Here is a 56,707-nt window from a genome sequence, read left to right as displayed (position 1 = left end):
GTCGCGGCGCACAGCGTGATCCTGGCCACCGGTGTGCAGTACCGGCAGCTCGACGCCGCCGGCTGTCTCGACCTGACCGGCTGCGGGGTGTTCTACGGCTCCGCGCTCACCGAGGCGACCTCCTGCCAGGGCCAGGACGTGTACATCGTCGGCGGCGCCAACTCGGCGGGCCAGGCGGCGATGTACCTGTCCCGGTTCGCCAAGTCGGTGACCCTGCTGGTACGCGGCGCCGACCTGGCGGCATCGATGTCGTACTACCTGATCCAGCAGATCAGCGAGGCCCCGAACATCGCCGTGCGCAGTCACACGGTGGTGGAGGCGGCGCACGGCGCCGAGCGGCTGGAGCAGCTGACCCTGCGCCATGTGAAAAGCGGGGACCGGGAACAGGTCGACGCCCAGTGGATGTTCGTGTTCATCGGGGCGGCACCGCTGACCGACTGGCTCGGCGAGACGGTGCTGCGCGACGACCGCGGGTTCATCCTGGCCGGGCCCGACCTGACCGTCGACGGACGGCCGCCGGCCGGCTGGGAGCTGGACCGGCCGCCCTACCACCTGGAGACCAGCGTTCCCGGCGTGTTCGTGGCGGGCGACGCCCGCGCCGAGTCCGCCAAGCGTGTCGCGTCCGCCGTCGGAGAGGGAGCCATGGCAGTGATGCTCGTCCACCGGTACCTGGAGCAGTCATGAGCGGACAGCTGATGCCGTGCAGCCCGAAGGAGGTCGGCGCGCTGTTCCTGTTCGAGAAGCTGGAGCCGGAGCAGCTCGGGCGGTTGTGCGCGGCGGGCGGGGTGGAGCTGTTCCAGCCGGGTCCCGTCTACACCGAGGGTGACCCGGCCACCTGCTTCTACGTGATGATCGAGGGCACGGTGGTGGTCTCCCGGCGGGTCGCCGGGGACGACGTCGAGGTCATCCGGACCTCGCAGGCGGGGGTGTACGGGGGCGCGATGCAGGCCTACCTCGGGGACCGGGTGCGGCAGGCGTACAACAACTCGATGCGGGTGACCGAGCCGACGCGGTTCTTCGTGCTGCCGGCGGACACGTTCGCGGACATCATGCGCGAGTGGTTCCCGATGGCCGTGCACCTGCTCGAGGGCCTGTTCTTCGGTTCGAAGAACACCCAGGCGGCGATCGGGCAGCGCGAGCGGCTGCTGGCGCTGGGCTCGTTGTCCGCCGGGCTCACCCACGAGCTCAACAACCCGGCCGCGGCGGCCGTGCGGGCCACGTCCACGCTGCGCGAGCGGGTGGCGAAGATGCGGCACAAGCTCGGGGTGATCGCCTCGGGGCCGTTCTCCCGCGAGCAGTTGGCGGGTCTGATCGAGATCCAGGAACGCACGGCGGAACGGGTCGCCAAGGCGTCGTCGCTCAGCCCGCTGGAGACCTCCGACCGCGAGGACGCGCTCACCGACTGGCTGGAGGACCACGGCATCGAGCACGGCTGGGAGCTCGCGCCGACCTTCGTGCAGGCCGGACTCGACATCGACTGGCTGGAGCAGGTCGCCGCCGCCGTCGACGAGGAGATCCTGCCGAACGCGGTCGGCTGGCTCAACTACACCATCGAGACCGAGCTGTTGATGAACGAGATCGACGACTCGACCACCCGCATCTCGCACCTCGTCGACGCGGCCAAGCAGTACAGCCAGCTGGACCGGGCGCCGTACCGGGTGGTGGACGTGCACGAACTCCTCGACAGCACGCTGCTGATGCTGTCCGGGAAGATGGGGCAGGGCATCCAGGTGGTCAAGGAGTACGACCGTACGGTCCCGCCCGTCCCCGCCTACCCCGCCGAGCTCAACCAGGTGTGGACCAACCTCATCGACAACGCGGTCTGCGCCATGAAGGACGGCGACGGCGACGGACAGGGCACGCTGACCGTGCGGACCGCGCTCGACCACGAGCAGCTGCTGGTCGAGTTCGGGGACACCGGGACCGGGATCGCGCCGGAGATCAAGGACCGGATCTTCGACCCCTTCTTCACGACGAAGCCCGTGGGGCAGGGCACAGGCCTGGGCCTGGACATCTCGTGGCGGATCATCGTGAACAAGCACCACGGCAGCATGCGGGTGGAGTCGGAGCCCGGCGACACCCGGTTCCAGGTACTGCTTCCGCTGACCGCCGAGGCACCTGAGGAATCCGAGACAGTAGTGGAGGCAGTATGAGCGGCGACACCGCGATCGACCCGGAGGTTCCGCCGAGCGGTGCCGGGTGTGTGGAGTGCGACGCGGCGGGGGGCTGGTGGTTCCATCTGCGGCGGTGTGCGCAGTGCGGGCACATCGGGTGCTGCGACGACTCGCCTTCGAAGCACGCGACGGCGCACTTCCGTTCCACCGGGCATCCGGTGATCCGCAGTTACGAGCCGGGCGAGAGGTGGTTCTGGAACTTCGAGACGGAGGAATTGTTCGAGGCCGGGCCGGAGTTGGCGCCGCCGGTCAGTCATCCTGCGGATCAGTCGGTGCCGGGTCCCGCGGAGCGGGTGCCGCAGGACTGGGCTCGGGTGCTGCGAGGCTGAGCTGAGTGCCTACGGGGGTGGGGGGTTCTGTGGCGACAGCAGCTGCGGGTTCACCGTGGCTTGTCGCGCCCACGCGGCGGAGCCGCACGTCGAAACAGCCCCACGCCCCTGGTTTCCCGAGTCGTCCCTTGTCAGGATGTGGGCGTGCCACAGAGATCGTTTACCACTCCCCTGATCGGTCGGGACGACGAGCTGGCCCGCCTCGCGGGGCTCCTTGAGCGCGCCCGGAACGGCAGCGGGCAGGCCGTGCTGGTCGCCGGGGACGCGGGGGTCGGCAAGACCCGGCTGCTCGACGAGGTCGCGGCCCGGGCGGCCGAGGGCGGGGCCACCGTCGTCGTCGGCCACTGCGTCGACCTCGGGGATGTGGGGCTGCCGTATCTGCCGTTCACCGAGATTCTCGGGGTGCTGGCGGGTGAGGAGCGGTTTGCGGGGATTCTCGGCGCCCATCCGGCCGTGGAACGTCTTCTCGGCGCCGCCTCGGACTCCTCCCGCGACGCGGACGCGCGGCTGCGGCTCTTCGAAGGAGTCGCCGCGCTGTTCGCCGAGCTGGCGGCTGCCGCGCCCCTGGTGCTGATCCTGGAGGACCTGCACTGGGCCGACCAGTCGTCCCGGGACCTGCTGCGGTTTCTGCTGAGCCGGGGGGTGCTGCCGCGGCGGCTCGCCGTGCTGGCCTCCTATCGTGCCGACGATCTGCATCGGCGGCATCCGCTGCGGGCGCTGCTCGCCGAGTTGGTGCGGCTGCCCGGTGCGGAGCGGCTGGAGGTGCGGCCGCTGGCGGACGCCGAGGTGGCGCGGCTGGTGCGGGTGCTGGAGGAGCGGCCGCTGTCCGAGGCGACCGTGCGGGACATCGTCGAGCGGGCCGAGGGCAACGCCTTCTACACGGAGGAGCTGGTGGCCGCCGCCGATTCGGACGGGATGCCGACCGGGCTCGCCGATCTGCTGCTCATCCGGGTCGAGCAGTTGTCGCAGACGGCCCAGCAGGTGCTGCGGACGGCGGCGGTGGCCGGGCGCCGGGTCGGGCACGATCTGCTGCGGGACGCCGTCGCACTGCCGGAGGAGGAGCTGGAGGCCGCCCTGCGGGAGGCCGTCGGGCGGCAGTTGCTCGTCGCCGGGGACGGGGACACGTACGCCTTCCGGCACGCCCTCGCCCGCGAGGCCGTCTACGGCGATCTGCTGCCCGGGCAGCGGGCGCGGCTGCACGGCACGTACGCCAGGCTGCTCGCCGCCCGCGGAGGCGGGGCCGAGACGGCTGCCGAGCGGGCGCACCACTACCGCGAGAGCCACGACCTGCCCGAGGCGCTGGCCGCGTCGGTGGAGGCCGCCGGTCACGCCCGGCGGGTGGGTGCCCCGGCGGAGGAGCTGCGGCATCTGGAGGCGGCCCTGGACCTGTGGCCGGCCGTGCCGTGCGAGGCGCGGCCCTCGGGCGAGGGGCTGGACCCGGTGACCTTGACGCTGCGGGCGTCGGCGGCGGCCGCGTACTCCGGCGACGCGCACCGGGCGGTGTCCCTGACCCGGGCCGCGCTGGCCGGCGCGGGCCAGGACGCGGATCCCGAACTCGCCGCCCGGGTGCGCTACACGCTCGCCGGGAACCTCATGACCGTCGACAACCTCGCCGCCGCGTTCGCCTACAGCAGCGAGGCGCTCGCGATGATCCCCGCCGAACCGCCGTCCCGGACCTGGGTGTGGGCGGCGGCCACCCATGTCATGGCGGCCCGTCAGGTCGGGGACGACGCCACCGCGCTGCGGGTCGCGCGGCAGGCCCTGGAGGCCGCCGAGCGGATCGGCGCCACCGCCGCCCGGGCCGACCTGCTGATCTCCCTGGCCCGGCTGGAAGGCGGTGGCCGCCGTACCCAGGAGGGGCGGGAACGGCTCCGGGAGGCGCGGGAGCTGGCCCGGTCGGCCGGGGACACGCCGGTGGAGATGCGGGCGCTGTTCAGCCTGGCCGTCGGCTGCTTCGAGTCGGGCGAGCTGCGGGAGTGCCTGCCGTGGCTCACCGAGGGGCTCGACCGGGCCCGGCGGTCGGGGCTGCTGTCCTCGCCGTACGCCCTGGAGATGCGGTATCTGCGGCTGCTGGTGCTCTACACGCTGGGGCAGTGGGACGAGTGCCTGCGGGTGGCCGGCGCGGAGGAGCCTGCGCCCGGATACACCGTGGGGCCCGTCCTGTACGTCGCGCTGGCCCGGGGCGAGCCGGACGTGGTGACGCGGGCCCGGGCGCTGCTCGGGGAGCCGTTCGACTGGATGGGCCGGCTCGTCGGGGGGATCGTGCTGACCGACGCGGCCGCGGTGCGGGGTGACCCGGAGGAGGCCGTGGCACGGGCACGGGACGCGGTCGCGGCGCTCACCGACGAGTCGGGGCGGGCGCCGGACGTGTCGGTCCGGCTGGCCGCGCTGGCGCTGGCGGCGGTCGCGGACCGGGCGGCGGCCGAAGGGCGCGGCGACCGGGGTGCGGACCGCTGGAGCGCCGTCGCCGGTGAACTGGTGCGGCTGGCCCGGACGACGGCCGCGCGGCAGGGACCGGAGGGGCAGGCCTGGCTGGCGCGTGCCGAGGCCGAGTGGACGCGCGCCGTGTCCGGGCCGGACCCGGCGGCCTGGGAGCGGGCGGTGGCCGCGTTCGCGTACGGCGATGTGTACGAGGCGGCCCGGGTACGGCTGCGGTACGCGCAGGCGCTGGCGGCCCACGGGCGGCGTACGGAGGCCGAGGAGCAGGCGCGGGCGGCCCGGGAGACGGCGGTGGCGCTGGGGGCCGCGCCGCTGCTGGAGCGCTCGGAGGCGCTGCTGCGCCGGCCGGCGCAGCGGTCGGTCTCGCCGCTGACCGCGCGCGAGCAGGACGTGCTGCGGCTGCTGGCGCTGGGCCGCAGCAACCGGCAGATCGGCGAGGAGCTGTTCATCACCGGCAAGACGGCGAGCGTGCACGTCTCCAACATCCTCGCCAAGCTGGGCGCGGCGAGCCGCACGGAGGCGGTGGCGATCGCCTACCGGGAAGGCCTGATCACCCCCGAGCCGACGGCGCGGGGGTGACCGGACGGGGTTGGTTCAGCGGTCGCAGTCGAGGCTCGCCAGGTCGACGGAGTCGGCCATGGCCTGCATTCCCTTGTCGTTGGGGTGGATGTGGTCGCCGCCGTCGAGGAACGGCAGCATCCGCGCCTGGTCGTAGGGGCTGCGCAGGATCCGGTCGAAGTCGGCGATCTGGTCGAACTCCCCGCTGGTGCGGATGTACTGATTGACCTGCCGGCGTACCGCCTCACCCGCCGGATCCCACTCCGGCCAGCCCTCGAACGGCCCGACGGTCGAGGCGACCACGCACTTCCCGGCCGCGTGCGCCCGCCGGACGATCTCCTGGTAGCCGGCGATCAGGTCGGCCGCGGTCACCCCGGAGTGGGCCTTGATGTCGTTGACCCCCTCGAAGAGGAAGACGGTTCGCAGGCCCGGCTGGCTGAGGACGTCGCGGTCCAGCCGGTTGAGGGCCGCCTGCCCGGCGCCGTCGGCGAGGACCTTGTTGCCGGAGATCCCCTCGTCGGCCACGCCCTTGACCTCGGTGTCCGCCTTCTGCAGCCGGCGGGCGAGGTAGTCGGGCCAGCGGCGGTTCTGGTCGCTGGTGGACGCCCAGCCGTCGGTGATGGAGTCGCCGAGCGCCACCACCGCCCCGGTGTCCGGGTTCTTCGGCCGCACGGAGACCGAGTCGAGGTACCACCAGGAGCCGGTGGTGCCGGTCCAGTTGGCGGCGCTCTCCTCGGCGGTGTGGTCGCCCTCGGTGATGTAGGAGGTCTGCATGGCCATCCCGTGGCCGGTGGCGGGGCCGGCCGCGTCGGGGCTGTGCAGGCTGACGACCAGGTTGCTGCCGCCCGGCAGGTTGCCGGGCAGCGGGTCGCTCCACGCGGTGGCGCCGGCCGGCACGGTGACCGAGCGGGCGCCGTCGAAGGTGAGCCGCCTGTTGCTGCCCGGCTCCAGGGCGGCGCCCTGGCTCTGCAGGCCGGCGTAGACGCTGTCCAGGGTAAGCGGCCGGTCGCCGAAGGCGTTGGAGACGCGTACCCGCAGACCGCTGCCGGCGGTGCTGGTGTGCACGACCAGCCGGTAACCGCGGTCGGCGGCGCCCTGTCCCAGCTGGTCGGCGCTGGCCCCCCAGGTGACGACGTCGTGCCGGGCGGCGGCGCCGGGCCGGGCGGAGGGCTCCCAGGTGGGTGCCGCCTTGGCCGGCCCGGTCTGGCAGGCGACCGCGGTCAGCAACACCGCGGCGAGACTCAGGACCCGCGCGAACCGGCCGGTCACCGTGCGAAGTCCTTCAGTGTGACGGACTGGCCGGGTCTCAGCGTGACCGTCCGTGACGTGCCGCCGTACGCGACCGTCGTGGTGCGGCCGCCGACGCTGCGGATCCGGGCCTCGGTGGGCTTGCCGTCGTGCCAGCGCAGGTCGACGACGAAGCCGCCGCGCGCGCCGGCCCCGGTGACCGAGCCGGAGCGGGCCCAGGCGTCGGGCAGGGCGGGCAGGAGTTCCAGGTGGCCGGGGCGGGAGTACAGCAGCATCTCCAGGACGGCGGTCGGAGTGCCGAAGTTCGCGTCGATCTGGAAGATGCCGCGGCCCCCTCCCATGTCCATGATGTCGAAGAGGTTCGACGCGCTGCCGTTGCTGCCGTTCGCCGACGGCTTCAGGTTGTTGACGACGAGCTGGTAGGCCTTCTCCGCGTTCTTCAGCCGGGCCCAGCACAGGCTGCGCCAGGCGTTGGACCAGCCGTAGCTGTCCATGCCGCGGGCGGTCAGGAGGGCCGTCGCGCCGGCGAGGACGTCCTTCGGCGTGGAGTCGTCCGGGCGGATCCGGTCGCCGGGGAAGAGGTTGATCAGCGGCGAGAGGTGGCGGTGGGTGGTCTCGCCGAGGTTGTCCGGGGACATCCACTCCTCCAGCCAGCCGGTCCTGGGGCTCACCACCGGCAGGTAGAGGCGGTCACGGAGTGTGCCGACGGTGTCCGCGTATCCAGCATCCCTCTTCAGCTCGGCGGCCGCAGTGCGGAAGTTCCCGAACAGGAGCCAGACCAGTTCCTGGGAGTAGGTGTTGCCCCTGGCGTCCTGCGGCCCGTGCTCCGGCGACCAGTCGTGGTCCGCGATCAGCACCTCCTTCCCGTTGTCGAGGGTGGTGGTGAGCAGCCGCGCCTCCCAGAACTCGACGGCGCCCTTGAGGAGGGGGTAGATCTTCTCCAGGTGGGCGCGGGAGCGCGTGAACTCGTAGTGCTCCCAGAGGCTCTGGCACAGCCAGGCGTTGCCCGTCGGGTGCCACCACCAGCCGAGTCCGCCGTTGGGGTTGGTGGAGTAGGCGACGGTCCAGCCGGCGACCTTCCCGGCGGAGTTGCGGTAGCGGTTGCGGGAGTCCTGGAAGAGCCGCTGGGTGAGGTCCGTCCAGGCCGGGAGCTGGGCGACGCAGTAGTCGGTGAAGGCGTCGAAGCACTGGGACAGGCCCAGCCGGTCGGACATCCAGTAGTTCATCTGGATGTTGATGTCGGTGTGGTAGTCGCCCATCCAGTCGGGGTCGTTGCCGTCCAGCCAGAGGCCCTGGAGGCCCATCGGCAGCCCGTCCCGCGATCCGGCGATCATCAGATAGCGGCCGAACTGGGCGTAGGCGGCCTCAAGTTCGGGGTCGGGGTCGCCGGTGTCGGCGCGGGCCCGGACACGCGCCCAGGTGTCCAGTTCGCGCTGGTCGGCCGTCGAGGTGCCGAGGGAGAGGTCGAACTGGCCGAACAGCGCCCGGTGGTCGGCCGCGTGGGTGCGCAGCAGCGAGTCCGCGGAGTGCCGGGCGGCGGCCTTGACCTTGGTGCGGGCCAGCGCCACCGGGTCCACGGAGGGGTCGCGGTAGTGGGCGGCGGCGTCCGGCGCGTAGTCGGTGCCGCCGCTGAGTACGACGGTCAGTTCGCGGCAGTCGGTGAAGCTGATGTGCGAGCCGTCCACCCGTACGCTGCCGCCGCTGCCGTACGCCCGGACGGCGGCGCCGTACTTCAGCCCGTTGGCGAAGGACCCGGCGAACGACTCGGCGGTGCCGGCCTCCCCGTGGGTGCCCTCCAGGGTGACGGTGCCGGTGTAGCGCCCGCCGCCGTCCTGGCTGAAGTGCAGCACGATCACGTCGTCGGGGCGGCTCGCGAACACCTCGCGCCGGTAGGTCACTTCGGAGCGGACGTACGACGCGGTCACCACGCCGTTGCCGAGGTCGAGGGTGCGGCGGTAGTCGGAGACGGCGCCCAGGTCGTGGTCGGGTATCTCGACGGTGAGCCGGGCGAGGAGGGTCAGGGAGCCGAAGTCGGCCCGGCCGTAGGGGAACTGGCCGTCCGAGTCGAGGGTGTCGTTGAGTCCGCCGGTCCACAACGTCGCGTCGGTGACCAGGAGAAGCTCACGGCCGGAGTCGTTGCCCGCGAGGGCGCCGAGGCGGCCGTTGCCGACGGGCAGGCCCTGCGTGATCATCGACCCCTCGTCGGCGGGCGCCTGCCACCACAACTGGTGCCGGGAGGCGACGAGCGGCTCGGAGGACCGCACCGGCGCGGCGGAGGCGGTGAAGGAGGGCAGCGAGGCGAGGGCCCCGGTGGCGGCGGCGAGGGCGAGGAAGCCGCGTCTGCTGGGGTGGTTGTCCATGGGGTTCCAATCCAACGTCCGTAAGGAAGGCGCCCCGTCAGGGGCGCGGGGCTGTGTCGATCAGCGGCTTCCGCCACGTGGGCGCGACCAGCCCCACCGGCCGGCGCAGTTCCCGCCGACCCGACTACCTGGGCGACTTGGGAACGTCGATCCGGTCGACATCCGGCGCGTACCCCGACCCGCTGTCGAAGCTGATCGTGTTGGCGCCGGCCTTCAGGGTGACCGGCACGCTCACCGTCGCCACAGTCCCCCAGTCCCCGGTGGACGGGAACTTGTGGCCGGTCCCGCCCCCGGAGTTGGCCGCGACGGTGGCCGGCCGCGAGTCACCGCTGACGTACGCGACCTTCACCAGGTACGTACCCGCCGTGTCGACGACGACGTTGTTGAAGGTCAGCTTGCCGCCCTGGTACAGGTTTCCGACCTTCTTCTGCCCGGAGCACGCGTCGCACCCGGCGACGGAGGCGTTCCCGCTCAGTGTGTTGCCGCTCGCCTCGGCCTCGTACCCGGTGAATGCCAGCGCGCTGCCCTTCGGCGTCACGGTGAACAGCCGCGAGCCGTGGGCCGGCAGCGCCTCGGTGATCTTGTTCTGGTGGCTGCCGAGGTTCTCGTGGTTCCACAGGTCCCGCACCGTCGCCTTGCCGGTGAATCCCAGCGCCGTCCAGTCGGCCGTGACCGCCGCGGGCGAGTCGGCGAGGTTGAACAGCGCGACCGTGTAGGTCCCGTCGGCGTTCTTCGCGGCCCAGACCTGCTGCGGGTCGGACGGGGTGACCGGCCGGGCCGGCGGGTTGTCGCTCTGGTCGACGGCGATGACCTCGCGGTTGGTCAGCAGGGAGACGCCGTAGTCGTCGAGCTTGGTGATGTCGTCGCCGGTGAACAGGGGCGACTTGGCGACGGCCCAGAGCGTGGCGTAGCTCTGCCGTTCGGCCTTGGTGAGACCGTCCATCGCGCCGTTGCCGACGTCGAGGGAGTCGAGGTCGTTCCAGCCGCCGGGGCCCGCCTTGCCGGTCCAGGCCGGGGTGTCGTCCCAGCGGTCGTCGACGGAGTTCTCCCAGCTGACGAGGGTGTTGCAGTAGCACTCGACGTCGGTGTCGATGCGCCAGCCGTTGGTGTACTTCTGCCAGTCCGCGGCGTGCCCGAAGTCCAGGGACCAGGAGGCCTCCAGGTGGATCGGGCGGCCGGTGGCGCCGATCGCCTGGTGCCAGGCGGCGACGTCGGCGACGTTGTCGTACTGGTCGCCGCTCTTGCCGGAGCCGGGGCCGACGCCGTCGAGCTTCAGGAAGTCGTATCCCCATCCGGCGATCAACTGGGCCTGGGAGTCTATGTACTTCTGCGCGCACGGCCTGTCGAAGTCGAGCTTGTACGAGCTGTCCCAGCCGTTGGTGGTGCGCAGGTCGGGATAGACGATGTCGGCGGTGGTGCAGCCCTCGGCGTTCCAGACCGGCGTCGTGCCGTCGCCGTAGGCGCCCTTCTCCAGGCCGGCCGGGAGGTAGATGCCGGCCTTGAGGCCCTTGGCGTGGATGTGGTCGGCGACGGCCTTCATTCCGCTGGGGAAACGGGCGGGGTCGGCCTTCTGGCGGCCGTACTGGTCGTACCCCTGCTTCCAGTTCCAGTCCATCCACCAGCCGGCGTCGATGTTGACGTAGTCGTAGCCGTACTTCTTCAGCTTGCTCGCCATGGCGTCGGTCTGCTTGAGGACGTTCGCCTCGGTGAGGTAGCTGTAGTCGCCCTTGTCGTTGAGACCCGGGTACTTGGACGACTGCATGCTCCAGCTCGACCACCCCATGTACGGCTTGGCGGCGATCTGCTCGGGCGTCTGGGCCTGCGCGGCGGGCACGGCGGCCGCGAAGGCGGCCGTCATCGCCAGCACGAGGACGGTTCTCAGCCCGCGTACGGGCAGGGCGGATGTCGAAGGTGACCGCATGGGCCCTCCAGGGTTCGGGGTCTTGGGCGGCTCAGCCCTTGCCCGTCGGTGTGGGAGAAGAGGTGATGAAGGACTGGATCGCGGCGGCCGCGGCCCCGCGCGCCCACTCCTCGAAGGCGAGTGGGCGGGTCTGTACGTCGCACCGCGCGGCGGAGCCGAAGGCGGCCGCGGCGAACGAGTCGAGGATGTGCTCGGCGAAGAGGTCGTAGGCGGCGAGCCCCTCGCCGGAGATGATCACGCGTTCGGGGCCGAAGAGGTTGGCCACGGTCGCGATGCCCCGGCCGATAGCCTCGCCGGCGCGGGCGAACACCTCGCGCGCGCCGGGCACGCCCTGGTGGGCGAGGGCCACCGCCGCGGCGGAGTCGGTGACCTGGCGGCCCGTCACCTCGCGCATGCGGGTGAGGATCGCGGCGTCCCCGGCGATCGCCTCCACGCAGCCGTGGTTGCCGCAGTGGCAGAGGGGCCCGGCCGGGTCGATGGCCACGTGCCCGATCTCCCCCGCCACCCCGTGCGCGCCCGACACCACCTGACCGTGGATCACCAGTCCGCAGCCGATGCCGGCGCCGACGGTGACGACGGCGAAGTCGCACAGCCCGACCCCGGCGCCGAACCACTGCTCGGCGACGGTCAGCGCGCGTACGTCGTTGTCGACGACGACCGGCAGTCCGGTGGTCATCGCGGCGAGTTCGGCGAGGGGCACGTCCCGCCAGTCGAGGAAGGGCGAGTAGCGCACGACCCCTTCGGCGCGGTCCACGTCGCCGGAGACGGCGATGCCGAGGCCGAGGACCGGGGCGCCGAAGTCCCCGGCGGCGGTGCGCAGTTCGTGGGTCAGGTCGGCGACGGTGGTGAGCACGGCCCGGGCGGCTCGGTCCGTGACGGGCGTCCGGCGGGCCAGCAGGATCCGGCAGCACAGGTCGGTGAGGACCGCGATGACCTCGTCGCCGGTGACCTTGACTCCGATGAACAGTGCGCGTCCGCCGTCGACCCGTACCAGGTTGGCGGGGCGTCCGAGGGCGGGCCGGGCCTCGCCGTCGGCGTCCTCCGCCAGGTACCCGGCGGCCAGCAGCGGCCGGACGGCCTTGGTCACGGCCGCCGGCGACAGTCCGGCCCGGCGGGCCACCTCCAGCCGGGTGAGGGGGCCGTGGGACAGGACCGTGGTGAAGATCTGCGAGACGGCCGGCGTGTGGGCCGGGAACGTCTCGGCACGGGAGGTGGAGCGCATGGCCCGGAACTTAGGTGGCTTATTTTCCGCTGTCAATAAAAGAAACAGGAATCACCTGAAGGTTGACTGTGAGGCCACCGTGGCCTTCAAATGGCGGGTGAGACGGGGACGTTGACTCGTCTTCCACAAGCGCGGCTGATCCGGGTGCCCCGTCGGGGGCGCCCGGATCAGCGGTGGGGCGCGCCCGTCAGGGGCGGGCGGCCGGCGTGTTGGCCTCGGTGACGTCGACCGCGGCCCAGGCCTGGTCGACCGTGCGGTACTCGACGCCGCTCGCGCCGTAGAGGTCCTTGGCCGCCTTCAGCGTCGCGATCCGCGCGTCGTGGAAGTCGGTCGAGGAGACCATGTACCGGGTCAGGGCGCGGTAGAAGATCGCCGTGGCCCTGGCGCGGCCGATGCCGGTGACGGTGGATCCGTCGTAGGTCGGCGAGTCGTAGGCGGTGGCGCCGATCGTCTTGCGGCCGCTGCCCTCGGCGAGCAGGTAGAAGGCGTGTGAGGAGACGCCGGAGCCGGCGTGCACCTCGGCGTCCGCCACCTCGGGGGACCAGTAGTCGACCGTGCCTTCGAGGCGGTCCAGCGAGGGGTGGTCGAGGCGGCGCAGGAACTTCTGGCGCAGGCCCAGCTTCTCGCCCAGCAGATAGTTCGGCGGGGTCTTCCGGTTGTCGGCGAAGAACTCCACGCCGGAGCCGAAGATGTCGGCCAGCGACTCGTTCAGCGCGCCCGGTTCGCCGAACTGGTTGCCGTCGTTGTCGACGCGCGTCGGTTCGAGCCCGGCGGTGGCGTCCACCACGCCGTGGGTCAGCTCGTGGCCGGTGACGTCGAGGACGACCAGCGGCTTCTTGATCTCGGCGCCGTCCCCGTCGCCGTAGAGCATGCACCCGCAGTCCGGGTCCCAGAAGGCGTTGCCGACCTTGTGGCCCCAGTGGACCATGGCGCGCGCGGGCCTGGAGTTGTTCGCGATGCCCTTGCGGTTGAAGGTCTTCCGGTAGAAGTCCAGGGTCTCGGTGATGCCGTACTGGGCGTCGGCGGCGGCGCTGCCCCGGCTGGTGGTGGTGCCGTCGCCCCAGCTGTCGGTGGTGCTGGTGAACTTGGTGCCCTGGTTGAAGCTCTCGGTCTCCTTGCCCTTGGCGTCCCGGGTCTCGGTGCCGTAGCGGGTAGGGTCCTTGAGCAGGAAGCTCTTGCGGGCGGTCTGCGTGGTGGTGAGCGGGACCTTGCCGACGAAGAGGGACCTGCCGGAGCCGTGGGCGGTCACCGGGTAGCGGGCGGCGGCGGAGACGGACGCCCCGGCGAGTGCCTGGGCCCGCGCGCCGATGCCGGCGGCCGGGTCGAGGATCTCGCCGCGGCTGCGCAGGGTGTCCAGCAGCTTGGGCGAGAGGAACTCGTCGCTGTCCGGCGTGTTGCTGCGCACCTTTCCGGTGAGGGCGTCGACGACGACCGTGCTGGAGCCGTTCGCGCCGTCGACCGTCACCCGGTAGGCGAGGGCGGCTGCGCCGTCCCGGGCGTCCACCACCAGCCGGGCGGCGCCGGCGTCGCCGCCGGCCGCCGTGGCGGCCTTCTCCTCGGCCTGCTCGGCGGTCAGCTTCGCCCCGGTGGCCGCGGGCCTGACGGCGTGGTCGGCCGCGCGGGTGACGCCGGTGTAGGCCAACCGGCGGGAAAGATGGACGACGAGGTCGCCGCCGAGGACCGGCATCCCCTGGTGGGTGCGGACGAATCGGACGTGGCGCGCCCCCTCGGGGTCGATCATCACGTCCTGCGGCCGGAGTTCGTCGCCCGCGCCGACACCGGTCGCCGCGGCATGGGCGAAGGCGGCGGCCCGGGCCGCCGCCACCACCTGCGCGGTCGTCGTGGCGGAGGCCGCGGCCGGCTGTCGTACCCCCGTCGCGGGACCCGCGAAGGCCGTTCCGGCCAGGCCCGTGGCGGCCGTCGTCACGGCGACGGCGACCGCCAGGCTGCGTATGTGCGCGCTACGCACTGATCAGGGTTCCTTCGTTCGAAGACGGCTGTGGTCACCAACCGCCTTGCGGCAGAGCGCCGCCTGGCGCCAAGGGGGCTGGTCGGGCCCCGGCCGCAACCCTTCCGGACGAGTCATGTCCATGTAAAGCACAGTTCATCGCTTTTATTGCATTTCGTGGCAATATTTGGCGAATCCCCGCCGCGCGGTGATCAGAGAGTGACCAACTGTGCGTCGGCTGTGGAGATGTGACGGGATGCGAGAGGGTTCCCCGAACCGTATGTGACTCATCTCGCATCGAAGGCAGCACAGAGAGGAACCGGTCCGAATGGTCTCGGCAATGGTGTGCAGGAGCGCGGTGCTCGGGGCGGTGACGCTGTCGCTGCTCGCGGTCCCGGCCCACGCGGCGCCCCTGAAGACGGCGGGGAAGGCGCGGGCGGCCGCCGCCCTGCCCGCGCCCGACACGGCCGGGCTGGCCGCGGTCCTGCGCTCGGTCGTGGCGAAGGGCGCGCCCGGCGCGATGGCCCGCATCGACGACGGCACGCGGGTCTACCGGTCCGCGCAGGGCATCGCCGACCGCACGAGCCGGCGGGCCCTCACCACCACCGACCGCTTCCGGGTGGGCAGTGTCACCAAGACGTTCTCGGCGGTGGTCCTGCTGCAACTGGTGGACGAGCACAGACTCGCCCTGGACGCGCCGGTCAACCGCTATCTGCCGGGCCTGCTGCCCGACGACCGCATCACCGTGCGGCACCTGCTGAGTCACCGCAGCGGCCTGTACGACTACACCAACGACATGTTCGCCGACAGCGTGGCCGGCTTCGAGGCCGTGCGCGACAAGGTCTTCACCTACCGCCAGCTGGTGGACATGTCCCTGAGGAAGCCGCGCACCAACGCGCCGGGCGCCGCCTACTCGTACTCCAACACCAACTTCGTGGTCGCCGGCATGCTGATCGAGAAGCTCACGGGGCACAGCGTGCGCACCGAGTACGAGAACCGCATCTTCAAGCCGCTGAAGCTCAGCGACACCTTCTACGTGCACCCCGACACGAGGATCCCGGGGCAGCACGCCAACGGCTACCTCACCGCGGACCAGGCCGGTGCCCAGCCCGTCGACGCCACGAGCCAGACGGTCTCCTGGGCGCAGAGCGCGGGCGCGATCATCTCCAGCGCCCGCGACCTCGACACCTTCTACTCGGCGCTGGTGCGCGGCAAGCTGACATCGGCCGCCCGCCTCGCGGAGATGGAACGCTTCACCCGCGTCAACTCCACCACCTCCTACGGCCTCGGACTGCGCCGCCGCGAGCTGTCCTGCGGGATCTCGGTGTACGGCCACACCGGCGCCGTCCAGGGGTACTACACGTACGCCTTCACCACCAAGGACGGCAGGCGCAGCCTCACCGCGCTCGCCAACACCTCCAACAGCTCCGACGTGCTCAACACACTGGCGGCCACCCTGGAGCCGGCGTTCTGCGGCGAGCAGAAGTCCACGCACGCCGCGGCCGCGCCGGTCGAACAGGAGGACGTGGCCCCGGCCGCGCCTCAGGAGCAGTAGGGCCCTGCCTCTTCGGGGAACCTCGCGCCCGGGCCGGACGTTCAACCGGCGACTCCCCACCGGGCGCGGCGTTCGGCCCCTGACCTCGTAGAGGCGGCGCGATGAGCGAGCTGGTCCCCGGGGGCAATCTGCCCCTTCCGGGCGGCGCGCTGACGCTGCGGGTGCCCGGTCCCTTCGACGTGTCGGCGCTGATCACCGGCGAGAGCGGCAAGGTAGGCGGGGACGCCGACTTCGTCTTCTACAACCAGCCGGACGCGCCCGGCGTCCGGCTGCGCGGTGACACCCTGACCGTCGAGCCGGCGCTGCTGCGGGCGGGCGCCCAGCGTGTCACCCTCTCGGTCACCGCCGCCGAGCCCGGCACCCCGCTCGGCCGGCTGCCCGCGGCCACCCTGCACGTGACCGACCGCCTCGGCCGTACCGTGGCCCGCTTCGCACCGCCACGCCCGCAGACGGAGACCCTGCTGCTGCTCTCCGAGATATACCGCCGGGGCACCGGCTGGAAGCTGCGCGCGATCGGCCAGGGATACGCGGACGGACTGGCCGGCCTCGCCCGGGACTTCGGCGTCGACGTGGTCGAGGACCGGCAGCCGTCCCCCGGTTTCCGCGCCGCGATCCCGGCCCAGCGCACGGCCGCCTCGCCTTCCCGCCCCTCGCTGGCCTCGTTCCCCGATCCGGACGGTCTGCTGGGGCTGGTCAACTCCGCCCGTGCCCGGGCCGGCCGCCCGCCGGTGGCCCCGGACGCCCGGCTCGCCTCCGCCGCCCTCGCCCACGCCACCGCGATGGCCGACGCCGGCCGGCTGTCCGGCGAGAGCCGCGACGGCGTCTTCGTCCACCAGCGGATCACCGGTACCGGATTCGCCTATGTGACGGTGGGCGAGCACCTCGTCTCGGGCCCCCGCACCCCGGCCGAGTTCATCGACTACTGCCTGCGCACCGAGGACGCCCGGCGCACCCTGCTCGACGCGGCGTTCACGCACGCCGGCCTGGCTCACGCCCGCAGCCCGCGGGACGGGGACACCTACTGGACCGCCCTGTGGGCCAGGCCCCTCACCCAGGCCGAACTGGCCCGCACCCAGGCCGAGGTCGTCGACCTCACCAACACGGAGCGCACCCGGGCCGGGCTGCGGCCGCTCGCGGTGGATCCGCAGCTGGCGGCCGCCGCGCAGGCGTACAGCACCGACATGGCGGCCCGCGACTTCTACTCGCACACCTCCCCCGAGGGCACCCAGCCCTGGGACCGGGCCGCCGCCGCGGGCTCGCGGCGGCGCACCATCGGCGAGAACATCGCCTGCGGCCAGCGCTCCGCGGCCGAGGTGGTGGACGGCTGGATGAACAGCCCGGGGCACCGGGCCAACATCCTCGGACCGGACTTCACCCACATAGGCATCGGCTTCGCCGGGGGCGGCCGGGCCGGCACCTACTGGACCCAGCTGTTCGGTGCCTGAACCGGTACGGTGCGTGATCTTGGCGGAACGGGTCCGTCCGGGACACCATGCCCGGCATGAAGGGTGATCTCTTTTCAAGTCAGCACATGGTGGCGCCGGCGGTCGAGCCGGGCATGACGGTCGAGAACGCGAAGTGCGTCAGGTACGCGGTCAACGGCGAGATGTACGCCCGGCAGGGCGCGATGATCGCGCACCGCGGCGCTCTGAAGTTCGAACGCAAGGGCCAGGGTGTGGGCGGGATGCTCAAGCGCGCGGTCACCGGCGAGGGGCTGCCGCTGATGTCCGTGCAGGGCCAGGGCGAGGCCTGGTTCGCGCACGAGGCGCAGAACTGTTTCATAGTGGAGCTGGAGCCGGGCGACCTGTTCACCGTGAACGGCCGCAACGTCCTGTGCTTCGACGCCACTCTGGCGTACGAGATCAAGACGGTGAGGGGGTCCGGCATCGCCGGCGGCGGTCTGTTCAACAGCGTGTTCTCCGGGCACGGCAGGCTCGGGCTGATCTGCGACGGCAACCCGCTGGTGATCCCGGTCTCGCCGCAGGCCCCGGTGTACGTCGACACGGACGCCGTGGTGGGCTGGACCGCACACCTGCAGACCTCGCTGCACCGTTCGCAGTCCATCGGGTCGATGCTGCGCGGCGGTTCGGGCGAGGCGGTCCAGCTGATGCTCCAGGGCGAGGGGTACGTCGTGGTCCGGCCGAGCGAGCTGACCCCGCAGAAGGCACAGCAGCACTGAGCCGCGGCAGCCCTGGTCCACCTGGCCCGGCCGCCGCGGCCGGGGCGGGTTGACCAGGGCGGTCCGGCCGGGTCAGGGTGCGAACGGCGCGGACTTCCGCCCCCGCGCCGGAAAGGTGAACCGCCTTGAACGGCATCATCGGCATCTCGGACATCGAGGCCGCGGCCCGGACCGTCGCCGGGCACGTCGTACGTACCCCCACCGTGCCCAGCCCCGGCCTGTCGGAGCTGCTCGGCGCGCCGGTCACGGTCAAGCTCGAACTCCTCCAGCGCACCGGCTCCTTCAAGGCGCGCGGTGCCACGGCGAAACTGCTGTCGCTGAGCGAGGCCGAGCGCGCGGCCGGCGTGGTGGCGGTCAGCGGCGGCAACCACGGCATCGCCCTCGCGGTGATGGCCGCGGCCCTCGACGTGAAGGCGACGGTGGTGATGCCACGGACGGCGCCCGCGCGGTCGATCGGGCTGGTCGAGGCGGCCGGCGCGTCGGTGCGGCTCACCGACGGCATGGACTCCGCGTTCGAGCTGGTGGTGCGGCTGCGGGACGAGGGGCTCACGCTGGTCCATCCCTTCGACGACCCGGTGGTGATCGCCGGACAGGGCACGGTGGGCCTGGAGCTCGCCGAGGACGCGCACGACCTCACCGACGTGATCGTCAGCATCGGCGGCGGGGGGCTGATCGCGGGCGTCGCGGCCGCCCTGCGCGCCCGCCGCCCCGGGGTACGGGTGTGGGGTGTGGAGACGGCGGGTGCCCAGGCCATGTCCGAGGCGCTCGCGGCGGGCGGTCCGCTGCCGGTCGCGGTGTCGTCGATCGTGACGACGCTCAGCGCGCCGTCCGTGTCCCGGCTGACGTACGACCACGCGGCGGCGCTGGTGGAAGAGGTGCTGGTGGTGCCGGACCGGGAGGCCGTGCGGGGCAGTCTGGAGTTCGCCGAGCACGCCAAGGTGTGGACCGAACCGGCCGCCGGCTGTCTGCTGCCCGCGGCCCGGCAGGTGCGCGAGCGGGTCGGCGACGAGGCCCGGATCGGGCTCGTGGTGTGCGGGGGCAATGTGACCCGCCAGGAGATCGCGGAGTGGACCGAGCGCTTCGGACTGGACTGACCGGCGGACCGCAGCCGGGCCTTTACCGTCGGTTACCCACAGGTCGAGGCCCGGCCATTCACTGTTTTCCCCAAGTTACCGGCCGGTGCGGCCAGTTGAATAAAAGGCAAGAACGGCCGCGGAGTTGCAGATTCTTTGAACACTCCCGGGCACGTCCCGCGTACCTCTGGTTAATGACGAGGCAGGGGTTTCAGCGAGGGATGACGATGGTCAAGGCGCATGTCTCCGCACAAGAGTTGGTCGCCGGAAGGTACCGGCTCCTCGAAGCCGCCGACCGCGAGCCGAACCGGATCAGCTGGTACGCGGAGGACGTGCAGGCCGAGCGACCGCGCCTGGTGACCCAGATCGCGTTTCCCGAGCCGCCAACCGAGGACACCGTGCGCCGGACCACGGCCCGTATTCTGCGCTCCTCCGAGGTGATGAGCGCGCTGCGGCCCGGGCGGGTCGCCATGGTGATCGACGCCTTCGAGGAGGCGGGCTCGCTGTGGACGGTCACGGAGCTGATCGACGGCACGCCGCTCAGTGAGCTGCTCGCGCGGCAGTCCACGTTCACCTACGTACGGGCCGCGCGCATCGGTCTCGAAGTGCTCGACGTGCTGGAGGCCGCTCACGCCGACGGGTACACGCACGGCGAGCTCAGCCCCGGCCAGATCTACGTCCGGGACCGGGGCCCGGTGGTCGTCACCGGGTTCGGCCTGGCCGGTGCGACGCTGGCGCCCCGGGTGACCGCGCCGTCGTACGCCTCGCCGGAGCAGGCGCGGGACGAGCGCATCGGGCCCGCCGCCGACCTGTGGGCGCTCGGCGCGATCCTCTACACGATGGTCGAGGGACGGCCGCCGTTCCGGGACCGGGGCCGGACGGAGGCCACCCTGAAGGGCGTGGACCGGCTGCCGTTGCGCACCCCGCTGCGGGCCGGCCCGCTGACCCCGGCGGTGCAGGGACTGCTGCGGAAGAACTCCCGGGAGCGGCTGAGCCGGCCGGTGGCGCGGCAGGTACTGGCTCGGGTCCTGGACGAGGATCCCGACACGGTCGCCGAGCCCGTCCCCGTCTCCCGGCTGCGCGGTGCCTATGTGGCCGCCCGGGCCTCCGGGTGGAGCAGAACCACCATGATCGGCGGGACCGCGCTGGCCGTGGTGACCGTGTCGGTCGCGGTGCTGGCCGCGACGCAGGGCCTGCCGGGCGCCTCCTCGGCGGGCTCGGCCCCGACCGCCTCCGCCACCGCCGGCGACCCGGCCAACCGGACGGACGGCAACGGCCCCGGCCCCTCCCCCTCACGGACGGTGCCCTCCTCCCCCGTCCGGTCGTCCCCCGCCCCCGCCTCCGCCTCCGCCTCCCCTTCGGCCATCGCCTCGGGGAGCGCCCTGCCGGCCGGATTCCACCGCTACACCGCCCCGGAGGGGTTCTCGGTGGCCCTCCCGAAGGGCTGGAAGCGCCTCGGCACCCAGCGGGACGACGTCGCCTATCGCGTCACCTTCGGCCCGGGCGGCGACGACCTGCGCACCCTGGCCGTCACATACAGCACCAAGGCGGGCCCGGACCCGGTCGTGATCTGGCGGGACGACGTGGAGCCCAGTCTGGAGAGGCTGGACGGCTACCGGCGGATCGGCGAGATCAGGGCGACCACCTACCAGGGCCACCGGGCGGCGGACATCGAGTGGCTCTCCGGAACCGGTGCCGACCGGGTGCGCACCTTCGGCCGGGGCTTCCTGCTCGGCGGTGGCCGCAGCTTCTCGCTGCGCATCACGGCACCCGCGGCAGACTGGGACGACGCCGCCGACCAACTCGCCATGAAGACCTTCCTGGCGACGTTCCGCGGTTCCGCCGGCTGATCCGTTTTCCGCCCGGCCGCCGGGGGACCCGGCGTCCATGGTGCAAATCGGATACACGATGATGACCGAGCAGGCCGGTCCATGTGATCTCGTGGACCATCTGGTGGCAGCCGAGGAGGCGGGCTTCGACTTCTCGGTGGCCTCGGACCACTACTTTCCGTGGTTGCGCGCGCAGGGCCACTCGCCGTACGTGTGGAGTGTGCTCGGTGCGGCCGCCCAGGCCACCACCCGGATCCCGCTGATGACCTATGTGACCTGCCCGACGTTCCGCTACCACCCGGCGATCGTGGCCCAGAAGGCCGCGACCGTGCAGCTGCTGTCCGGAGGCCGGTTCCGGCTCGGCCTCGGCTCGGGAGAGAACCTCAACGAGCACGTGGTGGGCGGCGGCTGGCCCTCGGTGGACATACGCCACGAGATGCTGGAAGAGGCGGTGGAGATCATCAGGGCGCTGTTCGCGGGCGGCCATGTCAACCACCGCGGCACCCACTTCGACGTGAAGTCCGCCCGGCTGTGGGACCTCCCCGCCGAGCCGCCGCCGATCGGTGTCGCGGTCTCCGGCGAACGGTCCTGCAAGCTCGCCGGGCACCTCGCCGACCTCGTCATCGCCACCGAGCCGAAGACGTCCCTCCTCGACGCGTTCGACCGGCACGGCGGTGCGGGCAAGCCCCGAATCGGCCAGCTGCCGGTGTGCTGGGACCCCGACCGGGACACGGCGGTGAAGCGGGCGCACGCGCAGTTCCGCTGGTTCGGCGGCGGCTGGAAGGTGAACTCCGAACTGCCGCACCCCGACTCCTTCGAGTCCGCGACCCAGTTCGTCACCCAGGACGACGTGGCCGCCTCCATCCCCTGCGGGGACGACCCGGACGACTTCGTCGAGGCCGTACGGCCGTACGCCGAGGCCGGGTTCGACGAGATCGCCCTGGTCCAGATCGGCGGCGAGTCGCAGCCCGAGTACCTGGACTGGTCCCGCAAGACCCTGCTGCCGGCGCTGCGCGACGCGCTCGGCTGATCTTCGACGGTGCGGCAAACCCCGGCCAATGGGTCGATATAGGCTGCCGGTCGTTACGTATGCAGTTCCGCAGCCTTCAGGAGTGTCCTCCGTGACCCTAGCGATCGACCCGTCCGAGACGTCCAGCGCGTCCCCGGCCCCCCTCTCCGACCTGGTGGCCCGGGACGCGCGCGAGTTCGGCGCCTACGTGCGGACCGGAGGCTGGACGTTCGGGCTGATGGTGGCCCGCAGCGTCCGGCCGGGCGGACAGGGCGCGGACGAGACGCCGAAGGTCCCGGCGAAGGAGTTCGCCGAGCTGGCCGGCTGCTCCGCGGAGCGCGTCATGCGCTACTACAAGGCCTGGGACAAGGCCGCCGACGACGGCCTGGTCCCGCACTTCGAGGCCCTGGCGCCGGGACAGGAGGTGGAACTCCCTGACTCCGACGTCTGGTTGAGCTACTACGTCGCGCGCAGCAGCGCCCACTCCGAGCGCGGCACCGCCATCGCGGAGGCCGCCGAGGCCGAGGGCATCCGGCCCACCAAGGCTCTCGAAGTCGCCGAGAACCCCACCGCGCTGCGCGCCGCGATCCTCGCCGACCCCTCCACCGCCCGCGCCGCCCGCTCGGCCCTCCTCGACCGCATCAAGGAGGACCCGGACCTGCAGACCGTGCTGGCCCGGGACGTGGTCCGCACCGCGGACCTGAAGAAGGCCGTCGCCACCGAGAGCCGTTCGGCCGACCGCATCGGCTACGTCCGGCAGATCGCCGAGTCCGGCCAGATCAAGACCCCGGCCGGGCAGACCGTGGACGCGCCGGCCGGACTGCGCCAGGAGGCCGAGCGCCATCTCTCGCTCCTCGACGAACTGGAGGAGGACGAGGACACCGGCGAGTGGGCGAGCGAGGCCTACGACACCATGAAGAACCTGGTCGTGGAGGCGGTGGAGGCCGACCCCGAACTGCGGGTCCAGGAGAAGCGCACCAGGTTCTACAGCAGCCTCCAGAAGGCGACCAGGGCGTTCGAGGAGCTGACCTTCGACGACGCCCAGGACTTCTACGAGGACGACATGGTCCAGCGCCTGGAGGACCTCCAGCAGGCCATCGGCTCCTGCCTGGCCGCGCTGCGCGGCGCGAAGGGCACCGAGGAGGCACAGGTCTCGCAGGGCAATTCCGCTCGGGATTGAGCGTTTTTCCCGTGAGAGGGGTACTAGAGGGCACCAAGCCGGTCGTTCCCGGAGGCCACTCACGTGAACCCCATCGTGCACAGGACCCTGGTCGTACAGCTCCGCGCGGAAGGCACGGGCCGCTGCCCCGTCCTCGCCCATCTGTCGTACGACGCCAGTGACCCGTTCGCCGTCACCGCGGTGTTCACCCTGGACGGCAGGGTGCTCGCCCGGTGGCGGCTGGACCGCGAGATGCTGAACGACGGGCTGAGAGAGCCGGTCGGGGTCGGGGACGTCCGGCTGCGCCCCGTACGGCAGGGGCGCTGGAGGGAAGTGCGCATGGATTTCCTCGGCGACCTGCTGCCCGGCGGCAGCCGCCACCACGCGGTGGTGTTCGCCTGGGCGCCCGCACTGGCCTCCTTCCTGAGCGACACGTATCTGGCCGTGCCGCCCGGCCGGGAAGAGGTCCCGGTGGACGACGTACTCGCGGAGATCCTCGCCACCGGGTGAGTAGCCGTACTCATGCCGGTGTCCGGACGCCGCGGCCACGATGGGGCTCCCACCACAAGGAGTCCGCGATGACCGCAGTACACCCCGCCCCGCGCCCCGTTCCGCACCGAGTGCCCCGCCGTGTTCCGCCGGCCCTGCTCGCCGGGGTGGTGGTGGCCGGCATGGCGCTCTCGGCGTGGGGCGCGCGGGACCGTACCACCTGGTTCCTGGAGACCGTGTGGGTGCTGGCCGGGCTGCCGCTGGTGGTGCTGACCTGGCGGCGCTTCCCGCTGACGGGCCTGCTGGCCGGCCTCCTCGCGGCGCACGCGCTGGTGCTCGCCGCCGGCGGCCACTACACCTACGCCGAGGTGCCGGTGGGCGACTGGGTGCGCGACGCCTTCCACCTGTCCCGCAACCCGTACGACCGGTTCGGCCACCTCATGCAGGGCTTCGTGCCGGCGATCCTGGTCCGCGAGCTGCTCGTGCGCACGTCCCCGCTGCGCGGCAGCCGCTGGCTGGCCCCGCTGACGGTGTGCGCCTGCCTCGCCTTCAGCGCCTTCTTCGAGCTGCTGGAGTGGCTGGCGGCCGAGATCGGCGGGCACGGCGCGGACGCTTTCCTGGCCACGCAGGGCGATGTGTGGGACACCCAGTGGGACATGTTCTGCGCGCTGATCGGGGCGACGGTGTCCCTGCTGGTGCTGAGCAGGGTGCACGACCGGCAGCTGCGGACGCTGGAGGCGGCGCGGCGGGCCGTGTGAGGCGGCTCAGCGGGTGGTCCGGCGGTGCCGGGACCACAGCGGCAGGCCGTACCAGCACACCAGGTACCAGACGACGACGCCCGCCACCACCCAGGTCACGGCGCTCCCCTGGGTGGCCACCCGGAGGATCAGCACCAGCGAGGCGGTCATGGTGGCCAGCAGCAGGAACAGGCCGACCAAGGTCAGCCGGGACGCCAGCCGCACCGCCTCCGGCTTCACCTTCCGGCCGGAGACCAGCCGGTGCAGGGAGACGGGGCCGATGAGGGCCCCCGTGGCGGACGCGCCCAGGATGACGGTGACGATGTAGATCGTCTTGTCCACGTGGGACAGCTCGGCGTACTTCTGCTGGAAGGCCACGGTGAGCAGGAAGCCGAACAGGATCTGCACGCCGGTCTGGGCGACACGCACTTCCTGGATGAGTTCCGTCCACATGCGGTCGGCGCGCTCTTCCGGCGTCTCGTCCCGGCCGGTCCGCCGCTCCTGGTCGGTCATGGAGTGCGTGTAACCCCCGGACCGGTCCTTCAAACGGCGCGGGCCGGGAGCGGCAGGGCTCGCTCCCGGCCCGTACCGGTGCTACCAGCGGCTCTCCACCTGGTCCTTGATCCGGCGGTCGTACAGCTCGCGGATCGCGGCGACCGTCTCCCCCGGCAGCTCCGGGAGCCTCGCCGTGGCCGCGTTGGCGCGGGCCTGCTCCGGGTTGCGGGCGCCCGGGATCACCGTGGTCACGCCGGGCTGGTCGATGATCCAGCGCAGGGCGAGCTGGGCCGGGGTGTATCCCTCGGGGGCGAGGGCGGCGAACTCGGCGGCGGCCTCGACGCCCGTGGCGTAGTCCACGCCGGAGAAGGTCTCGCCCTGGTCGAAGGCCTCGCCGTGCCGGTTGTAGGTGCGGTGGTCGTCGGCCGCGAAGACGGTGTCCTTGGTGTACTTGCCGGACAGCAGCCCGGAGGCGAGCGGCACGCGCGCGATGATGCCGACGCCGGCCTCCTGGGCGGCGGGAAGCACCTCGTACAGCGGCTTCATGCGGAACGGGTTGAGGATGATCTGCACGCTGGCCACGCCCGGGCGGGCGATCGCGGTGAGCGCCTCGGCGCTGGTCTCGACGCTGACGCCATAGGCCGCGATGCGCTCCTCCTCGACCAGGGTGTCCAGGGCGTCGTACACCGCGTCGGACGAATAGACCGGGGTGGGCGGGCAGTGCAGCTGCACCAGGTCCAGGCGGTCCACGCCGAGGTTGCGGCGCGACCGGTCGTTCCACGCGCGGAAGTTGTCCAGAACGTAGTTCTCCGGGATCTGGTCGACGCGGCGGCCCATCTTGGTGGCCACCAGCACATGCAGGTCCGGCCTGCCGCGCAGGAACGTGGCGATGGTCTGCTCGCTGCGCCCGTCGCCGTACACGTCGGCGGTGTCGAAGAAGGTCACCCCCGACTCCGCGGCCGTCTCCAGGACGGCGAGCGCCTCCTTGTCGTCCACCTCGCCCCAGTCGGCGCCGAGCTGCCATGTGCCCAGGCCGACGACCGATGCCCGCTGTCCCGACCTGCCGATTACGCGTTCGTCCATGGCGCCAGTCTGTCATCCGCCACCGACATCGGTGTCAGGGGCCGGTTCGTCGGCGTGCGCCCGTGCAGCCTTCGCTCCGTCCACCGGGCAAGGCAGGAAGCGGCGCGCCGGCCAGGTCGAGCCGAGCCACGTGGTCCCGGCGGCCCCGCGCCGCGGGGCCGCCACCGGCCCCCGGCGCCTTCCGCGGGTCGGCCGGGCGCCGCTGACGGACCCGGAGCCGGGTCAGGGCGTCAACTGGGCCTGGACGGCGGGTCCGTAGCGGTCGACGATGTCGGCGGCCGCGGAGTCGCGCAGCCGGGGGCCGCGGGCGATGCCGTACATCACGCCCAGGCCGATGAGCTGGGCGACGGCGAGCTCGGCGCGCAGGCCGGGGTCGGGGCCGGTGAGCCGGGCGGCGAGGGCGTCGACCACGTGGGCGCGGAAGTTGGCGCGCAGGATGTCTCCGTGGTCGCCGTGCAGGGGGGCGAAGGCGATCCGCAGCAGTGGGTCGGCGCCGCGGTCGCGCTGGCTCTCCACGACGTGCCGGACCATGTGCCGGCCGAGGTCGTCCAGGGGGGCGTCGAGCAGGGCGGCCGCGTCGGTGTCGAAGGACATGACGCGGGCGAACAGGCTGTCCTTGTTGCCGAAGTACTTGAGGATCAACGGCGCGCTGACCCCGGCGCGTTCGGCGACGTCCTTGAGGGTGATGTCGGCGTGCGCGTGCCGGGCGAGGAGGTAGCGGGCCGCCCTGAGGATGGCCGCTTTGGTGGCCTCGGCGTCCCGGCGGGCGGGGGCGGACGCCGGGGCGGACGGGGTGTCGGGTGGGGTGCTCACGGCACTCATGCTCCCTCCAGCGCGTCGTCCCTCGCACTCTCGGCACGGCCCCCGGCGCGCAGGCCGCCGCCGGGTGCCTTGTCGCCGGGGATGGAGAGGGCCGCGGCACTGGCGGCGAGGGCGACGGCGCCGGCCATCGCGAAGGCCAGCAGGTAGCCGTGGAGCGTGGCGATCGGGACGCCGCCGACCAGGCTGGTGTGGTGGGTGAGGACGGCGGCCACGGCGGCGCTGGAGGTGGCCTGGCCGATGGTGCGCATGAGGACGTTGACGCCGTTGGCGGAGGCGGTCTGGCCCGCCGGGACGGCCCGCAGGATCAGCGTGGGCAGCGCGGAGTAGGCGAGGGTGGTGCCGGTGGCGACGACGGTGGCACCCAGGATGATCATCCAGAGGTCGCGGCTGTCGGCGATGCGGACCACGTATCCGCAGGCGATCACCGCGGCGCCGAGGGCCAGGGTGACGCGGGGGCCGCGGGAGGCGGAGATCCGGGCCGAGACCGGCGAGAACAGCAGCATGGTCACGCCGCCGGGGAGCAGGCACAGGCCGGTGGCCACGATCGACAGGCCGAGGCCGTATCCGGTGGCCTTCGGGGCCTGCACCAGCTGGGCGGTGACGAGGGAGTTGGCGTAGAAGGCGAAGCCGGTCAGCAGGGCGGCGACATGGGAGAGGCCGACCCGTGGCCGGGTCACGAGGCGCAGGTCGACCAGGGGCTGCGCGGTCCGCACCTGCTGCCACCACCACAGGGCCAGCACGAAAACGGCGGCGCCGAACAGTCCGAGGACGCGCGGGCTGCCCCACCCCCACTGCCCGCCCTGGGAGACGCCGAGCAGCAGCGAGGTCAGCCCTGTGGCCAGCCCGAGGGTGCCGAGGACGTCGAACCGGCCGGGCTCGCGCACCGGTGACTCCCGGACCGCCCACCAGACGGCCGCGACGCCCAGCGCACCGAGGAAGCCGGTCAGCCAGAACATGGTGTGCCAGTCGTAGTACTGCACGACCAGCGCGGCCAGCGGCAGGCCCAGGGCGGCTCCGATGCCGACGGTGGAGCTCATCAGCGCCACCGCCGATCCCCGGCGCTCGGGCGGGAGTTCATCGCGCAGGATGCTGATCGAGAGCGGTACGACGGAGGCGGCGGCGCCCTGCAGCGCGCGGGCGGCGATGAGCACGGCGATGTCCGACGACAGGGCGCACATCACGGAGCCCGCGGTCATCAGCGCGAGCGCCCCGGTGAGCACCCGGCGCTTGCCGTACATGTCACCGGCCCGGCCGAGCACGGGGGTGAGGACCGCCCCGGCGAGCAGGGTCGCGGTGACCGTCCAGGAGACGGCGCCGGCCGAGGAGTGGGTGAGCCGGGGCAGGTCCGGCAGGAGCGGGACGACCACCGTCTGCATGACGGCCATGAGGATCCCGCCGAAGGCCAGGACCGGGATGGTCAGCCGTTCCCGCAGCGGGGGCGGCGCGGCGGGCGGTCCCGGGCGGCCGGCTGTCGGGGCGGGCTGGTCCATCGGCACTCCTGCGGGCGGCGCGAATACACAGGTGAATACCAATTCACCTTATCGGGTGAATGGCCTTTCACCCAAGCCGTCCGCGGCCGTACCGGCCTACGACCGGACGTGCAGGGCGCGCACCGCCCGGGGCCCCAGCCACCGCTTGAACCTGCGCAGCACCTCCAGCCGCCCGGCGGCCCTGTCGAGGCCGTAGTAGAGCTGCGGCGGGACGTACGGCAGCAGGGGCGAGTGCCGCTGGCCGAGCAGGGCGAACATGCGGTGCGGCGGCAGGCCGATGTAGCGGGGCAGGTTCTCGTACCACTGGGCGCTGAGGCGGGCGGCGCTCTGGGCGGAGACCAGTTCAGCCCTGCGCCGCCGTTCGTAGGCGGCGAGCGCCTGCGGGAGGGCGGCGTGCTCGCGCAGGGCGTCGGCGAGGCACATCGCGTCCTCCAGGGCGAGGGTGGTGCCGGCGCCGATGGAGTAGTGGGTGGTGTGGGCGGCGTCGCCGAGCAGGACGAGGTTGCCGTGGTGCCAGGTGCGGTTGGTGAGGGTGCGGAAGGCGGGCCAGGCCGCCGAGGAGCCGCCGATCAGCGGGTGGCCGTCGAGGATGCCCGCGAACAGCTTCTCCAGCAGGGCGAGTTGGCCGGCCTCGTCCATCGCGTCCAGGCCGAGTCCGGCGAGGGTGTCCGGGGCGCACTCGATGACGCAGGTGCTGTGCCCGGCGTCGTACGGATAGCCGTAGCACCAGACCCAGCCGTGCCCGGTCTCGACGAAGGCGAAGGTGAAGGAGTCGAAGACCTGGGTGGTGCCGAGCCACACATAGCGGTTGCGGCCCTCGGCGGCCTCGGCGCCGAACCGGTCTGCGTGGTGGCCGCGCAGGGCGCTGTGCACGCCGTCGGCGGCGACCACCAGGTCGGCGTCGGGAAGGGTCCCGGGGGTGATCTCGCTTTCGAACTCCAGCCGCACACCGAGGGCGCGGGCGCGTTCGGCGAGGATCGCCAGGAGGCGGTGGCGGCCGATGCCGTGGCCCGCGTCGCCGGGCTGCCGCGTCACCAGGCCGCGGACGTGGGCGACGCCCTGGGTCCAGCGCACCGAGCTGTCCTCGACGGCCCGCGCCGACTCGGGGTCGTACGTGTGGAGCCGGTCGAGCAGGGCGCGCCAGTAGGTGACGCCCCAGCCGTAGGTGGAGCCCTCGGCGTCGCGTTCGTGGACGGTGATGTCGTGGGACGGGTTCTGCCGCTTGAGCAGGATCGCGAGATACAGGCCGGCGGGCCCGCCTCCGACGCAGACGACCTTCACGCACTCACCCCTGGAATTCACCGAAAGTGATCAACTGGCAACGGAGGGTAGCAGCGCCGGGGTGCCCGGCCGGGCTCTCGAATCGCGCCGGTACGGCGCCGTGGGCCACGCCACCCGGACGGCGGACAGCCGCGAAAGGCCGCCGGGAAGCCGCGCACCCGAGCGCGGACTTCCTCGGCGGTACCGGGCGCGGTTCGGACGGGCGGGTGACCGAGCGGCCGTTCGCCGCGATCGGCGAGGGCTGGCCGGTCAACGTCCGCGTGGACGGCCGTACTTGTCTGCGCAGGTCGCCCGGGACGAGTGTGCGCGATCTGCCGACCCGGGCCGAGGCCGACCCGGTGCTGTCCGTCGCGACGTACGGCATAGCGAGACGAGACGATGAAGCCGTGGAACGACGTGCGGTCGGCGGATCTGCTCGACCACACGAGGTTCTCCACGTTCGACACCCCGGAGGCCTGATCGGGCCCCGGCCTCAGATCTCAGACCTCGGCCATACGGCATTCCGGGTGGCCCCAGCCCTGCGCGTTCTTGGCGATCGGCTCGCCGGCCGCGTAGGAACGGCCGCACAGGCAGCGGCCGGGGAACTTCGCCTTGACGGTGCGGGACGAGGAGCCGCCCGCCGCGCTCTTGCGGGGTGCGGACTTACGGCGCGGGGCGGAGGCGGCGGGCGACGGCGACGGCGGCGGTGCCGGGGAGCCGAGGGCGCTGCCCGCGGCCTCCTGGACCGTGGCCGCCTGGCTGGCCGCGCGGTCGGCGAAGTCGTTCAGCGGGTCGCCGTCGACCTGGTGGGCGGGGACGTACCGGAAGTCGACCGTGCGGCCGTCGAGGAGTTCGTCGATGCGGACGACCAGGTCCTGGTTGGCGACCGGCTTGCCCGCGGCGGTCCTCCAGCCGTTGCGCTTCCAGCCGGGCAGCCAGGTGGTGACGGCCTTCATCGCGTACTGCGAGTCCATCCGCACCTCAAGCGGCACGTCCGGGTCGACCGCCGAGAGCAGCCGCTCCAGGGCCGTCAGTTCGGCCACGTTGTTGGTGGCCTTGCCGAGCGGCCCGGCCTCCCAGCGGGCCGGCGTCGCCGCGTCGTCGGACACCACCCAGGCCCAGCCGGCCGGTCCCGGGTTTCCCTTAGAAGCCCCGTCGCACGCGGCCACCACTCGTTCACGCATGGGCCCGATCATGCCACGGCCGGCCGGGGCGCCCGCCGCGGCCCGGGATCCGCCCTGGTCAGAGCTCCGCGCTCGACGCCATCTCGCTTTCGGTGGCGGTGATGCCGATCACCCAGAAGTCAGCGCCGCGCCGGTCGGTCGGTGAGCGCCGCGACGCCGATGCCTCGCCGCCGTCCGCCCGGATCCGCTCGGCGGTGGCGGTGGCGGTGGCGGAGGCGGAGGCGTCCGGCGAGGCGAGGCAGAGGCACCACTGCGGCTGCCCTCCTGACCGGGCACGGTCGGCACGACGGCGGCGACGCCTTGCCGTTCGCGTGGGCCGGGGAGCAACTGCCGTACTCCGATACGCCGGCCACCAGGCCCTCCGCCCGCGCGCCGAACGCCGGACCGAGGCGGACACTGGGAAGAGAGTCGGCGGCCTTCGGCGGACGGGGCGCGGTATGGCGGACGTGATGCGGGCGTGGTCGGTTCAGCGGCCCGGACCGGTCGAGGCGGATCCGCTGCGGCTGGTCGAGCGGCCGGTGCCGGTGCCCGGCGCGGACGAACTGCTGGTCCGGGTGCGGGCCTGCGGGGTGTGCCGCACCGATCTGCATGTCACCGAAGGTGATCTGCCGGTGCGGCGGCCCGGGGTGACACCGGGGCACGAGGTGGTCGGCGTGGTCGCGGGGCTGGGCGCCGGGGTGGCGGACTTCGCGGTCGGCGACCGGATCGGGGTGGCCTGGCTGCGGCATACGGACGGGGAGTGCGCGTACTGCCTGCGGGGCGCCGAGAACCTGTGCCCGCGTTCGGAGTACACCGGCTGGGACGCCGACGGTGGTTACGCGGAGTACACCACAGTGCCGGCCGCTTTCGCCTACCGGCTGCCCGGCGCCCTCGCCGACGTCGCGCTCGCGCCGCTGCTGTGCGCCGGGATCATCGGCTATCGCGCGCTGCGCCGGGCGTCGCTCCCGCCGGGCGGGCGGCTCGGCCTGTACGGCTTCGGGGGCAGCGCCCACCTGTGCGCGCAGGTGGCGCTCGCCCAGGGCGCGCGCGTGCATGTGCTCACCCGGGGTGCCGAGGCGCGGCGGCTGGCCGTGGAGCTGGGCGCGGCCTCGGCGCGGGACGCCTACGAGGCGCCGCCGGAGCCACTGGACAGCGCGATCCTGTTCGCGCCGGTCGGCGACCTGGTGCCGGTCGCGCTGCGCGCCCTGGACCGGGGCGGGGTGCTGGCGGTCGCGGGCATCCACCTCAGCGACGTGCCGCCGCTGAACTACGAGCGCGAGCTGTTCTATGAGCGGGAGTTGCGCAGTGTCACCTCCAACACCCGTGCCGACGGACGGGAGTTCCTGGCCCTCGCCGAGCGGCACGGCGTGCACGCGACCACCCACACCTACCCGCTGTCCCAGGCCCCGCAAGCGCTGCGGGACCTGAAGGCCGGGCGCTTCGACGGGGCCGCGGTACTGGTGAACGACCTTTCCTGAGCCCCCGGCGGCCGGCCGGGGCACGAGAGCGGGCGACCGGCGCGCGACCCGGGAACCGCAACCCTTTCCACCCCGAACGCCGGGTTTGCACAACTAAGGCAGGCAACTGCCCCTTTCGCGCCGTACCCGTAGATCACCAAGGCTGCTTGGCTTGTCGGTGCGCACCACCACCTCGCACACCACCGGCCTGCCGGGTCACCGTTGTTCACCTCTCTGCTGGAGGGAATGTGTCCACACCGGACAGCGTCATCGGTTCCGCCGTCGACGAGCCCGAGCCGGATCCCACCCCCGACGGGCAGCTCACCAGCCTGAGCACCCGGGCGGCACGCCAGCTCGCCACCACCACCAAGTCCGCACCGCAGATGCAGGCCATCACCTCCCGATGGCTGCTGAAGACGCTGCCGTGGGTGGACGTCAAGGGCGGCACCTACCGGGTCAACCGGCGCCTCCAACTGCGCACCGGGCGGGGCCGGGTGAGCTTCGAGCAGAACGGCGGGGACGACATCCGGGTCATCCCGCGGACCCTCACCGAACTGCCGATCCTGCGCGGTTACGACGACCTGGACGCGCTGACCCAGATCGCCGGCCGTTTCCGGCCCCGCGAGATCCGCGCCGGACAGGTGCTGTTCGAGGCGGGGCAGCCGGTCACCGAGACCTACCTGGTGGTACACGGCCGGCTCACCCGGTACGCGGCCGGCAGGTACGGCGAGGAGGAGGTCGTCGGGGTCGTCACCGATGGCGACCAGATGGGCGACGAGGCGCTCGGCCAGACCGATCCGCTCTGGCTCACCTCGGTCCGGGCCGAGACGGCGGGTGTGGTCCTCGCGCTGCCCTGGGCGGTCGTCGAGGAGGTCATGGACCGGGTGCCGTCGCTCGGCGCCCACCTCCAGGCCTACGTCGACCGGCAGCGGCTGCCGATGAACCGCAAGGGCGAGGCCGAGGTGCCGGTGCAGGCCGGCCACACCGGCGAGCCGACCCTCCAGGGCGGCTTCGTGGACTACGAACTCGCGCCGCGCGAGTACGAGTTGTCGCTCACCCAGACCGTGCTGCGGGTGCACTCCCGGGTCGCCGACCTCTACAACCACCCGATGGACCAGACCCAGCAGCAGTTGCGCCTCACGGTCGAGGAGATCCGCGAGCGCCAGGAATGGGAAATGGTGAACAACCGGGAGTTCGGGCTCCTGCACAACATCGACTACGGGCAGCGGATCAGCTCCTTCACCGGTCCGCCGACCCCGGACGACCTGGACGAGCTGATCTCCATGCGCCGCAAGACGAAGGTGATCCTGGCGCACCCCAAGGCGATCGCGGCCTTCTTCCGGCAGTGCAACCGGCGCGGGCTCGTGCCCCCTTCCACCCATGTCGACGGGCACGAGATCCCGGCCTGGCGCGGCGTCCCGATCTACCCGTGCAGCAAGATCCCGATCAGCGACGACCACACCAGCAGCATCATCGCGCTGCGCACCGGCGAGGCCGACCAGGGGGTCATCGGCCTCCACCAGACCGGTGTCCCCGAGGAGTTCCAGCCCGGCCTGAACGTCCGCTTCATGGGCGTCAACGAGCAGGCCGTCATCAACTACCTGGTCACCGCCTACTACTCGCTCGCCATCCTGGTCCCCGACGCGGCCGGGATCCTGGAGAACGTCCAGCTCGGCCGCACCGCCGACTGACGGCCTGGAGCACATCCATGAGCACAGCCACCACCTCCTACACCCTGCCAGGGCCGCCGAACATCGCGGAGCGGCTGCGCCCGGCCCGACGCACCGGGGCGGTCCCCGCACTGCACTACCGGCCGGCCGTGCCCGCCGACCCGGAGAAGGCCGCCGAGCTCGACCGCCGGCTGGAGGCCTGGGCCCGCGAGCTGGACCTGTTCCCCGCGGCCTGGAAGGGGGACTTCTCCGGCTTCCAGTTCGGCCGGGCCGTGGTCCTCCAGCATCCGGGCGGCCTGGACCTCGACCGGCTCACCGTCGCCGGCAAGCTGCTGCTCGCCGAGAACATCGTGGACTCCTGCTACTGCGAGGAGGACGAGGGGCGCGGCGGATCCCGGCGGGGCCTCGGCGGCCCGCTGATCATCGCCCAGTCGGCGCTCGACCCCTACCACGGCATCCCGGAACTGGAGGAGGAGTGGCGCGAGGGCATCCGGGCCGACGGTCCGCTGCGGTCGTACCACTTCGCCCTCACGGACTTCGCGAGCTTCGCCACACCGAGCCAGACCGACCGGTTCGTGCACGACGTCGCCCGGCTGCACCTCGGGTACCTGGGCGAGGCCGCGTGGATGGAGACCGGGTACATGCCGCGCATCTGGGAGTACCTGGTGATGCGGCAGTTCAACAACTTCCGGCCGTGTCTGTCGATCGTGGACGCGGTGGACGGCTACGAACTGCCCGAACAGCTCTACGCCCGCCCGGAGATCCAGCGGATCACGGCCCTGGCCTGCAACGCCACCACGATCGTCAACGACCTGTACTCCTTCACCAAAGAGCTGGCGAGCGACCCGGACCACCTGAACCTGCCCAGGGTGGTGGCCGCCAACGACCGGCGTGGGCTGAAGGCGGCCTATCTGAAGTCGGTCGGCATCCACAACCGGATCATGGACGCCTTCGAGGAGGAGTCGGCCGCGCTGGCCGCCACCTCGCCGCTGATCGCGCGCTACGCCGAGGGGCTGGCCGCCTGGGTCTCCGGCAACCACGAGTGGCACGCCACCAACACCAGCCGCTACCACCTGCCCGACTACTGGTAGCCACCGAGCCAATCCGAGACAACGTCAGAGACACTTCGAGGAGAACCTGTTGACCACTGCCCCTGTCACTCGGAAGACCACCACGTCAGCCCCGGTGCCGACCCAGTCCAGGTACCAGAACAGCGTCGCGGAGTACTGGAACGCCGAGGAGAACCCGGTCAACCTCGAACTCGGAAGGATCGACGACCTGTACCACCACCACTACGGCATCGGTGAGGCCGACTGGTCGGTACTCGACGAGACGGACCCGGCGCTGCGCAAGGAACGGGTCACCGGTGAGCTGCACCGCCTGGAGCACGCCCAGGCCGAGCTGCTCGCCTCCCACCTCGGCGCCCTCACACCGGCCGACCGGGTCTTCGACGCGGGCTGCGGCCGCGGCGGCGGCAGCATCGTGGCGAACCTGCGCTACGGCTGCCACGCCGACGGGGTGACCATCTCCGCCAAGCAGGCCGACTTCGCCAACGAGATGGCCCGCAAGCGGGAGGTCGGCGACAAGGTCCGCTACCACCACCGGAACATGCTGGACACCGGCTTCGAGACGGCCGCCTACGCGGCCTCGTGGAACAACGAGTCCACGATGTACGTCGAGCTGGAACTGCTGTTCGCCGAGCACGCCCGGCTGCTGCGCCGCGGCGGCCGCTATGTGACGATCACCGGCTGCTACAACAACACCTACGGGCAGGCCTCCCGCGAGGTGTCCCTGATCAACGCGCACTACATCTGCGACATCCATCCGAGGTCGGAGTACTTCCGGGCGATGGCCGCCAACCGGCTGGTGCCGGTGCATGTGGAGGACCTCACCGAGGCGACGATCCCGTACTGGGAACTGCGCAAGCAGGCCGACCACCTGGTGACGGGGATCGAGGACGCGTTCCTGACCGCGTACAAGAACGGCAGCTTCCAGTACCTGCTGATCGTGGCCGACCGGGTCTGATCCGGGCGGAGCGGGTGCGAGGGGCTGTGCCCGGGCCGGGGTGCACCGCCCCTCGTCCGTGTGCGGGTCACTCGCCCGCGTAGGCCTTCTTCAGTGCGGCGATGTCCAGCTTGCCCATGGAGTACATGGCCTGCGTGGTGCGCGTGGCCTTCTCCGGGTCGGCGTCGCCGATCATCTCGATCAGCCCGTCCGGGATGACCTGCCAGGACACGCCGTACCTGTCCTTGAGCCAGCCGCAGGGTCCGGGCTCGCCGCCGTTCTCGGTGAGCTTGTTCCAGTAATAGTCGACCTCCTCCTGGCCGTCGCAGTAGATCTGGAAGGAGATCGCCTCGCTGAACTTGAACTGCGGGCCGCCGTTGATGGCGACGAACTTCTGCCCGTTGGCCGTGAAGTCGACGGCGAGCACGGAGCCCGCCTCTCCCGGCCCGGCCTCGTTGTACCGGCCGACGCGCCCGATGCTGGAGTTCTTGAAGACCGACACGTAGTAGTGGGCGGCCTCCTCGGCCTGTCCGTCGAACCAGAGACACGTGGTGAAACCCTCGGTGGCCATGGGCACCTCCTGGGAGCGGGGAACGCGGTCATGTGTACCGACCGGTGCTCGCCAGGAAACTCATCGGTCGGACCACAACGGACCCGCGGACAACCGACCACCGCTTCCAGCATCCCCACCATGACCTCTCCGTGTTCCCGGCCGAACCCCGGCGTCCGCTGCGGCACAAGGCGGAGCGGGGCGCTGCCGGCCGCGGGGCCCGCGAAAAGCGCTGGCCCCGCGGGCGGGGCGTCGGCATCCTGCCTGCGTGGACGCACGGGAATTCAGGGTGGACGACCCGACGCTGCGGGACATCTTCGATCAGGACGCCGAACGGTACGAGCGGGCCCGGCCCCGCTACCCCGCCTCGCTCATCGAGGAGCTGGTCCAGGTCACGGGGGCCGGGCCCGGTGTCCGGGTGCTGGAGATCGCCCTGGGCACCGGCAAGCTCACCGTGGATCTGGCGGGATCCGGCTGTTCGATCACCGCCGTGGAGATCGGCCCGGGCATGGCCGCCGTGGCCCGCCGGCAACTCGCGGCGTACCCCGGGGTGGACGTGGTGGTCGCCGCCTTCGAAGAGTGGCGGCTGCCGCCGGAGCCGTTCGACGCGGTGGTGTGCGCGACCGCCTTCCACTGGCTCGACCCCGCCCTGCGGATGCCGAAGGCGGCCCGGGCGCTGCGCCCCGGCGGGCTGCTGGGGGTCGTGGCCACCCACCACGTGGCGGGCGGCACCGAGGACTTCTTCGCCGAGGTCCAGGAGTGCTATGAGCGCTGGGATCCGGCCACCCCGCCGGGGCTGCGGCAGACCCGCGAGTCGGACCTCGCGACCGACACCACCGAGTTCACCGGCTCCCCGCACTTCACCGACGTCGCCGTCCACGGACACGCGCAGGAGATCACGTACACCACCGACCAGTACCTCGACGTACTGCTCACCTACTCCAACCACCGCGCGCTCCCGGAGACCGCCCGGAACGGGCTGCTCGGCTGCGTGCGGGAACTGATCGACTCCCGGTACGACGGTGTCGTCACCAAACGGTACTGGCACGAGCTGATCACGGCCGTGCGCGTCGGAGGGTAGCCACCTGGTCCACGGACGGCACCGGCTCTTTTCCGCCACGTCGGGAAACGGGACGCATGCGTCGCGTCACCCCGGGTACCCGGGCTTCGAGGCACGCATGAGACGTCCGGTTCGGGGTACCCGGGCCTGGGCGATACCTGGACAGGGCCGGGGTGCCCCCGGCCGAAGAGGCAGCGCCTAACGTGAGTGACCTGGGAGAGGACATGAACACCGCCGGGATCCGGTCGGAAGCAGTGAACACCGCTCACCCCGTCGAAGCGTGGACGCCGGAGGGGGCACTGCCAGGAATCGAGGACCCGAGGACCGTCGCCCCGCGTGACGCACGCGAGCTGTCCCGTCAGTTCTTCCAGCGGCTTGGTGAGCTGGAGGAAGGCACAGCCGAGTACCAGTACGCCCGGAACACGCTCATCGAGATGAACATGTCGCTGGTGCGGTTCGCGGCGGGACGGTTCCGCAACCGGGGCGACGACATGGAGGACATCGTCCAGACCGGGATGATCGGCCTGATCAAGGCCATCGACCGGTTCGAGCTGTCGCGCGAGGTCGAGTTCACCTCCTTCGCACTGCCGTACATCGTGGGCGAGATCAAGCGGTTCTTCCGTGACACCACGTGGGCGGTGCACGTACCGCGCCGCCTCCAGGAGCTGCGCGTGGAGCTGGCCAAGGCGCGCGAGGAGCTCTCCAGCCGCCTGGACCGGGACCCGACGGTCGCCGAACTCGCCACGCTCATGAACCTGTCCGAGGAGGAGGTGGTCGAGGGCCAGCTGGCCTCCAACGGCTACAACTCCTCCTCCCTGGACGCCGCGCTGACCGGGGAGGGCCCGGAGGACGGCGAGGCGGTGCTGGCCGACTTCATCGGGGTCGAGGAGGAGGGTCTGCGGCTCGTGGAGGACTTCCAGTCGCTGGCCCCGCTCATGGCCGAGCTGAGCGAACGCGACCGGGAGATCATCCACCTCCGGTTCGTGGAGGAGGCCACCCAGGCGGAGATCGGCGAGCGGCTCGGCTGCTCCCAGATGCATGTCTCCCGCCTGATCAAGCGGATCATCACACGGCTGCGTCAGGGGATGCTGGGCGAGCTCGGCTGCGCCTGACGGCAGGGTCACGGGCGCTGCCCCGCACCGGCGCGTGGGGCGGCGCCCGTGGTGACCCGGTGACCCGAGGGGCAGTTCAGGGAGGGGCAGTTCACGGAGGGGCGGCTCACCGGGGGAAGCGCACCAGGGCGCGCACCCGCTTGCCGACCGGCACCCGTTCGGCGCTCACCTCGGCGGCCAGGGCGTGGACTATCTCCAGTCCGTGCCGGCCGACCCGCTGGGGGTCCCTGGGGAAGCGCCGGGGCAGGGCGACGCTGCTGTCGTACACGGACACCAGGACCGCGCTGTCCGTGCCCTCCAGTTCGAGGATGTACGGGCCGTTGCTGTGCCGGTCGGCGTTGGTGACCAGCTCGCTCACCACGAGGAGCAGCTCGCCGTCGGCCCGCGGGTCGATCGCGGCACACCACTCGGTCCTGAGCTGCTCCAGGAAGCGGGCCGCGAAGTCCCGCGCCTCGGCGATGCAGCCGGGCTCGCCGGTGTAGTGCGCCGCTCGTCGCAGCGGCTCCACAGGTACGTCGAAGCCAGTCGGTATCACTGCCCCGCCCAGGTGTTCGATCATGCGTTTCTCTCCAGGAGGCCGGCCCCGGCCGGTCGGTTGCATCCATGCTCGTACCCCGAGTGCGGTCCGGCAGTCCCCAGGAGTGTTCGCCGACCGCGCACACAAACGTCGCGTCGGTCACACCGCCGGCGAGCCGGGGGCGGCCGGGCTGGGCGGTGCCTGCTGGGCCGAGGACGCAACGGGCGCGGAGGACGCCGCGGGCGCGGAGGACACCGCGGACTCGGGGCCGGCCGACGGCGCCGAGGGCGGTCGGGCGGACGACGGCGGCGCGGGGGCCGGCCCCCGCGACTGCGGGGGCTGCGACGCCGGAGATTCGTTCTTCGGGGACTCCGTGCGGGGGGACCCGCTCTCGTTCTCCGGGGGCGCCGACGAGGGCGGCGCGGAGGACTGCGGCTCGGCCGAGGGCGGCTTCGAGGCCGGCGACTGCGCGGACGGGGTGTTCGAGGACGGTGAGTTCGACGGGGGCGACTCGGAGCCGTTCCCGGAGCCGGGCGGCGTCGACGGGCCGGAGGAGGCGGGCGGGTGCAGCGGGTTCGGATCGGCCGGGGGCCGCACCGGGCGGTCGTGCCGGCCGGTGTGGTCGCCCCGCCGGCGGCCGAACCAGTCGTCGTGCTCGCGGTCGAAGACGACGAAGACCTTGATGACCTGTGCGGCGGGTGCGACGACGACCACGTTCGAGGGCCGGTAGCCGGGCCAGGCGGCACCGGTGGTCCTCGGTGTGGTCTGCTGTGCGACCGGCGGGGCCAGCGGGTTTCCGCAGGCGCACCGCAGCCGGGGCACACCGTGCCCGTCGACCAGGACGGCGGTGCCCGCCTGGAGGACGGACTGGTAGGTGGTCGTCCTGCCGTCGCGGTAGCCGTGGGCGGTGACCCGGGTGTCCGCGCGCAGCTGAACGGGGGTGAGGGAGCGCAGATAGGCGGGGACGCCGGACGGCTGGACGCCGGCCTGTGAGGCGAACGCCCGGTTGCGGTCGGGCGCGCCCTGGAAGTACCTGATCTGCTGCTCGACGTCGCAGCTGGCGCTGTTCTTCGTGCCGCTGTAGAGGCCGGGCGCGCCGCCGTCGACCCCGCGCACCTCGTTCGCGGGCGCCGTCGACGCGGCCGGGGCCGCGGACAGCGGCGCGGCCGCGCTGTTCTTGGCGGTGGACTCGGTGAACGGGTCCTGGCCGGAGCTGTTGGCGGCCTGGAGGAAGACCTCGGCGTGTCTGCCCGAGCTGCCGCCCGAACGGGTGAAAACCAGGGCCAGGGCCGCGGCGACCAGCACGGCGGTGGTGAGCGTCGCGATCCGCGGCACCGACCTCCACCACGGCTGGTGCGGCTCTCCGCCCTGGCCGTCGCCGCCTGCCGGCGGCCGCGAGGGGGGTCCGGCGGGTGGTGGCCCGGAGGCCCCGGACAAGGGGCCCGCCGGGGGTCCTGTGGGGCGGCCGGACGACGGCGGTTCGACGCTCACGCGCTCATCTCCCCGGTGCGGTAAACGACAAGCACAGAAAAATGCTTCATTCGGGGCACATCCAGCCCAATGTGCGCCGGGCCGGTAGCGTCCGCAAGCCGACGCGGACGGCCCACCCGGCGGGCGGGGTGTGCGGGTGTTGCCTAGCGTGACAGCGTGCGCCCCCACATCGCCTCCGAGCGGCCGGCGGCCGCGCCGGCCGGCCGGCCGTCGGCCCGGCACGGCTGGCCGGCGGCCCTGGCCGTGGTGCTGGCCACGTCGGTCGCCATGCTGGTGGTGGCCGCCGCGGGGCTGTGGGCGGCGGGCGCGGCGGACCTGCCGAACGGCGCGTTCCGGCCGGTGGTCCTGGCGACCGTGGTGACGGCTGTCGGCGGCACCGTCGAGTTGTCGGGGAACGCCGGTGAACTGGCCCGGACGAACGCCGGGCTGACGGTCGTACCGCTGTCGGTGACGCTGGTCGGGGCGCTGGTGGCGGCCGGGGGCTTCCTGCGGCCGCTGCGGCACCGGGCGGTGGCCGGGGCCGGGGAGCTGGCCGGGTGGGCGGCCCGGATCGCGGTGCTGTGGCTGCTCGCGTCGATCGGCCTCGCGTCCGGGGCCCGGCACACTTTCGCGGTGGACGTCGGCAACGGCGTGCTCGGTGATCTCACCGGCGCGCTCGACGCAGCGCCGCGGGCCGGCTTCACGACGGACGTGCCGCGGACGGCCGGGTTCGGGCTGCTGTGGCTGGCGGGCATGCTGCTGCTGGCGCTGCTGGTGTCGCGCGGGGCGCCGCTGCCGGGGCGGCTGCTGCGCTTCCAGGCCTCGGTGCGCCCGGCGGCCTACGCGATGGTCGCCCTCGTGCTGGCGTACGTCGTGCTCGCCCTGGTGATCGCCCTGGTCACGATGGTGACCCGCGGGCATGCCAGGCAGACCCTCGCGGTGATCCTGCTCGGGCTGCCCAACCTGGCCTGGCTGGCCCTCACGCTCGGGCTCGGCGCCACCTGGAAGGGCAGGGTCGACGGCCCGTTCGGGCTGCCGGTGCCGAAGGTGCTCACCGAGGTGCTGGGTACTCCGGACATGGCGACCCTGAACCTGCGCACCATCACCGCCCACGACGGCCGCTGGTGGTGGCTGGCGTGGGCGGCGGCGGTGCTGCTGGCGGCGGCCGCGTTCCTGATGGCGGCCCGCTCCCCGGCCCGGATCCGCGCCTGGCAGCACGCCCTGCATCTGGCGGTCGCCCTCGCGCTGACGATGCTGACGCTGTGCCTGGCCGGCCGGATCGCCGCCCACTACGGCCTCGCTCTGCTCGGCATCGGCGATCTGGGCGGCAACCTGTCCGGCGAACTGCGGCTGGAGCCCGTGCTGTGGTCGGCGGTCGGCCTGGGGGTGCTGTGGGGCCTGGTCGCGGGGTTCCTGGGCGCGCTGCTGGCCCGCCCGGTGCACCGGCGGGGCGAGGTGGCGGCCTGAGAACCGGCGGCCACGCCGCCGCGGCCGAGCCGGGTCCCGGTCAGGTGGCCGGTGACCGCCTTTCCGGCCGGTTCGGCGAGCGGATCCGCGCCGCCGGACATCAGCGGTCCCCGTCGGTGGCGACCACCCGGGTCGGATCGTGACCCGGGCCGTGACCGCCCGGCTCCGCGCGGTCGGTGACGTAGGTGGACATCCGCCGCCCGTCGCCGTACAGCCAGCGGCCCCGGGCCGGGTCGTAGAGCCACATCGACTCCCCGTCGACCACCACGCCGATGCGCAGCCCGTGAGTACGACCGCGGAAGGCCTCCCCGTCGAGGCCGCCGGCGGCCAGTTCCTCGACGGCGGCCCGGTAGCCGGTGAGCGCCTCGGCGGCGCGGGCCAGCAGCGGGCGCGGGTCGGTGGCCTCGCCGGGCGGACCGCCGGTGACGGGCGGGTCGTGGGGCACGGCGACGAGGTAGCGGCCGTCGACCCAGGCGGACCAGCCGTTGGCGCAGCTGACGTGCGCCCAGTCGCCGAGGCGTTCCACGAGTTGCACCGGCAGCAGCGCGTCGAGCGGCACGGTGGGCCGGGTCGGGTCGGGGGCCTCCCAGGCGGCCATGCCGTCGGCGGGGACGACATGGGTGGGCCGGAATCCTGGCCTCGTGGTCATCGGTCGCCTACTTCCGCATCACGGCGGGTTCGTGCCGGCGCAGCAGCCGGGAGAGGACCCAGCCGAAGACGGCCGACAGCACCACCAGCATGATCATGTCGCGCAGCCACACGCCCGCCGAGTGCCGGAAGAGGGGGTCGGCGGTGAGGGGGCCGGGCACGATCCGGTGCAGTTCGACGGTGCCGGCCATGGCGCCGAGCGCCCAGCGCGAGGGCACCAGCCAGGCGACCTGTTCGAGGCCCGGGACGCCGTTCAGTTTCAGCAGGGTTCCGCAGAAGACGACCTGGACGACGGTGAGCAGCACCAGCAGCGGCATCGTCACCTCCTCCTTGCGGACCAGCGCGGAGATCAGCAGGCCGAGCATCATCGCGGTGAAGGAGAGCACGGCCACGGCGACGGTGATCTCCAGCAGGGGCGGCATCAGCACCCCCCGCCCGCCGGGCGCGTTGAGGCCGACGCCGGCCAGGCCCACCTGGGTGAGCACGATCGCCTGGAGCACGGTGATGGTGCCGAGGACGACGGCCTTCGACATCACGTACGCCGATCTGGACAGGCCGACGGCTCTCTCGCGCTGGTAGATGACGCGTTCCTTGACCAGTTCGCGCACCGCGTTGGCCATCCCGGCCAGCACTCCCCCGACGCACAGGAGGAGCAGCACGTCGGTCGCGGTGTCGGCGGTGAGCTTGTGGCCGGCGACGGCCCGGACCATCGCGCCCATCACGAAGGGCAGCCCGATCATGATGGCGAGGAAGGTGCGGTCGGCGGCCAGCGCGGCCGTGTAGCGGCGCACCAGGGTCGAGAACTGGGCGCCCCAGCTGCGGGGTCTGGGCGGCGGGGCCGTGGCCACCGGCCCGGAGCGCGGCACGACCGGCTGCGCGCTGGAGTTCACGATGTACTTCCGGTGGAGGGACGAGGCGCGGTACTCCCCCGCCCAGTCCCGGCCGGTGTCCCCTTCGAACGCCTCGAAGGCCTCGGGCCACTCGTCGAACCCGAAGAAGCCGAGGGCGTCGCCGGGCGGCCCGAAGTAGGCGGTCCGGCCGCCCGGCGCGAGGACCAGGAGCCGGTCGCACACGTCGAGGCTGAGAACGCTGTGGGTGACGACGATGACGGTACGGCCGTCGTCGGCGAGCCCGCGCAGCATGTTCATCACCGAGCGGTCCATCCCGGGGTCGAGTCCGGAGGTCGGCTCGTCGAGGAAGAGCAGGGACGGTTTGGTCAGCAGTTCCAGGGCGACACTGACCCGCTTGCGCTGGCCGCCGGAGAGGCTGTGCACGGGCTGTTCGGCGCGCTGTTCGAGGCCCAGTTCCCGGATGACCTCGTCGACCCGCCGTCGGCGCTCGGCCTTCGCGGTGTCCTCGGGGAAGCGCAGTTCGGCGGCGTAGGTGAGGGCGCTGCGGACGGTCAGCTGGACGTGCAGGATGTCGTCCTGCGGGACCAGGCCGATGCGCTGACGCAGTTCGGCGTAGTCGCGGTAGAGGTCGCGGCCGTCGTAGAGGACGGTGCCGTGCTCGGCGGGGCGCTGGCCGGTGAGCGCGTTGAGCAGGGTGGACTTGCCGGCGCCGCTCGGTCCGACCACGGCGAGCAGGCACTTCTCGCCTACCGGGAAGGAGACGTGGTCGAGCAGGATCTTGCGGCCGTGGTCGACGGCGACGGTGAGGCCCTGGACGTCGAGGGAGACCTCGCCGGTGTCGACGTACTCCTGGAGCCGGCCGTCGACCAGGCAGAACGCAAAGTGGCCGATGCCGACGACGTCCCGCGGGCCGAGCAGGGCGCGGGTGACGGCGCGGCCGTTGAGGTAGGTGCCGTTGTGGCTTTCGAGGTCGACGATCTCGTGGCCGCCGTCGGGGTGGGCGCGCAGTTCGGCGTGGTGGCGGGAGACGATCAGGTCGTCGACGACGACGTCGTTGTCGGCGGCGCGGCCGATGCGGACCGTGCGGGCCGGGAGCGGCCGTACCGAGGAGGGCTGCCGGAAGGTGCCGGTGCGGCTGGGCATGGAGACGACGGAGGGCCGGTCCGCGGCGCGCGGCGGGCGGCCGCTCAGGACGGCGGACGGCCCGTCGGCGGGGCTGCCGAAGCGGATCACCGTGCCCGGTCCGACCTCCCCTTCCCGGATGCGGCGGCCGTCGGCGTAGGTGCCGTTGGTGCTCTGCTCGTCCTCCAGCGTCCAGTGGCCCTCGACGGGCCGCAGCACCGCGTGGTGCCACGAGACCCGGGCATCGTCGATGACGATGTCGCTCAACGGGTCCCGCCCGACGCGGTAGTCACGGCCCGGGCTCATCACCGTGGATCCCGTGTCGGTCTCCAGGACGAGTTCGGGCGCGGTCGAGGCGACCGGCCGCTCCACCATGGCCAGAATTCTACCGATCTGCCCCGTTGTATGCCTGGCCAGGGCCGTCCGGGCGGTGGCTATCGCGGATCAGGCGACGGGGACGACGAGAGCCGGGATGGTGCGCTGCATCCGGAGGGCGTCGATGGACTCGGCGAGCAGTTCGTACTCGGTGGTGTCGTCCTGGACCGCGATCCGCACCAGCCGCCCGTCGGCCAGTTCGTCGGCGACCAGTTCCTGCCGGGCCACGTCGGCACACCAGGCGCGGAGCAGTCCGGGCACGTCGGAGACGGACCCCGCGACCGGGACGAGCGCCCCCTGCGGGAATCTGGGGTTCTCGGGTAAGGGGTCGAGCCGTTCCGCGATCCAGGAGGCCCGGTCCCGTAACCACCACAGCGCCAGTGCCAGGGTCGGCGCACGGTAGGTGCCGAGCGGGACGCCGATGCGTTGCCCGCCGCACATGCCGTAGGCCGTGACATGGCACAGGAATTCGTCGTGCACGATCACTCCCCCGTAGCTCGCCGGTGTGCCGTCGCGGCCGGGTTTCCGTGCGGCTCCTGTGCGGTGAAGTGCTCCTGACATTCGAGTATGTTCACTTTCGAAACACTGTCACCACATCTTTCCGGCCAGTCTCCTGGCATATTCCCGTCTCTGTTTGGCCGAAATGCGCGAGCTGTCCCGGCCGGCCTTCATTACCCGAGGGGTAATCGACCCGTCACGCGGACCGGGGCATGGTTGTCCAGGCGGGTCGCCGCAAGCCGCGATCCGCCTCCTGACCAGCAATGACAACCTCAATGGAGGCTGATTCGCCATGTCCGTGAACACCGACCGTCACCAGACCGCCGCCGCCCGCTACTTCGAGGCCTGGAACGCCACCGAGCCCGAGGCGCTCGGCAAGGCCGTCGCCGAGGCCTGGGCCCCGGAGGGCAGCTACACCGACCCGCTCGCCGATGTCACCGGACACGCGCAGATCGCGGCCGTGATCGCGGCGGCGCACGAGCAGTTCCCCGGTTTCGTGTTCCGTCCGCTCGGGGCCGTCGACGGCCACCACGACACGGCTCGCTTCGGCTGGGAGCTGGTGAACGAGGCGGACGGTTCGGCTCCGGTGGCCGGTTTTGACGTGGTGACGCTCGGTGAGGACGGCCGGATCCTCCGGGTACTGGGCTTCCTGGACCGGGTTCCGGCCGGGGCGTGAACCGCCGCCCGCGATGAGTTCGCGCGCTCGCGGCGGTCTCCCCGACGAGAGAGACCACCGCGAGCGGAGGACCGGCATGCGTACGACCCCGCGGCCGGACGCGGGGGTTCACCGCCGTGCTGCGCCGCACCCCCCGCCGACGGCGGCCGGACCGGCGCGGTCCGGCCCGGGTCCGCCGCGCTCTTCGGCACCCGGGGCCTCGCCAGGATCCGCGGGACGGCCGACGGGGCCCCTTCCGGAGTTCGCCCTGGGCGACGGCGGGCACGAGCTTCCCGTGCGGGCCGGCGCGTCCGCGGGGCGGCCCGGAAGGGTGAGGGGGACACGGTGTGCGCCCGCCTCACCGGACGCGTCACCGGTTGACGGGCACGCCGGTCACCGGCCTGGCGACCGCACCGGTCACCGGTTGACGACCGCGCCGGTCACCGGTTGACGATCGCGTCGATCCGGGCCAGTTCCTCCGCGTCGAAGTCGAGGTTCCGAGTGGCGCCGACGCAGTCCTCGACCTGCTGCGGGCTGCTCGCGCCGATCAGCGCCGAGGTCACCCGGCCGCCGCGCAGCACCCAGGACAGGGCGAGCTGGGCCAGGGTCTGGCCGCGCTCCTTGGCGACCTCGTCGAGGTCGCGCAACTGGGCGACCAGGTCCTCGGTGACCGCGTCCGAGTTCAGGAACGGGCTGTCGCTCGCGGCCCGCGAGCCCTCGGGGATGCCGTCGAGGTAGCGGCCGGTGAGCAGGCCCTGCTCCAGCGGGGAGAAGACGATGGAGCCGACCTGGAGCTCGTCGAGGGCGTCCAGGAGGCCCTCGGTCTCCGGGCGCCGGTCCAGCATCGAGTAGCGCGGCTGGTGGATGAGGAGCGGGGTGCCCAGCTCGCCCAGGATCCGGGCGGCCTCGCGGGTCTGCTCCGCCGAGTAGTTGGAGATGCCGACGTAGAGCGCCTTGCCCTGCTGGACCGCCGAGTGCAGGGCGCCCATCGTCTCCTCCAGCGGAGTCTGCGGGTCCGGGCGGTGCGAGTAGAAGATGTCGACGTAGTCCAGGCCCATCCGGGTCAGGGACTGGTCCAGCGAGGACAGCACGTACTTGCGCGAACCCCACTCGCCGTACGGGCCGGGCCACATCAGGTAGCCCGCCTTCGTGGAGATGACCAACTCGTCGCGGTAGCCCGCGAAGTCCGCCTTGAGTGCCTCCCCGAACGCGGACTCGGCGGCGCCGGGCGGCGGACCGTAGTTGTTCGCCAGGTCGAAGTGGGTGACGCCGAGGTCGAAGGCGCGGCGCAGGATGGCGCGCTGGGTCGTCACGGGCCGGTCGGGCCCGAAGTTGTGCCACAGGCCGAGCGACAGCGCGGGGAGCTTCAGGCCGCTGCGGCCGCTGCGGCGGTAGGGCATGTCGGCGTAGCGGTCGGGGTGTGCGGTGTACAACGCGACTCCAGAGGGGTTGGCACAGGATCCACCGGTTCCACTCTTTCCCGAGCCGCGGGCAGTGGTCCAACAGGAGAATCCGATGGAATTGTGCGGCTAGTCTTCTCAATCATGGAACTGCGCCACCTCCAGCATTTCGTCGCCGTCGCCGAGGACCAGCACTTCACCCGGGCCGCCGAACGGCTGATGGTGTCCCAGTCCGGTCTGTCGGCGTCGATCCGGGCCCTGGAGCGGGAGCTGCGGGCGCCGCTGTTCGTGCGGACGACCCGCAGGGTGACGCTGACCGAGGCGGGCCGGGCGCTGCTCGGCGAGGCGGAGCGGATCCTCGCCCAGGTGCGCTCCGCGCACGAGGCGGTGGCCGCCGTGCAGGGCGTGCTGCGCGGGACACTCGCCCTGGGCACCGAGCAGTGCATCGCCGGGGTGCACGTGGCGGGGCTGCTCGCCGCGTTCCGGCGCCGGCACCCCGATGTGGAGATCCGGCTGCGGCAGGCCGGTTCTGGCGCGCTCGCCGAGGAGGTGGCGGCGGGCCGCCTGGACCTGGCCTTCGCCTACCGCACCCAGGACGACACCGACCAGCTGCGCTCGGTGTCCCTCACCGGCGAGCCGATGACCGTGCTGTGCCATCCCAGCCACCGGCTGGCGACGGGCGGCGCGGCCGTGACCCCGCAGGACCTCGGCGGCGAGGTGTTCGTCGACTTCCACCCCGACTGGGGGCCGCGCCGCACGACCGACGCGGCCTTCGCCTCGGCGGGCGTGCGGCGGACGGTCGCGCTGGAGGTCAACGACGTGCACAGCCTCCTCGACCTGGTCGACGAGAACCTCGGCGTCGCCGTCGTCCCCCGCCACTTCCGTCACAAGCGGCCCGCGCTGGCCGCGCTCGCGCTCAAGGACACGGACGAGAGCGCGTACGAGACGGTCGCCCTGCTGCCGCCCGAGACGGCCACCAGCCCGGCGGCCCGGGCACTGATCACCCTCCTCGAAACAGGGGGCCTGGCAACACCCCCCGACGGGCCCTGCCCCTCCTGACCCCGCGGCCCCCTGCCGGCCCGGACTCGTGAACGAAGCCGCCGGTCTGCTGGTCCTCGCCGCGCGGGACTTCGCGGGCGAGCCACCCGGCCCGGGTGTGCCTGCCGGCCCGGGTGTGCCTGCCGGGCCGGGTGTGCCTGCCGGGCCGGGTGGCGCCGGGATTTCACGGAAGTTGGATTCGGGACGCATGGCGACCGCCGATGAGCGATCGTGGTCGCATGCATGCAAGGGACATCCTCATCGACGGCTTCGGCCGCATCCAGGAAGAAGTCCACGCCGCCCTCGACGGCCTCGACCCCGACCTGCTCAACAGGCGCCCGGCGCCCGACGCCAACTCCATCACCTGGCTGGTCTGGCACCTCACCCGGATCCAGGACGACCACGTCGCCGCCGCCTTCGACCTCGACCAGGTGTGGCTGACCCAGGGCTGGGAGAAGCGTTTCGGCCTCGACCTGCCGCCCCGTGACCACGGGTACGGCCATACGCCCGCCGACGTCGCCAAGGTCACGGTGGACTCCGCCGGGCTGCTGACCGGCTACTACGACGCGGTGCACGAACAGACCCTGGGGGTGCTGCGCGAGCTTCCCGCGAAGGACCTCGAACGGATCGTGGACACCCGCTTCGATCCGCCGGTCACGCTGGGCGTACGGCTGGTGAGCGTCCTGTCCGACGACCTTCAGCACGTCGGACAGGCCGCCTATCTGCGGGGGCTGGTTCAGAGCGCGGAGGCGTAGCCCGGCAGCACGACGTCCTCGATGAGGGCCCTGCGCTCGTCGAACGGGATGAACGCGCTCTTCAGGGCGTTCACCGTGACCGTGCGCAGGTCCTCGACGGTCCAGCCCGCCTCGGCCACGAGGAGGGACATCTCCCGGGTCATCGTCGTCCCCGAGACCAGCCGGTTGTCGGTGTTGAGGGTGATCCGGAACCCCAGCTCCCGCAGCGCGGTGATCGGGTGCTCGGCGATCGAGGTGGCGCAACCGGTCTGGAGGTTGGAGGTGGGGCACATCTCCAGGGCGATCCGGCGGTCGCGCACCCAGCTCGCGAGGCGGCCGAGCTTGCCGTCCACGATGTCCTCGGTGATGCGGACGCCGTGCCCGATGCGCTGGGCGCCGCACGCCGTGACCGCCTGGTGGATGCTGGGCAGGCCGAACGCCTCACCGGCGTGGATGGTGAACGGCACGCTCTCGCCGCGCAGCAGCTCGAAGGCTTCGAGGTGGTCGGCGGCCGGGAAGCCGTCCTCGGCACCGGCGATGTCGAAGCCGACGACCCCGGCGTCCCGGTAGGCGACGGCCAGCTCGGCGGCCTCGCGGACCCGGTCGAACATCCGCATGCCGCAGAGCAGGGTGCCGACGCGCACGGGCGTGCCGGCGGCGGCGGCCTTCGCCATACCGGCGGCGAGCCCCTCCTGCACACTCTCCACGACCTCGTGCAGTGTGAGGCCGCCCTTCACGTTCAGCTCGGGCGCGTAGCGCACCTCGCCGTACACCACCCCGTCGGCGGCCAGGTCGAGGACGTACTCCTCGGCGACACGCCGCAGCCCCTCCTTGGTCTGCATCACCGCGAGGGTGTGCTCGAAGGTGGCTATGTAGCGGACCAGGTCGCCGGAGTCGGCGGCCTCGACATACCAGGCGGCCAGCTCGTCCGGGTCGCCGGTGGGCAGGGTGTGACCGATCTCGGCCGCGAGCTCGACGAGGGTGGCGGGGCGCAGGCCGCCGTCGAGGTGGTCGTGCAGGACGGCCTTGGGGAGGCGTCGGATCACGTCTGCGTCTACGCGCGTAGCAGTCATGGTGGAGCTGTCCTCGGCAGGTGGTTCGGAGCGGTCGGGTCAGGCGGCGGGCTGGAGCAGGTCCCAGCGGTTTCCGTAGAGGTCCTGGAAGACGGCGACACTGCCGTACGGCTCGTGGCGCGGCTCCTCCAGGAAGGTCACACCGGCGGCGGTCATCCGGGCGTGCTCGCGGGCGAAGTCGTCGGTGTGCAGGAAGAACCCGACGCGGCCGCCCGTCTGGTCGCCGACCCGGGCGCGCTGGTCCTCGTCCTTGGCACGGGCGAGCAGCAGCCCGGTGCCGTGTCCTTCCGCGCCGGGCTCCACGACGACCCAGCGGGAGCCGTCGGGCCGCGGCGTGTCCTCGACCAGCCGGAACCCGAGGGCCTCGGTGTAGAAGCGGATCGCCTCGTCGTAGTCGCCGACGACAAGGGTGACCAGGGCGACGCGTCGCATGGGGGCCTTTCGGTGGGGCGGTTAGCGGGAGAGGTTATACGTAAAACGCGGGGGATGCCAATCCCTTCTCCGCGAGGGCACCTCCTTGGCAGGCGTCTGCCGCAGCGCCCCGTCAGGGGGCGGGGCTGTTTCGACAAACGGTGTGCCGCCGCCCGGGCGCGACCAGCCTCAACGGACCAGCGCCTGCCGGACGGCGCCCGGAACTACCGCTCCGCTTCCCCCTGCGCGACCTCCACCCGATGATGGAAGTCGATCATCCCGGTCGCGGAGGCGACACACGACAACCCGGCGCACGCCACCAACAGCGCCGCGGCCCACCCCCCGGCCCGCCGCCCACGCTCCACCGCCAGCAGCGCCTGCACCCGCCGCGGCACCGGCCCGGACGCCGCGCCCGACACGAACGCCGGCCGCTCGGCGGCCCCGCCCTGTCCCGCCAGCGCCGCCCGGGCGATGGCACGGGCCGTCAGCCGCCGGTCCCCCACCGCGCTCGCCGCGGCCTCGTCGGCGGCCCGCTCCACGGCCAGCCGGACGACGTCCCGGACCCGCCGCAGCGCCGGGTGGCAGTGCGCCGCGAGCTCTGCCGCGGCGAGGAAGAAGTGGTGGCCGCCCCTGTTGTGCGCCCGTTCGTGCGCGAACAGCGCCTCCCGCTCGGCCGCGTCGAGACTGCGCAGCATTCCGGTGGTGACGACGATCCGGTGCGGGCGTCCGGGCAGCGCGTACGCGTCCGGGCACGGCGAGTCGACGACGCACAGGTCACCCGCGGCCGGCCCGCGCCCCGCCTGCGTGCGGGCCGCACGGAAGGCGCGCGTCTGCCGGAGCACCGACCGCGCGAGGGACCAGACGCACACCGCGAGAGCGCCGACCGAGAGGGCCGCGAGCGGCAGCACGAAACCGTCGGAGGCGGTGTGCAGGGGCCGGACCAGCTCACCGAGCGCGGCGAAGAACGGCAGTGTGAGCAGCCCGGTGAGGAAGAACGCGCCGAGCGCGGCCAGGGAACAGCCCGCGAGGGTGACGGCCGAGGCGGTGACCGCCCAGAGCGCGGCGACGGGCGCCAGCCGGTCGAGGGCCCGCCGGGCGAGCGCCGGCAGGGCGAACGGCAGCAGCAGGGGCAGGATCAGCAGCGCGGTCATGACGTACCCGGTTGCTCGCCGGATTCGAGCAGGGTCCTGAGAACGCGCTCGTCGTCGGGGCTGAGCTGGGCGACGAAGCGGGCGAGCACGGTCTCCCGGTCGTTGTCCCGGTCGAGTTCGGTGTGCATCCGCTTCGCGGTCAGGCCCTGCGCGTCCTGGACGGGGACGTAGGCGTAGCCGCGCCCCTGGCGGTGCCGTTCGACCACGCCCTTGTCGTGCAGCCGGGTCAGGATCGTGGTCACGGTCGTGCGGGCCAGGTCCGTGCCGAGGCTCCGCTGCACCTGTCCGGGGGTCTGGGGCGCACCGGCGGCCCAGAGAGCCGCCATGACGCTCGCCTCCAGTTCGCCGGCGGGCCGGCGTTCGTCCTTCCCGTCGGCCATGGAAGGTTCCTCACCCTTCTTCGTCCTCGGTCCGCGGACCGTCCACGGCAGTGTAGTCAGCCCGGCGGCGGCCGCCGGGCGTGCGCCCATTATGCGAGGGGCCGCCGCCGGCCGGCCGGGGAATCCTCCCGCTGGGCGCGCGGTACCGGAGACCTGGGACGCGGGCCCGAGGCGCGGCACGGGTCCGGCCGGCAGGTTCGCCGCCATGAAGATCACGAGCCCGGCCCGTTCCCCGGGCGGCGCAAGCACGACGTGCTCTCCCGTCCGGAACGGGAGACGGACATCTGGGTGGCCACGGCGGACGGCGCCGGGCTGCCGTGTCTCGTCCCGCTCCGGTTCGTCTGGCACGCGGACGCGGGGTGGCTGTCCACCCGGATCACCAGTCCGACCGGCCGCAATCCGCGCGACGGCGGCCGGGCCCGGCCCGCGCTCGGCGACACGGGGGACGTCGTGCTGCTCGACGGGGAGGTGACCGTCTTCTCCCCGGCGGACGTGCCGGAGCCGGCGGCCGAGGCGCTGCGGGCGAAGACCGGCTGGGACCCGCGCGGGGACAGCCCGTCGTACGCCTTCTTCCGGATCCGGCCGTACGCGGTGCAGGCCTGGCACGGGGAACACGAGCTGCGCGGCCGGCACGTGATGCGGGACGGGGTGTGGGCGGTCTGAGCCGGAGCGTCAACCGGCGCTGGTGCGCAGGGCGTCGAGCCGGGCCAGCTCGTCCTCGGTGAGCCGGATGGCGCCGGCCGCCACGTTCTCGGCCAGGTGGTCCGGGTTGCCGGTGCCGGGGATGGCGAGGACGTGCGGGCCCTGGTGCAGGGTCCAGGCGAGGCGGATCTGGGCGGCGGTGGCGTCGTGGGCGCGAGCGACGGCGAGAACCTCCTCGTCATGGTGGTCAGTAGCGCCGAGCGCCCCGCCGTCGCCCGCGACGGCGAAGAACGGTACGAAGGCGATGCCCCGTTCGCCGCAGACGCGGACCAGTTCGCCGGTGGCCGGGTCCGTCGAGTCGAGTCCCCAGCGGTTCTGTACGCACACCACGGGGGCGATGGCCAGCGCCTCGTCGAGATGGCGCACCTCGACGTCGGAGACGCCGAGATGCCGGATCAGCCCGGCCTCACGCAGTTCGGCGAGGGCGCCGAAGTGCTCGGCTATCGAATCCTGGCGCATCCGGCGGAGGTTGACGACGTCGAGATGGTCGCGGCCGAGCTGGCGCAGGTTCTCCTCGACGTGCCCGCGCAGCTGGTCGGGCCGGGCGGAGGTCGCCCACTCCCCCGAGTAGTCGCGGTAGGGGCCGACCTTGGTGACGATGACGAGGTCGTCGGGGTACGGAGACAGGGCGGTGTTGATGAGTTCGTTGGCCGAGCGCAGGGCGGAGAAGTAGAAGGCGGCCGTGTCGATGTGGTTCACGCCGAGTTCCAGGGCCTTGCGCAGGACGGCGATCGAGCGGTCGCGGTCGCTCGGGGTGCCGTGGTGGAAGGCGGCGCTGCCGGTCAGCCGCATCGCGCCGAAGCCGAGGCGGTGGACGGGCAGGTCGCCGAGTTCCCAGGTACCGAAGGCGTCCGCGGTGATCGTTTCGGAGGTCATCGACGGAGTCTGGCACACGGACCTGACGAGGGTCGGCGGAAGCAGGAGGCGGCCGCGGTGGGGGGTGTGAGGCGCACCCAGACCGACTTGGTCTGTACCGGTCAAGGGGGTAGGTCAGTCACCTCGGCCCGGTCCGGTGACCGACCTGGCTCACGCCTGATCAGCCGGTGAGTTCGGCCCGTCGCCGGGTCAGGTGGGCCCGTTCGGGCAGGCTGTCGGTGAGCGCGATGGCGGCGCCGTACTCCGCCACCGCCTCGGCGTCCCGGCCCAGCCGGCGCAGCAGGTCGGCGCGGACGGCGTGCAGCACGTGGTATCCGGGCAGGTCGAGCGCGTCGACCAGGTCCAGCGCCGCGGCCGGCCCCGCGACCTCGGCGACCGCGACCGCCCGGTTCAGCGCGACGACCGGGCTCGCGGCGACGGCCATGAGCTGGTCGTACAGTCGCAGGATCTGCCCCCAGTCGGTGGCCTCGGCGGTGGGCGCGTCGCTGTGTACGGCGTTGATCGCGGCCTGGATCTGGTAGGGCCCGGGCCGGTTGCGGCGCAGGCACCGCCGGACGAGATCCTGCCCCTGCGCGATCAGCTCCCGGTCCCAGAGCCCGCGGTCCTGCTCGGGCAGCGGCACCAACTCGCCCCCGGCCGGCTCCCGGGCGGGCCTGCGGGCCTCGACGAGCAGCATCAGCGCGAGCAGCCCGGCGGCCTCGGGCTCGTCCGGCATCAGCTCGTACAGCAGCCGCCCCAGGCGCACGGCTTCGGCGCACAGCGCCGGATCGCGGCCGTAGCCCTCGTTGAAGACGAGGTAGACGACCGCCAGCACGCCGTTCAGCCGGTCGGGGAGGTCGGCGTCCTTCGGCACCCGGTAGGGGATCCCCGCGTCGCGGATCTTCGCCTTGGCGCGCACCAGGCGCTGGGCCAGGGTGGGTTCGGGGACCAGGAAGGCGCGGGCGATCCGGGCCGTGCTGAGCCCGCCGAGCAGGCGCAGGGTCAGAGCGACCCGGGACTGCAGGGCCAGCGCGGGGTGACAGCAGGTGAAGATCAGCCGGAGCCGTTCGTCGCGCACTGGGCCCTCCTCGGCCGGTGGGTCGGGCGCGTACAGCCGGGCGGCCTCGGCATGCCGGGCGTCCCGGGAGGACTCTCGGCGCAGCCGGTCGAGCGCCCGGTTGCGCGCGGTGGTGATGATCCAGCCGGCCGGGCTCGGCGGCACACCGGTGCCGGGCCACCTGTCGAGCGCGGTGGCGAAGGCGTCCTGGACCGCTTCCTCGGCGAGGTCGATGTCGCCGAGGAAGCGGACGAGGACCGAGACCGCGCGCCCGTACTCGGCGCGGAAGACGGCCTCGACATCGGCGGCGTCCGCCATCAGGGCTGGTCCACGAAGGGCCGTACCTCGATGGGGAGGGTGGTGGCGAGAGCGGCCTTGCGTCCCCACTCCAGGGCGGCGTCGAGGTCCTCGGCGCGGATCAGGCAGAGCCCGCCCAGGTACTCCTTGCCCTCGGCGAAGGGCCCGTCGGTGATCAGTACGTCGCCGCCCTCGGGCCGCAGCATCGTGGCTGTCTCCGGCCCGTGCAGCCCGCCCGCGAAGACCCAGGCGCCGGCCGCGCGCAGCTCGTCGTTGAACGCCTCGACGTCGCGCATGATCGCGGCGAGCGCGTCGGGCGGGGGCGGGGTGGCGCCGGCGGGCTGGACCACGCTGAGCAGGTAGTGCTTCATGATGTTCTCCTCGGTCGTCGTGAGGCGGCGGGTGTTCTCGCCTTCTACACGAACGACAGTCCCCCGGTTCGACACCGCACGCCGGGAAGCCGGAAGAATCTTCCGCATGACCGTCGCCGCGCATCCGCTCGCCGAGCGGCGGGATCGACGGGATCGACGACGGGATCGACGGGGAAACGTGTTGCGTATCGCACACAGTGGTGCACCAAATAGAACGCACCCCCTTGACCCGCCGACCACCTCGCCTGGACCATGTTGCGTATCACTCATATCGTTGCGCGATGCGCATCCTGGGAGGGTGTCATGTCTCCTCGACCGAAGCCCGGCCACGAGTTCGTCCTCACCCTTTCGTGCCCCGACCGGGCCGGTCTGGTCCACGCCGTCACCGGCTTCCTGGTCGGCCACCGCGGCAACATCCTGGAGAGCCAGCAGTTCGACGACCGGTTGCAGGACCGCTTCTTCATGCGGGTGCACTTCGAGGTCCCGGACGGCGCCGTCTCGCTGGAGGAGCTGCGCACCGGTTTCGTCCCGGTGGCCGAAGAGCACCGGATCACCTGGCGGCTGAACGACGCCTCGACCCCGACCCGCACCCTGATCATGGTGTCGAAGTTCGGCCACTGCCTCAACGACCTGCTCTTCCGCAGGTCCACGGGCGCGCTCAACATCGAGATCCCGGCGATCGTCTCCAACCACCGCGACTTCGAGCCGCTGGCCCGCACCTACGGCATCCCTTTCCACCACATCCCGGTGACAGCCGACACCAAGGCGGAGGCGGAGGCCCGGCTGCTGCGTCTCGTCGGCGAGCTGGACGTCGACCTGGTGGTGCTCGCCCGGTACATGCAGATCCTCTCCGACGACCTGTGCAAGCGGCTCGACGGCCGGGCCATCAACATCCACCACTCCTTCCTGCCGAGCTTCAAGGGAGCCCGGCCGTACGTCCAGGCGCACCACCGCGGCGTCAAGCTGGTCGGCGCCACCGCGCACTATGTGACGCCCGATCTGGACGAGGGCCCGATCATCGAGCAGGACGTCGTCCGGGTGAGCCACTCGCACGCCCCGGACGAGCTGGTCGCGCTCGGCCGTGACGTGGAGGCCCAGGTGCTGGCCCGCGCCGTGCGGTGGCACAGCGAGAGCCGGGTGCTGGTCAACGGCCGCTGCACGGTCGTCTTCCGCTGACGGCCGGCGGCCCGGACGGCGAATCGCGAACGGCGGGCCGGCACCCACTCGGGGTGCCGGCCCG

General features: G+C 72.5%; 50 protein-coding genes and 1 pseudogene (1 of these 51 cut by a window edge). 26 read left to right on the top strand and 25 right to left on the bottom strand.

What is annotated here, in order from left to right; genetic code table 11:
• The 4 genes from AB0P24_RS30540 to AB0P24_RS30525 form a co-directional block, all read left to right on the top strand.
• On the top strand, positions 1–684 hold the final stretch of the coding sequence (locus tag AB0P24_RS30540; RefSeq protein WP_365799597.1) for an FAD-dependent oxidoreductase. 993 nt of this gene lie to the left of the window's left edge; the window shows 684 of its 1,677 coding nt (coding positions 994–1,677); its start codon lies off the left edge, out of view; the stop codon is at positions 682–684.
• Positions 681–2,153, top strand: coding sequence for an ATP-binding protein (locus AB0P24_RS30535; RefSeq protein WP_365799595.1), 1,473 nt, complete (start codon positions 681–683; stop codon positions 2,151–2,153). The genes AB0P24_RS30540 and AB0P24_RS30535 overlap by 4 nt, the downstream gene beginning before the upstream one ends.
• On the top strand, positions 2,150–2,503 hold the full coding sequence (locus tag AB0P24_RS30530) for a UBP-type zinc finger domain-containing protein (RefSeq protein WP_234542401.1): 354 nt from the start codon (positions 2,150–2,152) through the stop codon (positions 2,501–2,503). The genes AB0P24_RS30535 and AB0P24_RS30530 overlap by 4 nt, the downstream gene beginning before the upstream one ends.
• Before the next feature lie 144 nt (positions 2,504–2,647).
• Positions 2,648–5,521, top strand: a complete 2,874-nt coding sequence (locus tag AB0P24_RS30525; protein ID WP_365799592.1) for an AAA family ATPase — start codon at positions 2,648–2,650, stop codon at positions 5,519–5,521.
• Positions 5,522–5,536: 15 nt separating this feature from the next.
• Here AB0P24_RS30525 and AB0P24_RS30520 read toward each other — a convergent pair whose 3' ends face one another.
• The 5 genes from AB0P24_RS30520 to AB0P24_RS30500 all read right to left on the bottom strand — a co-directional run bounded on the left by AB0P24_RS30520 (position 5,537) and on the right by AB0P24_RS30500 (position 14,220).
• Entirely contained in the window at positions 5,537–6,769 is a 1,233-nt protein-coding gene (locus AB0P24_RS30520; RefSeq protein WP_365799590.1) for an SGNH/GDSL hydrolase family protein, read from the bottom strand.
• The gene (locus tag AB0P24_RS30515; protein ID WP_365799588.1) at positions 6,766–9,108 is read right to left on the bottom strand and encodes a glycoside hydrolase N-terminal domain-containing protein; all 2,343 of its coding nucleotides are present in this window, start codon (positions 9,106–9,108) and stop codon (positions 6,766–6,768) included. The genes AB0P24_RS30520 and AB0P24_RS30515 overlap by 4 nt, the downstream gene beginning before the upstream one ends.
• 124 nt (positions 9,109–9,232) lie before the next feature.
• Entirely contained in the window at positions 9,233–11,029 is a 1,797-nt protein-coding gene (locus AB0P24_RS30510) for a CBM35 domain-containing protein (protein WP_365799586.1), read from the bottom strand.
• Between the two features lie 31 nt (positions 11,030–11,060).
• On the bottom strand, positions 11,061–12,251 hold the full coding sequence (locus tag AB0P24_RS30505) for an ROK family transcriptional regulator (protein WP_365799584.1): 1,191 nt from the start codon (positions 12,249–12,251) through the stop codon (positions 11,061–11,063).
• A gap of 187 nt (positions 12,252–12,438) precedes the next feature.
• Complete coding sequence (locus AB0P24_RS30500; RefSeq protein ID WP_365799582.1) at positions 12,439–14,220, bottom strand: M4 family metallopeptidase; 1,782 nt, start codon at positions 14,218–14,220, stop codon at positions 12,439–12,441.
• 307 nt (positions 14,221–14,527) lie between these two features.
• Here AB0P24_RS30500 and AB0P24_RS30495 point away from each other — a divergent pair, with 307 nt between their 5' ends.
• The 9 genes from AB0P24_RS30495 (at position 14,528) to AB0P24_RS30455 (ending at position 24,250) form a co-directional block, all read left to right on the top strand.
• Positions 14,528–15,754, top strand: coding sequence for a serine hydrolase domain-containing protein (locus AB0P24_RS30495; protein ID WP_365799580.1), 1,227 nt, complete (start codon positions 14,528–14,530; stop codon positions 15,752–15,754).
• 101 nt (positions 15,755–15,855) lie between these two features.
• Positions 15,856–17,199: a CAP domain-containing protein gene (locus AB0P24_RS30490; protein ID WP_365799578.1), complete on the top strand. Its 1,344-nt coding sequence runs from the start codon at positions 15,856–15,858 to the stop codon at positions 17,197–17,199.
• A gap of 56 nt (positions 17,200–17,255) precedes the next feature.
• Positions 17,256–17,933, top strand: a complete 678-nt coding sequence (locus tag AB0P24_RS30485) for an AIM24 family protein (RefSeq protein WP_365799576.1) — start codon at positions 17,256–17,258, stop codon at positions 17,931–17,933.
• 134 nt (positions 17,934–18,067) lie between these two features.
• Positions 18,068–19,027 (top strand): threonine/serine dehydratase, encoded by a 960-nt coding sequence (locus AB0P24_RS30480; protein WP_365799657.1) that lies wholly within the window; start codon positions 18,068–18,070, stop codon positions 19,025–19,027.
• Between the two features lie 200 nt (positions 19,028–19,227).
• Positions 19,228–20,856 (top strand): serine/threonine-protein kinase, encoded by a 1,629-nt coding sequence (locus AB0P24_RS30475; protein WP_365799574.1) that lies wholly within the window; start codon positions 19,228–19,230, stop codon positions 20,854–20,856.
• A gap of 37 nt (positions 20,857–20,893) precedes the next feature.
• Positions 20,894–21,865 (top strand): LLM class F420-dependent oxidoreductase, encoded by a 972-nt coding sequence (locus AB0P24_RS30470; RefSeq protein WP_365799572.1) that lies wholly within the window; start codon positions 20,894–20,896, stop codon positions 21,863–21,865.
• Between the two features lie 91 nt (positions 21,866–21,956).
• A complete protein-coding gene (locus AB0P24_RS30465; protein ID WP_365799570.1) occupies positions 21,957–23,024 on the top strand; it encodes a hypothetical protein in 1,068 nt (355 codons plus the stop codon).
• A gap of 63 nt (positions 23,025–23,087) precedes the next feature.
• Entirely contained in the window at positions 23,088–23,513 is a 426-nt protein-coding gene (locus AB0P24_RS30460; RefSeq protein ID WP_365799568.1) for an SsgA family sporulation/cell division regulator, read from the top strand.
• A 68-nt stretch (positions 23,514–23,581) separates the two neighbouring features.
• Positions 23,582–24,250, top strand: coding sequence for a DUF2238 domain-containing protein (locus tag AB0P24_RS30455; protein WP_365799566.1), 669 nt, complete (start codon positions 23,582–23,584; stop codon positions 24,248–24,250).
• A 6-nt stretch (positions 24,251–24,256) separates the two neighbouring features.
• On the opposite strand, the gene AB0P24_RS30450 is transcribed toward AB0P24_RS30455, so the two are convergent.
• From AB0P24_RS30450 to AB0P24_RS30430, 5 genes are all read right to left on the bottom strand, one after another.
• Positions 24,257–24,742: a DUF6328 family protein gene (locus tag AB0P24_RS30450; protein WP_365799564.1), complete on the bottom strand. Its 486-nt coding sequence runs from the start codon at positions 24,740–24,742 to the stop codon at positions 24,257–24,259.
• An 81-nt stretch (positions 24,743–24,823) separates the two neighbouring features.
• Positions 24,824–25,807, bottom strand: a complete 984-nt coding sequence (locus AB0P24_RS30445) for an aldo/keto reductase (protein ID WP_365799562.1) — start codon at positions 25,805–25,807, stop codon at positions 24,824–24,826.
• A 222-nt stretch (positions 25,808–26,029) separates the two neighbouring features.
• Positions 26,030–26,629: a TetR family transcriptional regulator gene (locus AB0P24_RS30440; RefSeq protein ID WP_365799560.1), complete on the bottom strand. Its 600-nt coding sequence runs from the start codon at positions 26,627–26,629 to the stop codon at positions 26,030–26,032.
• A complete protein-coding gene (locus AB0P24_RS30435; RefSeq protein ID WP_365799558.1) occupies positions 26,626–28,119 on the bottom strand; it encodes an MFS transporter in 1,494 nt (497 codons plus the stop codon). The genes AB0P24_RS30440 and AB0P24_RS30435 overlap by 4 nt, the downstream gene beginning before the upstream one ends.
• A gap of 96 nt (positions 28,120–28,215) precedes the next feature.
• On the bottom strand, positions 28,216–29,400 hold the full coding sequence (locus AB0P24_RS30430; RefSeq protein WP_365799556.1) for an FAD-dependent monooxygenase: 1,185 nt from the start codon (positions 29,398–29,400) through the stop codon (positions 28,216–28,218).
• A 161-nt stretch (positions 29,401–29,561) separates the two neighbouring features.
• On the opposite strand from AB0P24_RS30430, the pseudogene AB0P24_RS30425 reads away from it, so the two are divergent.
• Positions 29,562–29,859, top strand: a pseudogene (locus AB0P24_RS30425) (hypothetical protein); the annotation flags it as partial.
• Positions 29,860–29,879: 20 nt separating this feature from the next.
• Here AB0P24_RS30425 and AB0P24_RS30420 read toward each other — a convergent pair.
• A complete protein-coding gene (locus AB0P24_RS30420) occupies positions 29,880–30,575 on the bottom strand; it encodes a ribonuclease H (RefSeq protein ID WP_365799554.1) in 696 nt (231 codons plus the stop codon).
• Positions 30,576–31,012: 437 nt separating this feature from the next.
• Between AB0P24_RS30420 and AB0P24_RS30415 the strand changes: the two genes are divergently transcribed.
• The 4 genes from AB0P24_RS30415 (at position 31,013) to AB0P24_RS30400 (ending at position 35,694) form a co-directional block, all read left to right on the top strand.
• A complete protein-coding gene (locus AB0P24_RS30415; RefSeq protein WP_365799655.1) occupies positions 31,013–32,020 on the top strand; it encodes a zinc-binding alcohol dehydrogenase family protein in 1,008 nt (335 codons plus the stop codon).
• Positions 32,021–32,247: 227 nt separating this feature from the next.
• Positions 32,248–33,690, top strand: coding sequence for a family 2B encapsulin nanocompartment shell protein (locus AB0P24_RS30410; RefSeq protein WP_365799552.1), 1,443 nt, complete (start codon positions 32,248–32,250; stop codon positions 33,688–33,690).
• A 17-nt stretch (positions 33,691–33,707) separates the two neighbouring features.
• A complete protein-coding gene (locus tag AB0P24_RS30405) occupies positions 33,708–34,760 on the top strand; it encodes a family 2 encapsulin nanocompartment cargo protein terpene cyclase (RefSeq protein ID WP_365799550.1) in 1,053 nt (350 codons plus the stop codon).
• Positions 34,761–34,809: 49 nt separating this feature from the next.
• A complete protein-coding gene (locus tag AB0P24_RS30400; protein WP_365799548.1) occupies positions 34,810–35,694 on the top strand; it encodes a geranyl diphosphate 2-C-methyltransferase in 885 nt (294 codons plus the stop codon).
• A 67-nt stretch (positions 35,695–35,761) separates the two neighbouring features.
• On the opposite strand, the gene AB0P24_RS30395 is transcribed toward AB0P24_RS30400, so the two are convergent.
• The gene (locus AB0P24_RS30395) at positions 35,762–36,244 is read right to left on the bottom strand and encodes a VOC family protein (RefSeq protein ID WP_365799546.1); all 483 of its coding nucleotides are present in this window, start codon (positions 36,242–36,244) and stop codon (positions 35,762–35,764) included.
• A 247-nt stretch (positions 36,245–36,491) separates the two neighbouring features.
• On the opposite strand from AB0P24_RS30395, the gene AB0P24_RS30390 reads away from it, so the two are divergent.
• Together AB0P24_RS30390 and AB0P24_RS30385 are read left to right on the top strand one after the other, a co-directional pair.
• Positions 36,492–37,304 carry a class I SAM-dependent methyltransferase gene (locus tag AB0P24_RS30390; protein WP_365799544.1) on the top strand — a complete coding sequence of 271 codons (813 nt, stop codon included), beginning with the start codon at positions 36,492–36,494 and terminating at the stop codon, positions 37,302–37,304.
• Between the two features lie 203 nt (positions 37,305–37,507).
• Complete coding sequence (locus AB0P24_RS30385; protein ID WP_365799653.1) at positions 37,508–38,395, top strand: RNA polymerase sigma factor SigF; 888 nt, start codon at positions 37,508–37,510, stop codon at positions 38,393–38,395.
• 106 nt (positions 38,396–38,501) lie between these two features.
• Here AB0P24_RS30385 and AB0P24_RS30380 read toward each other — a convergent pair whose 3' ends face one another.
• The gene (locus AB0P24_RS30380; RefSeq protein ID WP_365799542.1) at positions 38,502–38,954 is read right to left on the bottom strand and encodes an ATP-binding protein; all 453 of its coding nucleotides are present in this window, start codon (positions 38,952–38,954) and stop codon (positions 38,502–38,504) included.
• A gap of 117 nt (positions 38,955–39,071) precedes the next feature.
• On the bottom strand, positions 39,072–40,403 hold the full coding sequence (locus AB0P24_RS30375; RefSeq protein WP_365799540.1) for a DUF6777 domain-containing protein: 1,332 nt from the start codon (positions 40,401–40,403) through the stop codon (positions 39,072–39,074).
• 156 nt (positions 40,404–40,559) lie between these two features.
• Here AB0P24_RS30375 and AB0P24_RS30370 point away from each other — a divergent pair, with 156 nt between their 5' ends.
• Positions 40,560–41,849 (top strand): streptophobe family protein, encoded by a 1,290-nt coding sequence (locus tag AB0P24_RS30370; RefSeq protein ID WP_365799538.1) that lies wholly within the window; start codon positions 40,560–40,562, stop codon positions 41,847–41,849.
• Positions 41,850–41,949: 100 nt separating this feature from the next.
• Here the strand turns inward: AB0P24_RS30370 and AB0P24_RS30365 are convergent, their stop codons facing one another.
• The 3 genes from AB0P24_RS30365 to AB0P24_RS30355 form a co-directional block, all read right to left on the bottom strand.
• A complete protein-coding gene (locus AB0P24_RS30365; protein WP_365799536.1) occupies positions 41,950–42,498 on the bottom strand; it encodes a hypothetical protein in 549 nt (182 codons plus the stop codon).
• Between the two features lie 7 nt (positions 42,499–42,505).
• A complete protein-coding gene (locus AB0P24_RS30360; protein ID WP_365799534.1) occupies positions 42,506–44,845 on the bottom strand; it encodes an FHA domain-containing protein in 2,340 nt (779 codons plus the stop codon).
• 69 nt (positions 44,846–44,914) lie between these two features.
• A complete protein-coding gene (locus AB0P24_RS30355) occupies positions 44,915–45,325 on the bottom strand; it encodes a hypothetical protein (protein ID WP_365799530.1) in 411 nt (136 codons plus the stop codon).
• Positions 45,326–45,635: 310 nt separating this feature from the next.
• Between AB0P24_RS30355 and AB0P24_RS30350 the strand changes: the two genes are divergently transcribed.
• On the top strand, positions 45,636–46,019 hold the full coding sequence (locus tag AB0P24_RS30350; protein ID WP_365799529.1) for a nuclear transport factor 2 family protein: 384 nt from the start codon (positions 45,636–45,638) through the stop codon (positions 46,017–46,019).
• Positions 46,020–46,438: 419 nt separating this feature from the next.
• Here the strand turns inward: AB0P24_RS30350 and mgrA are convergent, their stop codons facing one another.
• Positions 46,439–47,431 carry an L-glyceraldehyde 3-phosphate reductase gene (gene mgrA, locus AB0P24_RS30345; protein ID WP_365799527.1) on the bottom strand — a complete coding sequence of 331 codons (993 nt, stop codon included), beginning with the start codon at positions 47,429–47,431 and terminating at the stop codon, positions 46,439–46,441.
• 111 nt (positions 47,432–47,542) lie between these two features.
• On the opposite strand from mgrA, the gene AB0P24_RS30340 reads away from it, so the two are divergent.
• Both AB0P24_RS30340 and AB0P24_RS30335 read left to right on the top strand, forming a co-directional pair.
• Complete coding sequence (locus tag AB0P24_RS30340) at positions 47,543–48,457, top strand: LysR substrate-binding domain-containing protein (protein WP_365799525.1); 915 nt, start codon at positions 47,543–47,545, stop codon at positions 48,455–48,457.
• 218 nt (positions 48,458–48,675) lie between these two features.
• Positions 48,676–49,191 carry a DinB family protein gene (locus AB0P24_RS30335; protein WP_365799523.1) on the top strand — a complete coding sequence of 172 codons (516 nt, stop codon included), beginning with the start codon at positions 48,676–48,678 and terminating at the stop codon, positions 49,189–49,191.
• Here AB0P24_RS30335 and AB0P24_RS30330 read toward each other — a convergent pair.
• From AB0P24_RS30330 to AB0P24_RS30315, 4 genes are all read right to left on the bottom strand, one after another.
• Positions 49,173–50,243, bottom strand: a complete 1,071-nt coding sequence (locus AB0P24_RS30330; protein ID WP_365799521.1) for an adenosine deaminase — start codon at positions 50,241–50,243, stop codon at positions 49,173–49,175. The two genes, AB0P24_RS30335 and AB0P24_RS30330, sit on opposite strands and share 19 nt — an antisense overlap.
• A gap of 39 nt (positions 50,244–50,282) precedes the next feature.
• Entirely contained in the window at positions 50,283–50,675 is a 393-nt protein-coding gene (locus tag AB0P24_RS30325; RefSeq protein WP_365799519.1) for a VOC family protein, read from the bottom strand.
• Positions 50,676–50,878: 203 nt separating this feature from the next.
• A complete protein-coding gene (locus AB0P24_RS30320; protein ID WP_365799517.1) occupies positions 50,879–51,805 on the bottom strand; it encodes a M48 family metalloprotease in 927 nt (308 codons plus the stop codon).
• Positions 51,802–52,185 carry a BlaI/MecI/CopY family transcriptional regulator gene (locus tag AB0P24_RS30315; RefSeq protein ID WP_365799515.1) on the bottom strand — a complete coding sequence of 128 codons (384 nt, stop codon included), beginning with the start codon at positions 52,183–52,185 and terminating at the stop codon, positions 51,802–51,804. The genes AB0P24_RS30320 and AB0P24_RS30315 overlap by 4 nt, the downstream gene beginning before the upstream one ends.
• A gap of 252 nt (positions 52,186–52,437) precedes the next feature.
• On the opposite strand from AB0P24_RS30315, the gene AB0P24_RS30310 reads away from it, so the two are divergent.
• Positions 52,438–52,848, top strand: coding sequence for a pyridoxamine 5'-phosphate oxidase (locus tag AB0P24_RS30310; protein WP_365799513.1), 411 nt, complete (start codon positions 52,438–52,440; stop codon positions 52,846–52,848).
• Positions 52,849–52,857: 9 nt separating this feature from the next.
• On the opposite strand, the gene AB0P24_RS30305 is transcribed toward AB0P24_RS30310, so the two are convergent.
• The 3 genes from AB0P24_RS30305 to AB0P24_RS30295 all read right to left on the bottom strand — a co-directional run bounded on the left by AB0P24_RS30305 (position 52,858) and on the right by AB0P24_RS30295 (position 55,467).
• Positions 52,858–53,763, bottom strand: a complete 906-nt coding sequence (locus tag AB0P24_RS30305; protein WP_365799511.1) for an aldo/keto reductase — start codon at positions 53,761–53,763, stop codon at positions 52,858–52,860.
• A 160-nt stretch (positions 53,764–53,923) separates the two neighbouring features.
• Positions 53,924–55,117, bottom strand: a complete 1,194-nt coding sequence (locus AB0P24_RS30300; RefSeq protein ID WP_365799509.1) for an RNA polymerase sigma factor — start codon at positions 55,115–55,117, stop codon at positions 53,924–53,926.
• Positions 55,117–55,467 carry a YciI family protein gene (locus tag AB0P24_RS30295; RefSeq protein ID WP_365799507.1) on the bottom strand — a complete coding sequence of 117 codons (351 nt, stop codon included), beginning with the start codon at positions 55,465–55,467 and terminating at the stop codon, positions 55,117–55,119. Before AB0P24_RS30295 ends, AB0P24_RS30300 begins: the two co-directional genes overlap by 1 nt.
• 303 nt (positions 55,468–55,770) lie before the next feature.
• Here AB0P24_RS30295 and purU point away from each other — a divergent pair, with 303 nt between their 5' ends.
• Positions 55,771–56,643: a formyltetrahydrofolate deformylase gene (gene purU, locus AB0P24_RS30290; RefSeq protein WP_365799505.1), complete on the top strand. Its 873-nt coding sequence runs from the start codon at positions 55,771–55,773 to the stop codon at positions 56,641–56,643.
• The last annotated feature ends 64 nt before the right edge of the window (positions 56,644–56,707 follow it).

It is taken from the genome of Streptomyces sp. NPDC086519 (assembly GCF_040686075.1).
GTDB lineage: Bacteria > Actinomycetota > Actinomycetes > Streptomycetales > Streptomycetaceae > Streptomyces > Streptomyces shenzhenensis.
This window is presented reverse-complemented; position numbering and strand designations above follow the sequence as displayed.

Coding starts and splice junctions, on each gene's coding strand:
- AB0P24_RS30535 (WP_365799595.1), top strand. CDS start 681: ATGAGCGGACAGCTGATGCCGTGCAGCCCGAAGGAGGTCGGCGCGCTG.
- AB0P24_RS30530 (WP_234542401.1), top strand. CDS start 2,150: ATGAGCGGCGACACCGCGATCGACCCGGAGGTTCCGCCGAGCGGTGCC.
- AB0P24_RS30515 (WP_365799588.1), bottom strand. CDS start 9,108: ATGGACAACCACCCCAGCAGACGCGGCTTCCTCGCCCTCGCCGCCGCC.
- AB0P24_RS30510 (WP_365799586.1), bottom strand. CDS start 11,029: ATGCGGTCACCTTCGACATCCGCCCTGCCCGTACGCGGGCTGAGAACC.
- AB0P24_RS30505 (WP_365799584.1), bottom strand. CDS start 12,251: ATGCGCTCCACCTCCCGTGCCGAGACGTTCCCGGCCCACACGCCGGCC.
- AB0P24_RS30495 (WP_365799580.1), top strand. CDS start 14,528: ATGGTCTCGGCAATGGTGTGCAGGAGCGCGGTGCTCGGGGCGGTGACG.
- AB0P24_RS30490 (WP_365799578.1), top strand. CDS start 15,856: ATGAGCGAGCTGGTCCCCGGGGGCAATCTGCCCCTTCCGGGCGGCGCG.
- AB0P24_RS30485 (WP_365799576.1), top strand. CDS start 17,256: ATGAAGGGTGATCTCTTTTCAAGTCAGCACATGGTGGCGCCGGCGGTC.
- AB0P24_RS30475 (WP_365799574.1), top strand. CDS start 19,228: ATGACGATGGTCAAGGCGCATGTCTCCGCACAAGAGTTGGTCGCCGGA.
- AB0P24_RS30470 (WP_365799572.1), top strand. CDS start 20,894: ATGGTGCAAATCGGATACACGATGATGACCGAGCAGGCCGGTCCATGT.
- AB0P24_RS30455 (WP_365799566.1), top strand. CDS start 23,582: ATGACCGCAGTACACCCCGCCCCGCGCCCCGTTCCGCACCGAGTGCCC.
- AB0P24_RS30450 (WP_365799564.1), bottom strand. CDS start 24,742: ATGACCGACCAGGAGCGGCGGACCGGCCGGGACGAGACGCCGGAAGAG.
- AB0P24_RS30445 (WP_365799562.1), bottom strand. CDS start 25,807: ATGGACGAACGCGTAATCGGCAGGTCGGGACAGCGGGCATCGGTCGTC.
- AB0P24_RS30440 (WP_365799560.1), bottom strand. CDS start 26,629: ATGAGTGCCGTGAGCACCCCACCCGACACCCCGTCCGCCCCGGCGTCC.
- AB0P24_RS30435 (WP_365799558.1), bottom strand. CDS start 28,119: ATGGACCAGCCCGCCCCGACAGCCGGCCGCCCGGGACCGCCCGCCGCG.
- AB0P24_RS30420 (WP_365799554.1), bottom strand. CDS start 30,575: ATGATCGGGCCCATGCGTGAACGAGTGGTGGCCGCGTGCGACGGGGCT.
- AB0P24_RS30415 (WP_365799655.1), top strand. CDS start 31,013: ATGCGGGCGTGGTCGGTTCAGCGGCCCGGACCGGTCGAGGCGGATCCG.
- AB0P24_RS30405 (WP_365799550.1), top strand. CDS start 33,708: ATGAGCACAGCCACCACCTCCTACACCCTGCCAGGGCCGCCGAACATC.
- AB0P24_RS30395 (WP_365799546.1), bottom strand. CDS start 36,244: ATGGCCACCGAGGGTTTCACCACGTGTCTCTGGTTCGACGGACAGGCC.
- AB0P24_RS30385 (WP_365799653.1), top strand. CDS start 37,508: ATGAACACCGCCGGGATCCGGTCGGAAGCAGTGAACACCGCTCACCCC.
- AB0P24_RS30380 (WP_365799542.1), bottom strand. CDS start 38,954: ATGATCGAACACCTGGGCGGGGCAGTGATACCGACTGGCTTCGACGTA.
- AB0P24_RS30365 (WP_365799536.1), bottom strand. CDS start 42,498: ATGACCACGAGGCCAGGATTCCGGCCCACCCATGTCGTCCCCGCCGAC.
- AB0P24_RS30360 (WP_365799534.1), bottom strand. CDS start 44,845: ATGGTGGAGCGGCCGGTCGCCTCGACCGCGCCCGAACTCGTCCTGGAG.
- AB0P24_RS30350 (WP_365799529.1), top strand. CDS start 45,636: ATGTCCGTGAACACCGACCGTCACCAGACCGCCGCCGCCCGCTACTTC.
- AB0P24_RS30340 (WP_365799525.1), top strand. CDS start 47,543: ATGGAACTGCGCCACCTCCAGCATTTCGTCGCCGTCGCCGAGGACCAG.
- AB0P24_RS30335 (WP_365799523.1), top strand. CDS start 48,676: ATGCATGCAAGGGACATCCTCATCGACGGCTTCGGCCGCATCCAGGAA.
- AB0P24_RS30330 (WP_365799521.1), bottom strand. CDS start 50,243: ATGACTGCTACGCGCGTAGACGCAGACGTGATCCGACGCCTCCCCAAG.
- AB0P24_RS30325 (WP_365799519.1), bottom strand. CDS start 50,675: ATGCGACGCGTCGCCCTGGTCACCCTTGTCGTCGGCGACTACGACGAG.
- AB0P24_RS30320 (WP_365799517.1), bottom strand. CDS start 51,805: ATGACCGCGCTGCTGATCCTGCCCCTGCTGCTGCCGTTCGCCCTGCCG.
- AB0P24_RS30315 (WP_365799515.1), bottom strand. CDS start 52,185: ATGGCCGACGGGAAGGACGAACGCCGGCCCGCCGGCGAACTGGAGGCG.
- AB0P24_RS30305 (WP_365799511.1), bottom strand. CDS start 53,763: ATGACCTCCGAAACGATCACCGCGGACGCCTTCGGTACCTGGGAACTC.
- AB0P24_RS30300 (WP_365799509.1), bottom strand. CDS start 55,117: ATGGCGGACGCCGCCGATGTCGAGGCCGTCTTCCGCGCCGAGTACGGG.
- AB0P24_RS30295 (WP_365799507.1), bottom strand. CDS start 55,467: ATGAAGCACTACCTGCTCAGCGTGGTCCAGCCCGCCGGCGCCACCCCG.
- purU (WP_365799505.1), top strand. CDS start 55,771: ATGTCTCCTCGACCGAAGCCCGGCCACGAGTTCGTCCTCACCCTTTCG.